Raw genomic sequence first — 57,671 nt, 5'->3', positions numbered from 1 at the left:
TATGATAGGGCTTAGTAATATATCTGCATCTCTTATATCACTTGAAGGAAACAAGATTTGGATAGTTAGATCTCTTCCTATAAGCGAGATGGAAATATTTAAAGGGAAAATACTTTTATCTTTAGCTACGTCCTTAGTTCCTTTTATTATTTCATTACCTTTTTATATATTAGCTTTTAAGCTTAGTTTAGAAAATATTATTATTTTAACTATAGGAGCTTTAGTTATAAGCGTTTATGTGGCTATTTTAGGACTTTTATTAAATTTAAAGTTTCCTATGATGAATTGGACTTCTGAAACTGTAGTAGTTAAGCAAAGTGCATCCTCATTTCTTTCACTTATACTTGGAGGAGGGCCTTTAGCACTTGCAGTATTTCTTTATATAAAATTAAATATAACTAATATGACTTTATATTTAGTTTTTGGTATAGGATTATTTTTAGTTTTAGATGTAATTTTATTTATACTATTAAAGAATTATGGAGTAAAAAGACTTAGGGAAATATAAAAATATAAGGCTGAATTTAGAAATTTCTAAATTCAGCCTTTAATTATTTTTAAGCTTCGTGAACTAATTTTCCGTTTACTATAACTTTTTTAACGTTTATATCTTCATCGAAAATAATTAAATCAGCATCAAAGCCTTCTTTAATCATTCCTTTTCTATCTTCTACTTTGCAGTGTCTAGCTCCGTTGTATGAAGCCATTTTTACTACGTCATATAAAGGATATTCTGAATTTGTATAAACATTTTTAACTGCTCTATCTAAAGTTAAAATAGAACCAGCTAAAGTTCCAGATTCAAGTCTTGCAGCTCCGTCTTCTACGAAAACATCTTGACCGCCTAAACCGTATTTTCCGTTTGGCATACCGCAAGCCATCATAGCATCAGTTACTAAAAGAACTTTATCTGTTCCTTTTTGTTTGTATGCAACTCTAAGGCTTGGGAAAGCTATGTGGATACCATCTGAAATAGTTTCAGTAGTTATGTCAGAATCAAATACTGCTCCTACAACTCCAGGTGCTCTGTGAGTAAATGGAGTCATAGCGTTAAATAGATGAGTTGAATGTGAACATCCACATTTGATTCCATCCATAGCTTCTTCGTAAGTAGCTTTAGTATGTCCAATTGAGCATACTATTCCTTTTTTGCTTAAATATTCTATAAGCTCTTTAGCTCCATCTACTTCAGGTGCTACTGTTATTGATGTAACAGCATCATCGCAGTCTCCAACCATCTTTTTATAAGTTTCTATTGAAGGAACTTGTAAAAATCCTGGGTTTTGAGCCCCTATAGCACTAGGACTTATAAATGGCCCTTCTAAGTGTGCTCCAAGTACGTTTGCTCCATCAGTTCCATTTAGTTTAGCAGCTTTTATAGCATGCATTGATTTGTTTATAGCATCTACTGAAACTGTCATAGTAGTTGGTGTAAATGATGTAGTACCAAATTTTACTATAGTTTTTGCAATCTCGTTTATAGCTTCGAAAGTTCCATCCATAGTATCGTGTCCGCCAGCTCCGTGGATATGTACATCTATAAATCCAGGTGAAAGATACATTCCATTTGCATCTATAACTTCTGTTTCGGTATTATCCTTTGGGTTTATTTCTTTGATTTTTCCATCTTTTACTAGAACTGAACCTTTTTCAATTCTATCTAAAAATATGATGTTACAATTTTTTATTAACATAAAAACACCTCCATATTATGTTCAAAATAATAGACATATGAACTAAATTTTTAATCACTATGTTATAATTATATAATATATAAATAGAAATAAAAACAACTAAGGCATAGTTTTGGAGAAAAGATATGGAAAGTATTATAGGATTTGTTGAAAAAATCGTATTTAAAAGCGATGATACGGGATACGTTGTAGCAAAGGTTCACCACAATGGAAGTGCTATAACAGCTGTTGGAAATATTCCACTTATAAAAGAAAATCAAAATGTAAAACTTATAGGTGAGTGGATAGTTCACAAACAATTTGGGAAACAATTTAAAATAGTAGAATTTGAAGAGGTTTTACCGACTTCAAAAGATGCTATAGAAAAATATTTAGCATCTGGGATAATATATGGAATTGGTCCTGTAACTGCAAAAAAGATAGTATCTTATTTTGGAGAAGAAACTTTAGATATATTAGAGAATAATATAGAAAGACTTAAAGAAGTCGAAGGGATAGGAGAAAAGAAGTATCAAATTATTCTTGAATCTTATATAGAACAAAGAGAATTAAAAGATATAATAATATTCTTTCAATCACACGGAATTTCTAATAACCAATGCATAAAAATATATAAAAAGTTTGGTGCAGGGTCTAAAGAAATAGTTAAAAATAACCCTTATATCCTTTGTAAAGAGATATCTGGTATAGGGTTTAAAACAGCAGATAAAATAGCTATGAGCCTTGGTATAGAAAAAGATTCAGAGTTTAGAGTGAAAAGTGGAATAGAGTATGTTATAAATAATTTTTGTGCATCAGGAAATACATATATGCCAAAAGAAAAGCTTATAAAAGATACAGCGGAAACTTTAGTTATATCTAGAGAAATAGTAGAAGAAAATATTTATAATTCAGTTCTTGAAAAAAATATAATAATAGAAAAAATTGATGACGAAGAAGCAGTTTTTACATTACCTTATTATTATTGCGAATTAGGTATAACTAAAAAAATGATAGAACTTGGAATAGAAAATTTTCAAACTATAAATACAGACGTAGAACATGAAATAAATTTTTTTGAAAATAAAAGTGATATAAAACTTGCACCTTCTCAAAAGGAAGCTATAATAAATGCTTTTACAGAAGGGATTGAGATTATTACAGGAGGACCTGGAACAGGTAAGACTACAATAATCAAAGCGATACTTGAAATATACGAAAAATGCGGGATGAAAGTTTTACTTGGAGCGCCAACTGGAAGGGCTGCAAAAAGGATGACAGAATCTACAGGAAGAGAAGCTAAAACTATTCATAGACTTCTAGAGATGGGAGTTTCAGGAGATGAAGAAGATAAATCTTTCTTTAATAAAGGTGAAGGTGAACCTTTAGAAGCAGATGTTGTTATTATAGACGAAGCATCTATGATAGATATAATGCTTATGAATAGTTTACTTAAAGCAATAAAGCTTGGGACTAGACTAATAATAGTTGGAGACGTAGACCAACTTCCATCAGTTGGCCCTGGAAATGTTTTAAGCGATCTTATAAATAGCGGTCTTATTAAAGTAGTTAGACTAAAAGAGATATTTAGGCAAGGATTTGAGAGTTTAATTACTACTAATGCGCATAGAATAAATAATGGAGAAATGCCTTACTTAAATAAAAAGGGAAATGATTTTTATTTCCAAGAGACCTTAAGCGCAGAAGATACTTTAAGGACTATCGTTGATTTAATAAATACTAGATTACCAAAGTTTAATAAATCTTTAGATAAACTTCGTGATATTCAAGTTTTAACTCCTATGAAAAAAGGAGTTTTAGGGGTATTAAATATGAATGAAAAGATTCAAGAACTATTAAACCCTAAAGAAAACTACAAAAAAGAAAAGAAAATCAAAGAAGTTGTCTTTAGAGAAGGGGATAAAGTTATGCAAACTAAAAATAACTACTCCCTTAAATGGACTAGAGTTTCTGGTGTTGGAGACGAAGAAGGTGTTGGCGTATTTAACGGAGATATGGGATTTATCCAAAGTATAGACGAGGAATCAAAAGAAGTAGTTGTAATTTTTGATGATGAGAGAAGAGTAAGATATGAGTATGTATATCTTGATGAATTAGAACTTGCCTACTCTATAACTATTCACAAAAGTCAGGGAAGTGAATTTAAAGTTATAATAATCCCAGCCTTTATGGGCTCGCCACTTTTAATGAATAGAAACCTTTTATATACAGGAATAACTAGAGCTAAATCCTTAGTTGTTGTTGTTGGTTCTAAAAAGGCCCTTCAATATATGGTATCAAACACTAGAAGTACCGAAAGGTATTCAGCTTTAGAATATAAAATTAAAGATATTATAAATAATGATATTTTAGGAGAATAGAGGTGCAGTAGGGTTTTGAGTAAAGTAGAGGATAAAATGTTATCTATCATAAATAAAAAGATTAGTAATTGGTTTTTAAAAGATGAGAAAATATTAACTGTATGTGCAAGGCCCCTTCAAAGTAATATTATATTTTATGATTTAATAAATGATATCTTAAAGAAAAATGGGAAAATTCTTTATATATCTGGTAATTCAAACGTAGATTACGAATTAGTAGATTTTTTAGAAGTATCTAATAAAAAGTATTGCTATTCAAGAGAAGGAATAGAAAAATGCAATTTGCAATTTATGAATGCAAAATATATCTACAACATAAACAAAGAATACGATCTTATAATAATAGACGAAGTTTCAACTTACACTAGATTAACAGACGAAGAATATAAAGGAGTATATTTAAAGCTTAGAACGTACTCTAAAAAAATAATTTTTTATTCTTTAACTGAAATAAGTAACACTGAAAATTTTGATATAAGAAATATAGAAGGTAAAAAAGTTTTCCTTCAACCTAGAGTTATTCAAACTAGGATAAACTTAAAATCAGATATACCTTATAGTCTTTATGATTATATATTATGGTATAAAGATAACAGAAAAAATATAGCTATCTATGTTCCTTGTAGTGAGGATTTAGAAAATACAGTAGAATACTACGATCAAAAGCTAAATTTAGGTAATGTTAGAGTTATAAAAAATTCTAAAAAAAATAAGCCTATCTATAGAACTCGTGATAAATCAACTATACTTGTAACATCAAAGATAAAAGATATTTTAGATGAAAGAAATATAGATGGAATCGTAGTTTTAAAAGCTGATGATAAGAGAGTAGACTATAAAAAGATATTATTTCTTTGTGGAAAGCTTGGAAAATTCCCTAATGGATTTTCAGAGGTCTTATTAGTTTGTAAGGAAGAAAACTACGAAATAGAAAAAGCTTTAGATATAATAAGAGGTTTTAATAAAAAGCTTTGGGAATAGCTAAAAAGCATTAACTATAAAGGTTAGTGCTTTTTTTGATTAATTATTTCTAAGGTGGATAAAATTAAAATAAAAATTAATTTTAAAGGGGAGAGTATGAGGATAAAGGCTTTAGCATATCTTATTTATGATTCAATTTTAGATATTATTTTTCCAAAAGATTTTTTATGTATAACTTGCAAGGAAAACGAAGCTGAAGGAATTTGTTTAACTTGTAAAAATTTAATTTATAAATTACCTATAGAAGATGAAAGCTACGGTATTTATAAAGGGCCCTTAAAAGAATTAATATTAAATTTAAAGTTTTTAAAGGATTTTAATTCAGGTGAAGTTTTAGTAGATTTATTAGAAGAAAAGATAATAGGGGCAAAAGGATACTATATAACTTATATTCCAAGTAGTAAGAAAAGCTTAAAAAGGCGTGGATTTAATCAATGTGAGTATTTAGGGAATGCTTTAAGTAGAAGATTAGATATACCTTGTGTAAGCACTTTAATTAAAACAAAAGAAACTAAAGATCAAAAGACTTTAACTATAAGAGAGAGGAAAAATAACGTTAAAAATGTTTTCGAGGGAAAAAATATTAATCTTATAAAAGGAAATAAATTTATCCTTATAGATGACGTAATAACAACGGGTGCGACTATAGAAGAGGGAGTTAGAGTTTTAAAAAAATATGGGGCAAAAGAAATAAAAATATTGACTATTGCGAAAAGTCACGTATAATATATTAATGTAAAGTTAGGTCTGTGGTTGAAAGTCGATGCCAGTCGCAGGCAAAACGATCCACGTAAGCTAGGCAAAGATTCTAGTGAGCATGGTGCGGTATAGAAGTAAGTCCTACCAGATTTTAATTTGAGAGGGTTAGTAGTGAGAGGTTAATTCCGGGTAGCGAAAACTCCAGTAGGCGAGTGTGGGGTCAAAAACCAGTGTCAGCTAACTTTACGAAAAAGGACAGACATTAATTAAATGTCTGTATTTTTTTATGCTTTTTTATTAAATTCACTAAATTATTTTACAATAAAAAGAAAAAAATAAAAAATTGTACAAATTTAAGCTAGTACTTGAAAACGATATCTTTAAGAGTTATAATAAGAATATAAATAAATAAAGACATAATTTATCTTATATCTAAGTTATACTTAGAACTTGTCAGGAAGGGGCTGAAACTATGAAAGTTACAGTAGTAGCAAAGAATATTGAATTAACTCCAGCGATTAGGGAAATGGTAGAAAGAAAAATTTCCAAGCTAGATAAGTATTTTGAAAGTGGAGTTGAAGCTAAAGCAACGCTTAAAGTTCAAAAGAACAGACACAATATAGAGGTTTTAATCCCATTCAACGGCATCTTATTAAGAGCTGAAGAGTCAACAGACGATATGTACAAGTCTATTGATAAAGTTGAGGAAAAACTTACTAGGCAAATAAGAAAACAAAGAACTAAATTAGATAGAAGAAAACATGGCTCATTTAGATTTGCTGAAATTGCAACTGATAGTTATGATGAAGAAGAAAATGATGGAAAAGTTGTTAAAACTAAAGAATTCAACGTAAAACCTATGGTAGTTGATGAAGCAGTTTTACAAATGGAATTGATAGGACATAATTTCTTCTTATTCCAAAATGCAGACACTAATAAAATTAACGTAGTTTATAAGAGAAAAGACGGAGACTATGGTCTTTTAGAACCAAACTACAAATAAAATTTAATAATTAAATAGAGAGTTAGAGCTACTAAAATTTAGTAGCTCTTTTAATTTTTTATTATATTTTTATTATTTAAGGGGAAGTTAACATAAGAAAAGGCCTTATAAGTTGAAACTATTAGGTGATAAATGGTATAATTTATTGATGAGTTTAAATTAAACTAGTAATATAAGAATCTTTATATAGAATTATTATAGATATAGATTTGAAAGGATGAAATTATGGGACTATTTAAAGCCATATTTGGCACATACAGTGAGAGAGAAGTTAAGAGAATAAGCCCTATGGCAGATAAAGTATTAGCTTTAGATGAAGAGATGGGCAAACTTTCAGAAGAAGAACTTAAAAACAAAACAAATGAATTTAAAGAGAGATTACAAAACGGAGAAACTTTAGATGATATCTTAGTTGAAGCATTTGCTGTTGTTCGTGAAGCTTCAGGAAGAGTTCTTGGAATGAAACATTACAAAGAGCAAATAATCGGAGGTATAGTACTTCACCAAGGAAGAATAGCAGAGATGAAAACTGGTGAAGGTAAAACATTAGTTGCAACTTTACCTGCATATCTTAACGCTCTAAGTAGCAATGGAGTTCACGTAATTACAGTTAATGATTACCTAGCTGCAAGGGATAGAGAGTGGATGGGTCAAATCTATGAATATCTTGGATTAACTACAGGAGTAATAGTTCACGAATTAAATAACGACCAAAGAAGAGAAGCTTATGGTTCTGATATAACTTACGGAACAAATAACGAATTTGGATTCGACTACTTAAGAGATAACATGGTTATCTACAAAGAAGAAAGAGTTCAAAGGGGACTTAACTTTGTTATTGTCGATGAGGTTGACTCAATCCTTATAGACGAAGCTAGAACACCTCTTATAATTTCAGGTGCTGGTGAAAAATCAACAGAGTTTTATAAAGTTGCAGATTTCTTTGTAAAGAAATTAGTAAAAGAAGAAGACTTTACTATAGATGAAAAAGCTAACGCAGTTATGCTTACAGAAAAAGGTATAGAAAAAGCAGAAGGTGCATTTAAAGTAGAAAACTACGCAGATGCTGAAAATATGCAATTACAACACTATGTAACTCAAGCCCTTAAAGCTAACTACATAATGAAATTAGACAAAGATTATATGGTTAAAGACGGAGAAGTTATAATAGTTGATGAATTTACAGGAAGACTTATGGAAGGTAGAAGATATTCAGACGGTCTTCACCAAGCTATAGAAGCTAAGGAAAATGTTAAAATAGCTAGAGAGTCAAAAACTCTTGCAACAATAACATTCCAAAACTATTTCAGAATGTACAACAAACTATCAGGTATGACAGGTACAGCTTTAACAGAAGAAAATGAATTTAGAGAAATTTACGGATTAGACGTTATAGTTGTTCCAACTCACAGACCTATCCAAAGAAAAGATAACCACGATATAGTTTATAAAACAGCTATGGGTAAATACAAAGCTATAGTTGAAGAAATAATAGAAGCATACAACAAAAAACAACCAGTTTTAGTTGGTACAGCAAGTATAGAAAAGTCAGAAATTATATCTGATCTTTTAAAGAAAAGAAAAATACCTCACAAAGTACTTAACGCTAAGTTCCACGAACAAGAAGCAGAAATTATATCTAGAGCAGGTGAACTTGGAGCAGTTACTATTGCAACAAACATGGCAGGTAGAGGTACAGATATCAAACTTCAAGAAGGTGCTTTAGATGTTGGCGGTTTAAAAATAATCGGAACTGAAAGACACGAATCAAGAAGAATAGATAACCAGCTTAGAGGACGTGCAGGTAGACAAGGAGACGTTGGGGAATCAACATTCTACTTATCACTTGAAGATGACTTAATGAGAATATTTATGTCAGAAAAAACTCATGCTATGGTTGATAGATTAGGTTTAGAAGAAGACGATGCAATTGAAAGCAAGATAATTACTAAATCAGTTGAAAACGCTCAAAGAAAAGTCGAAGGTCATAACTTTGATATAAGAAAGAACCTTTTAGGATACGATGACGTTATGAATATGCAAAGAGAGATTATCTACAAGCAAAGAAGTCAAGTTCTTGAAGGTGAAGACTTAAAAGCAGAAATTATTTCAATGATAAACGATGTTATAAATGAAGCTGTAGATAGACACATAACAGGAATGGAAGAAGATTACGAAGGAAGCATTAAAGATTTAATTCTTTTCTTAGATGATATATGTGTTCCTGCAAACAGAATAACTGTTGAAGATTTAATGGATATTCCAAACGATGAAATAAAAGAAAAACTTTCAAAAATCGCTTTAGAGATTTATGAAGGAAAAGAAGCTGAGTTTGGAGAAGAAAAACTTAGAGAAATCGAAAGAGTAGTTCTTCTTAAAAACGTTGATACAAAATGGATGGATCACATAGATAATATGGACCACTTAAAACAAGGTATGGGACTTAGAGCATTTAAACAACAAGACCCAGTTCAAGCTTACCAAATGGAAGGTAGTGAAATGTTTGAAGAAATGATTGATTCTATAAGATTAGATACAATCAAGTATTTATTCCACATCCAAATGGAAAGACCTGTTGAAAGAGAGAGAGTAGTACAAGAAACTAGTGCATCTCACGCAGGAACAGATAGCGCTCCAAAGAAAAAAGAGCCAGCTAAAAAGTCAGTAACTGTTGGAAGAAATGAACCTTGTCCTTGCGGAAGTGGTAAAAAGTTTAAAAACTGTTGCGGAAGAGAAGCGTAATTTAAAAATATTTTAAAAGGTTAGGGCTTTGCATAAAAATATGCAAAAGCCCTAATTTTGTCTTAATTTAATTAAATGTGCATAAAGTATTGATAAAAATATTTTTTTGGTGAATAATTTAAATTATAAATATAAATTAGAGGTGATTTTTTATGAGAATAGAACTTGAAAAAGAACTATCTAAGCTTAAAGGCTTAAAAGAAACTATAGAAGAAATGAGGGCTTCACTTTGACAAAGATGCATTAGAAAAACAAGTACAAGAACTTGATATGAAAATGCAAGAGCCTGGATTTTGGGAAGATATAAAATATGCTGAAGAAGTGACTAAAGAAAGTAAATTTCTAAAAAGTAAGATAGAGAGATTTGTTACTTTAGAAAACAGAGCTAGCGATATTGAAGTTTTAAGTGAAATGATAGAAGAAGACGATGATGAGTCTATAAATGAAATAATAGATGAAATGAAAATATTAGAAAAAGAAGTAGAAAGCTACAGAATAGAAATACTTCTTTCAGGAGAATATGATAAAAACGACGTTATATTAACTCTTCACGCTGGCGTTGGTGGAAGTGATGCTAACGATTGGACTGATATGCTTTTAAGGATGTATACAAGATGGTGTGAAAAATCAGGGTATTCAGTTGAAATTTTAGACTTGATTCAAGGTGATGAAGCTGGAATTAAAAGTGTAACTTTAAGAATTAAAGGTGATTTTGCATACGGGTATTTAAAAGCAGAAAAAGGAATCCACAGGCTAGTTAGAATATCTCCTTTTAATGCTAACGGAAAAAGACAAACATCTTTTGCCTCAGTTGAGGTTTTGCCTGAACTTACAAAAGACCAAGATATAGAGATAAGACCTGATGATTTAAGAGTTGATACGTATAGAGCTAGCGGAGCTGGAGGTCAGCACGTAAACAAAACTGAATCAGCAGTTAGAATAACTCACCTTCCAACTGGAATAGTAGTTCAGTGTCAAAGCGAGAGAATTCAGTTCTCAAACAGAGACTCAGCTATGGCTATGCTTAAATCAAAGCTTATAGAGTTAAAAGAAAGAGCTCACAAAGAAAAAATTGAAGACCTTACTGGAGATTTAAAAGATATGGGCTGGGGAAGTCAAATAAGATCTTACGTATTTCACCCATATACTATGGTAAAAGACCACAGAACGTTAGAGGAAACTTCAAATCTTAATGCAGTAATGGATGGAGAGATAGATTCATTTATAAATGCATACTTAACATCAGAAGCAAACTAAAAAATAGCTACTTATTTAAAGTAGCTATTTTTTATTATATAAAAGTTATTTTATCTATTATTTTTAGATTTTCTTATTTTTACTTGTATGTTATAACCAACTAAAAGTAAGCAAATAAGAAAAGAGGCTATATGAAGAGTTTCATTATAAAGAAGCCTAGTTATACCTAAATAACAGTTTTCTAAAGTATATTTAAAGACAATATTATAAGCATCATTTATTGAGGGTTCATATAGGTTATCTATAGTATCAAAAGGCGTATGAATTTTACTTGTATCATCGTTAGTTAAAGTTAGTGAATCTAAACCAGATTCGAAAAACGGAACGTGATCACTAGAGTCTTCAAAAGTTATATTAGTTGAAATATCTTTAGATTCTGCAATTTTTACTAAGCTTTTTTCAAGGTTTGAAAATTTATCTTTTGCTTTTAGAGATCTCATTAAGGTAGTATTTTCAGTATCTGCACCTATCATATCAAAATTTATAATAGTTGCACCTTTAAGTTTATTTTTATATGTTTTAGATAATTCATAAGACCCTAAAAATCCAAATTCTTCTCCGTCTAAAAAGGCAAAGATTATATCACGGTTTGGAGTAGGGTAAGAGTTTAAAACTCTAAGAATTTCTAATAAAAAAGCTGTACCTGAGGCGTTATCTAATGCCCCACCGTAATTATTTCCTAGGTAATCAACTCCTAAATGGTCGAAATGTGCAGTTAAAACTAAAGGAGGTAAGTCATCTGATTTTCCCTTAATAACTCCTGAAACATTTGAAGCATATGAATTTTTAAGGCTATAAGGAAGAGTTATATCGAGCTTGCCACCCTTTTCTAAAGACTTAGATATAGTTTTAAAAGCTTCTTCACTTAAACAAACTGCAAAGCTTATTTTTGAATCTTGTATAAATGAACTTCTAAAATCTAAGTTATTTTCTAGATTAAAATAAAATAAGAAAATATCTTCGCCTTGTTTTATTACGATAGAATCTTTATTAGATTTATGCGTATCTTTATAAGATACAGTAGCTTTTGATTTTTTAAAATTCAAAAAATCCTCTTTAAAATCATCTCCATATTTAAATTTAGTCTTTTTTCCTTTAGAATCTTCAAGTTCTAAATTTGGAGTATCCCCGTTTACTGTAGGTGTTATTATATTGAAGGTATTTTTATAATTTTCCCCTAAAGGAGTTAAATTTAAAGTTTTAAATACTTCTTCAATATAATCAGAAGTCTTTTTACCACCAGGACTTCCACAAAGCCTTCCTTCAAATTCAGAAGATGAAAGATAAGATATCTCATTTAAAATATCTCTTGAATTAAAATGATGAATTGAACATTGAATTAATGTAAAAAATAAAAAAATAATTACTGAAATAGACATTATGATTTTGTAGCGTTTTTCTTTCATGCTTTAGATACCTCGTTAAAGTTTAATATATTAAATATTATTAAATTTAAGAGGTATATATGATTAAGCTTTTTTATAGATCATATCCATAAGGGAATAAATAGCACTTACAGCTATACAAATATAAACAAAAATATTAAGCTTAGAGTCCACAATTACTAGGATTCCACCAAAGATTGCAGTTATTAAAATCACATAGTTTAAAAATTTGTTAAAACCTGATTTGCAATTATTAATAACTGAAATAGCAGACATAATTATAAGTGCTGTAGTTACAAATAATAATATTTCATATAAAGGACTAGCTAGTATTACTATCTTAAAATGGTTAAGTGTTAATAAGCTAAGTAGAAACAAAACTAATAAAGAAATAAGCTTTTGTAAAACATTATGCATTTTATCATCTCCTAATTGTAAAATATTTACAATTTCATTATACAAAAAATTCAGAAAAATACAATATACATAAGGAAAATATATGTAAAATATATAATAGAAAGTTTTATATAAAATAAAATAGAGGTATAATAAATAGATAAGGCTAAAATGGAGGTTACGGTATGAGTATCAATGATAGAATAGCTAAAGAGCTAGAATTAAAATTAAATGTGGTAAATAACATAATAGAATTGCTAGATGGAGGGAATACGGTTCCTTTTATAGCTAGATACAGAAAAGAAATGACAGGCGGACTTTCAGACGAAGTCTTAAGAGATTTTGAAGAAAGATTAACTTATCTTAGAAATTTAGATGAAAGAAAAGAAGCTGTTACAAGACTTATAGAAGAACAAGGGAAATTAACAGAAGATATAGTAAAAGCTTTAAAGAAAGCAAACACTTTAACAGAAGTTGAAGATATATATAGACCTTACAAAGCAAAGAAGAGAACTAGAGCAACTATAGCAGCTGAAAAGGGATTAAAGCCTTTAGGGTGCCTTATAATAAACGGAGATTTTAAAGGCGATTTAAAAGAAGAAGCTAAAAAATACATAAATAAAGAAAAAGAAGTAAATACAGAAGAAGATGTTATTAAAGGTGCTTTAGATGTGGTTTCAGAGATGATATCTGATGAAGCTGAATATAGAAAGTGGATAAGAAGTTATGTGTTTAGAGAGGGCAAAATAGTAACAAAGGGAAGTAGCGAAGAACCTACTCCATACGAAATGTATTACGACTATAGTGAAGATGTTAGAAATATGCCTCCTCACAGAATACTAGCTGTAAATAGAGGGGAAAAAGAAAAGATTCTTTCAGTTAAAATAGTTGCAAATGAAGATATAATAATATCTTATCTAGAAAATAAAATTCTTAAAGGAAATAAATCTACTGATGAATACTTAAAAGAATCAATTAAAGATTCTTTAAAAAGACTTATATATCCTTCAATAGAGAGAGAAATAAGAAGTGAATTAACTGAAAAAGGAGAAGAAGGGGCAATTAAGATCTTTAAAGAAAACTTAAAGGCACTTTTACTTCAAGCACCTATCAAAGGAAAAGTAGTTATGGGCTACGACCCAGGTTTTAGAACAGGATGTAAGATAGCTATTTTAGATAAGAATGGTAAGTTCTTAGAAAATACAGCAGTTTTCCCAACAGTTCCAAGAAAAGATATAGAAGGAACTAAGAAAACTTTAAAAGCTCTTATAAAGAAGTATGATGTAGATGTAATTTCACTTGGAAACGGAACAGCTTCAAGAGAATCAGAAGAAGTTATAAGTGAAATGCTTAAAGAAATAAAAGAAGAGAGCGGAAAAGAAGTAGCTTATGTTATAGTTTCAGAAGCTGGAGCTTCAGTGTACTCAGCATCAAAACTAGCTACTAAAGAATACCCTGATTTAGATGTTACAGTTAGAGGAGCTATCTCTATAGGAAGAAGACTTCAAGACCCTCTAGCAGAATTAGTTAAAATAGATCCTAAAGCAATAGGAGTAGGTCAGTATCAACACGATGTTACTCAAAAGAAATTAGAAGAGTCTTTAAAAGGTGTAGTTGAAGATTCAGTTAATATGGTAGGAGTAGATTTAAATACAGCAACTCCTAGTCTTTTAACTCATATTTCAGGGATAAATGCTAGTATAGCTGAAAATATAGTCTTATATAGAGACGAAGTTAATGGATTTAAAACTAGAAAAGAACTTTTAAAAGTAAAAAGATTAGGTCAAAAAGCTTTTGAACAGTGTGCAGGTTTCTTAAGAGTAATGGAAAGTAAGAATCCTTTAGATAATACTTCAGTTCACCCTGAATCATACGATATAGCTAAAAAACTAATAGAAACTTTAGGCTACACTATGGATGATTTAAAAAATAAAAACTTAGAAGATATTCAAAATAGAGTATCAGAAATAGGCTTAGCTAAATTAGCTAAAGATTTAGAAGTTGGAGAACTTACTTTAAAAGATATAGTAAAGGAGTTACAAAAGCCTGGAAGAGACCCTAGAGATGAAATGCCAAAACCTATCTTAAAAACTGGCGTTATTGATTTAAAAGATTTAAAACCAGGTATGGTTTTAATGGGAACTGTAAGAAACGTTTCAGACTTTGGAGCCTTCGTTGATATAGGAGTTCACCAAGACGGCTTAGTTCATAAGAGTCAAATGGCAGACAGATTTGTAAAGCATCCCCTTGATATAGTTAAGGTTTCGGATGTTATAAAGGTTGCTATATTAGAAGTTGACGAAAAGAGAAAAAGAATAAGCCTTACTATGAAAGGTATAAAATAATTTAAAGGTGCTACTTTTTGTAGCACCTTTTCTTAGGGTTCGCAAAAATGTTTAAAATAATTAATATAAAATAAAAATTAAAAGGTTTACATTACAATCCTCATAATGGTAAAATTGTATTAGAAAGTAAAAGGAGGTATTGAAATGAGAAAATATAAAAAGATTATTTCAGCTTTAATTTGTGTTTTATTTACAATGACAGCATTTAGTTTTGGCGACGTAAAAGCATTTGCAAGTGCTACTTCAAAGCCAGGGACTCCTAGTATTTCGCATAATGATTGGGACGGATTAAATAACTATAAAATCACTATGAATTTATGGTGGGGACAAAACGGAACTGAGTGCAAACTATACGAAGATGGAAAAGTTATAGACTCAGTAAAACTTACAGATAATTCGCCAAATGCACAAAGTGCAGAATTTTCACTTACAAACAAAGCAAAAGGGACGTATAAATACAAAGTAGAATTAATCAATTCATTTGGAACTTCTACTAGTAATGAAATATCAGTAACTGTAACTCAAGAAGGAGAACAAGTAGTAAAGCCTTCTGTACCTACAGGACTTTCTGCAAAAGCAAATGGTACTAGTTCTATAGATTTAACTTGGAATAGTGTAACTTCAGTAGCTTCCTATGACTTAGAAGCTGACGGTAAAGTTATAACTAACGTTAAATCACCTTATAATCACTCTGGACTTCAAAGTGCATCTAAACATGATTATAGAGTTCGTGCAGTAAATGCAGCTGGTTCTAGTGAGTGGTCAAGTATAGTTTCAGGTACTACAGATAGTGAAACTATTACACCAGAAGTAAAGCCAAGTAGCTGCAAATACTTCTTGGGACAAAGTAAATAACGCAGATAGCTATGAAGTATCTGTTGATAATAAAGTATATCAAACTACAAATATTAATTATTTAGTAAGCGGACTTTTAGCAGGAAGCAAATATTCTTTTAAAGTTAGAGCTATAAATAAAATAGGAGCTAGCGAATGGACAGCTCCAGTAGAGATAACTATGCCAAATGAAGGACAACCTCCAACTCCTGGTGATAAATTAAAAAGCAAATTATTAGTAGGATATTGGCATAATTTTGATAACGGTTCAACAAAAACTCATTTAAAAGATACATCATTAAATTTTGATATTATAGATGTTGCTTTTGCTGAATCTAAATCAGATGAAGCTACTATGGTTTTTGAACCATATAACGTAACTCCAGAGGAATTTAAAAAAGAAGTAGAATATCTTCAGTCTAAAGGAAAGAAAGTTATAATTTCTATAGGAGGACAAAACGGAAGATTACATTTAGATACTAAGGAAAAAGAAGATATATTTGTAAACTCTATGCTTGAAATAATAAATAAGTATGGATTCGACGGATTAGATATAGACCTTGAAGGTGGAACAGTTTCATTAGATCCAGGTGATACTGATGTAAACAATCCAACTACTCCAAGAGTAAAACATCTTATAGATGGAGTAAAGAGAATATGCCAAACTAAAGGTACAGACTTTATTTTAACAATGGCACCTCAAGTAACTTACGTTCAAGGTGGGCTTATAGCTTATTCTGGCCCTTGGGGTGCATATCTTCCAGTTATAAATGCTTTAAGAAATGAATTAACTCTTTTACATGTACAACATTATAATCATGGTTCGCAAGAAGCTTTAGATGGAAACACATATGCTCAAGGAACAGCTGACTTCCAAGTTTCTATGGCAGAGATGATGATTACAGGATTTGATGTAGGAAGAAATCCAAACAACCACTTTAAAGGACTTCCAGCTTCAAAGGTAGCTATAGGACTTCCTTCTTGCACTAAAGCTGCAGGCGGTGGATACACAGACGAAGCAGAAGTTATAAAAGCCTTAGATTATTTAATAAAGGGTAAAGATTTTGGAGGAAAATATAAATTAAGAAATAAAGAAGGATATAAAGATTTTAGAGGAGTTATGACTTGGTCAACTAACTGGGACGAAACAGTTAACTTTAAGTTCTCTAATGCGTATAGACAATACTTTGATAGTTTAGGAAATTAAAATAGAACTAAAAGGAATTTTACACATTTATTTGTGTGAAATTCCTTTTTATTTGAATAGATTTTACAAAATAATATATGAATTAAATTAATATAAAAATTTTCCCTATTTGTTTATAGTTTGTAATAAGTTAAAAGTTATTATAGAATATAGAATGTAACAATACTTTACATAACTAGATAAGATATACAGGGAGACACAAATGAGAGACATAAAAATTAGAACAATAATTTTAATATGGATAGGAATTATGATATGTGTTGGGGAATTACCAATTTCATATGACGATGCTATGAGAAATAATGGTGTTATAGAGTCAGCATTAACCTCAATAATGCTAATTGTTTTGATGATAATTGGACGAGTTAAATTAAAATTAATCAAGGAAAAAGTAATAGAATTTAAAGAAAAGGTTAGCTTAAAGGAAATAATCTTCTTACTAGTATTAGGAATGATATTTAGTGAAGGAAGCGGATTAATAAGTGAAGGAATTACATATTTAATAAATCCAGAGTATGCAATTAAAATATTAGAGTCTAGTAGTGAAAATATCAATGGAATAATTCAGTTAGTGATGTATTTAATAGGAGTATCTTTTATAGTACCTATTGTTGAAGAAGTAATTTTTAGAAGGATATTCTTCATAAGGTTATCTAAAAGATTTGGAATAATAAGTGGTATGATAATTTCATCTGTTGTATTTGGAATGATTCATTATAAATTTAGTATTATAGGTGCAATTGTATTTGGAATTACTTGTTGCATATTATACAAAAAATATGGCAATTTAATTGCAAATATCAGCTTACATATTTTAAATAATGGAGTATGTGGCTTGATGACAATAGTATATTATTTTAATGGAACGACTAATGATATTTATACTACAATAGATGTAAAATCAGATCTTATTATAGGTATACCTTTAACTATTATTTCTTTAGTTATATTTATTATTTACTTTAGAAAAAATAAAAGGTTTTGGTATAAATAAACTTATCTTTAAATTAATGGATACATATTGATGGATAGAAGAGGAAATATGATTAGATAAGATTAACCATAGATAAAGTATTAAGAAAATGGGGTGTTTAATAATGAATAAATTATATATAGATTTCATAAATGAGATTACAAAGGAAGAATTATATGAAGGATTGTTAGGATACGGATTATTTTCTGATAAACTTCCTCCGTTTTTATCATCAAAAGGATTTTATGAGTACTGTAAAACCTTAAAGCATTCATTTCAAGATAAAGAGAAACAGTATATATACTATGAAAGTATGAGAAATATTAACTTTCCTAGACCGTTAGGGATTCCAAATCCAATGGCATATCAAAATTTGTGTAAATGTTTATATGATAATTGGGATAACATAAAAAAGTACTTTGAAGATAAGACAAAAGGAGAATTATATAAGGTAAGTAGAATACATATTAGGAAAAGATATAATTATAAGAGTTTGTTTGAAATGAACTACAATAGTTGGAAGATTGATGGAAATCCAGAGTTGGATTTATTAATTGGAAAACGATATATAGTTAAAGCTGATATATCCAATTGCTTTCCTAGTATATACACACACTCTTTACCATGGGCATTAATAGGAAAATCTAAGGCAAAGGCTAATAGAAGTAACAAAGAATGGTTCAACAAAATAGACCATTATTCACAGAATATGAAGAATGGTGAAACGCATGGATTAATTATAGGTCCTCATACTTCAAATTTACTTTCAGAGATAATTTTATGTTCAATTGATAACAAGTTAAACAAATGGGAATATATTAGAAATATTGATGATTTCACTTGTTATGTTGATACGTTTGATAAAGCACAAAAATTTCTAATTGAATTAGGTGAAGAACTGAGAAAATATGATCTAGTACTTAATCATAAGAAAACAGAAATAATAGAGTTACCTATAGGAGCAATGGAAAAATGGATAAATAAATTAAATACAGTATCATTGTTATTAAGAAATGATAAGTTAGATTATAAAGGGGCAAGAGCATATCTAGATTTAACTATTGATTTGATGAAAAGCAATAAAATGAATTCAGCAATTTTAAACTATTCGATTAAAGTATTAGGAAGTTTAAATCTAACACCTAATGCAAAAGAATACTGTATAAAAACTATATTTCATTGGGCACTAATTTATCCGTATCTAATACCTATTTTGGATGAAAATGTATTTAAAGTGTTTTCAGCAAATATCTCTCAAATTGAGAGTATTACGCAAAAAATTTTAAAGGATGGTATAGAACATAGAAATTATGAGTCCGTTAGTTATGCTGTATATTTTTCAATAAAGTATAACTTTCCACTTGAAAATATAAGTGGAAATAGTGTAATTGAAAGCAACCATTGTATTTTTAAATTGCTTTCATATATATATTTTGAAAATAATAATGATAACAAATCAATAAATGAATTAAAGAAACATGCTAGAGAATTGAATGGAAATGATGATGATTTTAATAGGAATTGGTTATTTGTATATGAAGTTTTACCTGCAAGTTCACTAAAGGGGGAGTGGAAATCAATGAAGAAAAATAAAATTTCATTTATAAATATTTAAATTATATAAAATTAAAGATGATTATTAATAATTAGAAGCTAACACATGGTGAAAAAGAATATTTTCATGACAGATCTTCTTTTGATAATTAAGGAGGTAGTATTTTAGTTAAATGAGTTAGTAGTGAAGATTTAAATAAAACATATTTATAAAAAGAGGAATCTGAGGCTAAGGAACGTATAAATTTTCACTATTGTTACTTTTATTGATTGTAATTATAACTCTGATATTGAAAGCTAAAAAAATATTAAGTGAAAATAATCTTTTTTTACTTAGAATTACGTTAGTATTTATTTTATATCACTATTTTTATGAAAAGGCTAAGTGAAGGAACTTAGTCTTTTTATGTTATAATAATTTAAGTTAAAAATGGAGGTGAGTCTTTGAATCTAGAAGAAATCAAAAGAAATATACTTATAACTAGCTCTTCTTTTTCGAAAAATTTAGGAGAGAAATTATGTAAAGAAGGATACGTTAAAGATTTAAAAAGTAAAAGTATAGATGACGTGTATCATATCTATAGCAAAGTTTTAAATGATAATAAGAGTAAAATGTATAGTACTCATATAAAGATAAATAAGAAAAGTGACAGAATAATTGAAGCTAAATGCACTTGTGATAGATATAAAGAAAGTAGTAGAGAAATAAAAAATTATGTTTGTAAGCATATAGTAGGAACTACTCTTTGCTTTTATAATGCTGCAAAAAAGAGCTTAAGTAAAAAGAAGATTACAAATAAAGAAGAAAAAATAAAGAGTTATTTAAATTTAAATTTAGGGATAAAGTTTATAAAAACTGATAATATTCCAAGCCTTCAAGTAGAAGTAAGAATAGGAAGTAAAAGCACTCACCTAGTACTAGATTTAAAAGATTTTATAGAAAATGTAATCTTACAGAAGGAATATAGAGTAAATGATTTATTTACTTTTAATCCTAATATACATAAAATAAAAGATTTAGATTTAGAGTTTTTTAAATATTTAAAAGATAACAAAAAAGATATAAGAGGAAAAAATCTAAAGGTTTATGATAAAAATATTAGAGAGTTTTTCAAAACTTTAAATAAAGATAATAAGGTTACTTTAAACTATAACTTTTTAAATTACGAAGTTAACATAAAAGAGGAAAATGTACCGGTAGTTTTAACTTTATCTTTAAAGGGAGATGAATTTGTAGTAACTCATCATAAAAAATTTCCAAACCCTTTAAATATAAAAGGTGACGTTATGCTTTTTGATAGAAATATTTATATTAATAGAAAATCACAAGTTAATTCATATATTCCTCTTTATAAGGAACTTATAAAAAATAGAGAATTAAGATATAAAAAATCAAAAGAAAATTTAAACGAAATACTGAATAAACTAAAAAGTGTAACTAAAGATATCACTTTAGACCATAACGTAAGAGAATATAAACGTGAAATGATAAATGCAAAATTTTTCTTTTATAAAGAAGAAGAGAAAGTTTTTTGTAATATAAAAATAGATTACTTTGGATATATTGTAGACCTAATAAAAGATAAAAATGACACTAGCTTTTTAAGAGATAAAACATCAGAAAAGATTATAGAGATGGACCTTTTAAAATATAAGTTTAAGAGATCTCATAAAGATTATATTTTTATTGGAGAAGAAGAGGATTTTTATAATCTTATAACTAGAGGGTTTAATGAACTTAGTGCTATAGGAAAAGTTTCTTTTAGTAAAGGAATTAAAGACTTTAAAGCTATAACTAGTAAGGATATAAATTCATCTCTTATTGAAAACAAAAATTTTTATAATTTAAAATATAATATTTCAGATTTAAGCATAGAAGAAATAAGGGAAGCTATGCAAAATATAAAAGCTAATAAAAAGTTTTATAAGGTTAGAAATACTTATTTAACTTTAGAAGACCCTAAAGTAGTTAGTTTTCTAAATCTATTATTAGATGTAGGTTTAAAAGAAGACATAAAAATAGATAAAAATAAAATGTTTTATGTAAATGAAAAATTAAAAGATAGAAATTTAAGTTTTATAAAAGGAAGTGAAGTTTTTAGAGATATAACAAATAAACTTTTAAATAAAGATTTTAAAAGAAAACTAGTTCCAAAGGCTTTAAACGCAGAACTTAGAGCTTATCAAAAAGAAGGGTTTAAGTGGTTAAATGAAATAACTGAACTTGGGTTTTCAGGGATTTTAGCTGACGATATGGGACTTGGTAAAACTATTCAAGTTATAGCGTTTCTTCTTTCAAGAAAGAAGAGTAAAAGTCTAGTTGTGACTCCAACTTCACTTATTTATAATTGGCTTTTAGAATTTTCAAAATTTGCACCTACCTTAAAAATAGGTTTAGTTCATGGAGATAAAAATAAAAGAAAAAAAGTTATAAATGATTATAAAAAATATGATGTTATTTTAAGTACTTATGGGACTTTAAAAAATGATGAAGAGCTTTATAAAGATATAGATTTTGATTATTTTATAATAGATGAAGCTCAAAGCATTAAAAATTATAAAGCTAAAATAAGTGAAAGTGTAAAGTCTATAAGGAGTAAGTGCAATATTGCATTAACAGGAACTCCTATAGAAAATAATCTTTTAGAAATTTGGTCGATTTTTGACTTTGTAATGCCAGGGTATCTTTTAACTAAAGAAAGATTTAAGGAAAGATATATAGATTCAGAAAATAATGATGAGTTAAAAAGACTTATAACACCATTTATTTTAAGAAGGGTTAAAGGTGAAGTTTTAGCTGAACTTCCAAACAAAATTGAAAAGAAATATTTAGTAGAGCTTTCTGATATTCAAAGTAATGTCTATAAGTCTTACTTAAAAGAAGTAAAAGAGATCATAGAAGGAACTAAAAATAAAATTAACCTTTTCTCTTTCTTAACTAAACTAAGGCAGCTTTGCTTAAACCCAAGTTTAGTAATTCCAGATTATAAAGGTAAGAGTGCGAAAACAGAAGTAGCTTTAGATATCTTAAGGGAAAGTAAAAAGCAATCAGAAAAGATTATATTATTCTCTCAATTTACATCAGTTCTTCAAAATATAGAAGAAAAGCTAAAAGAAGAAAATATAACTTATCTTTATATAGACGGAAGTACTCCTTCAAAAGATAGGATGAAGAGGGTTGAAGAATTTAATAATAATAAAGATATAACAGTATTTTTAATATCTTTAAAGGCAGGGGGAGTAGGTTTAAACTTAACTTCTGCAAACACTGTAATTCACTTTGATCCTTGGTGGAACCCAGCTACAGAGGATCAAGCTACAGATAGAGCTCATAGGATAGGGCAAAAAAATGTAGTTAGAGTAATAAAACTTATAGCTAAAGATACAATAGAAGAAAAAATAGTTTTAATGCAAGAAGATAAGAGAGAGCTTATAGATAACCTTATGGATGGAAAAGAGATGGACGGTAAAAGTTTAAAGAGGCTATCAGAAGATGAAATAATGGAATTGTTTTACTAATATTAAAAAAACGGTAACAGTAAGTGCATAGAAGTTCATAATTTATGGGTTTACAATTAAAGTAGAAACCTATAAAGGAGGAATTGATATGGAAATGGAAAACACAAACGGATATAGCAAAAAGACTCAGACAGCCTTAATGGTAATGTTTTTACTTGGTATATTCATAGGTGCTATGGATGATGGTATAGTATCACCAGCTAGAACGATTATAGCGGACTCATTAAACGTAGGTGCAGATACATCAATCTGGATGATTACTATATACACATTAGTATATGCAGTAGTAATGCCTATTTCAGGTAAATTAGCTGATAGATACGGAAAAAAGAAATTATTTATTATTTCAATAACTATATTTGGAATAGGTTCATTACTAAGTGGTGTATCAGATTTATTTAATAGCTATGCCTTTTTATTAACAGCAAGGGTTATACAAGCAATCGGTGGCGGAGGTATAATGCCAATAGCTACAGCGTTTATAGGAGAGAGCTTTCCTAAAGAAAAAAGAGGTAGTGCCCTTGGGATTGTAGGTGCAACTTATGGTATAGCAACAACTTTAGGACCAACTATAGGTTCTGGAATTTTAAATTTCTTTGGAAATAAATCTTGGGGTTTATTATTCTTAATAAACGTTCCAATTTGTATAATAGTTGTGTTAATTTCACTTAAAGTAAAAATTAAAGAAACTCAATATACTGAAAAGAAATTAGACTTTAAAGGTAGTGTTGTACTATCACTTATGATACTAGGACTTATGTATGGAGTTACAAACTTAAACTTTGCAAATTTCAAAGATTCTATAACTTCAACAAAAGTATATCCTTATTTATTGCTATTCTTAATTTTAATACCTGTATTTATCTATGTAGAAAAGAGAGCAGAAGATTCAGTTTTAAACTTAGATTTCTTTAAAAATAGAAATATAGTTATAACATTAATAATGGCACTAGTAGTAGGTTGTGGAATGATGAGCGTTGTATTTATTCCTCAATTTGGTGAAAATGTTCTTAGAATTTCACAAGGTTCTGGAGGATATTTAATTACTATAATGGCAGTTTGTTCAGGTGTTGCAGCACCAATTGGAGGAAAGATTATAGATAAATATTCAGCAAAGCTTGTACTTTTAATTGGATTTTTGTGCACAATGGTAGGGACTTTACTTCTAGCATTTATAGTATGTAAAGACAACAATAAAGTTTTATTATTTGTTTGTTTAGCTATTATGGGAGCTGGTATGGGTCTTACAATGGGAACTCCATTAAATTACTTAATGCAAGTTAACGTTAAAAAGTCTGAAGCAAGTTCAGCACAAGCTACAGTATCATTAGTAAAAAGTATAGGTATTGCAGTATCTCCAAATATATTAGTAAACTTTGTTTCAGAAGCTGGAGATAAAATGCCAAACGCATTAATGAAAGTTATGCCACACATTCAAGGAATGTCAGGAAATGCTTCTATGTCTTCAGGAGAAGTTCCAAAAAGCATTTTAGATTCATTCCAAAATGCTGACGTAACAAGCATTAGTAATGTTATGAAAGATTTTGCAACCTTTATGTTTGATAAAGCAAAACCAGCAATAGAACATAGTTTAGTAAACCATGTTCCACCAAATACTACAGTAGATGCTATGTTTAATAGTATGAAAGCAGATTATCTTCACCAAGTAGATGGTGCAAGAGTTGCTATAGAAAACACATTCCAATCTACTTTAAATAGTGGTTTTGCAGGATTGTTTATCGCATCAGCAATAATAGCAGGACTAGGGTTTGTAGTAGCACTTTTCTTAAAAAAACAAAACTAATTTAAATATCTAAAGGGATGTTGCATAAAGTTAAATGCAACATCCTTTTTTGCTTTTCATGCTATAAAAATGCTTCTAGTGAATAATATATTGCAATAGGTAAAAAAAACCATATAATATTATTAAGATATAAAAAATAAGTGAGGTGTTATAGGAAGATGGAAAAAACATTTGTAATAGGAAACAAGCCAAGAAAAAGAGGTTTTGTAGTAGGGATAATTATATCGATTATACTCGGATATATTTTAAGCAGAGTATTTAGTTATATTGTAGAAGATAGAAATATGAAGTTTCTAATTACAGTAGGAGTAATTTTAATATGTTTATTTTCAATAATACCAGCTTATATAGGGAGTAGTATTAGGTGGGAAATAAGAGAGGGTCATTTTAAATACTATGAGATAAGAAGTTATATAGATCAGTTAAAATATTTTTTTTATGGGTTTTGTTTAGAAGATAAAAGCAAAGTTTTAGATATAAAACTTGAAGATATAGAAAGCATAAAATTATATTGGAATGATTATTTAGATGTTTTATCTTCTGTAGGGCATGAAATATTCTTTGGAATTAAGCTTAAATCAGGCGATCTTTTAAGTGTAGAAGCGTTACTTACTTCAAATAATTTTAAATTTATAAGAGCCGTTAATTATTTAAAAGAAGAATACAATATAGAAATAATAGATAAATATAACCTATTAGAAGTTTTAGGTGATACAAGTTTGAATTTAGTAGACTATATTAATGATATAGAAAAGAGAAAAAGAGCATATGATTAAAAAAATACCCCTATCTAAAAAGTTAGATAGGGGTTAAATTTATGCTTTATAAATAGAAACGCCTTCTTTGAAGGTTTCTAATACTTTAATATCTTTTATATCATCAAATTGAACTTTAATAGGATTCTTATCTAGAATCACTAAATCAGCAAGCTTTCCTTCAGCTAAAGAACCTTTAGTATTTTCTTCTGAATATTGGAAGGCTGCGTTTAGTGTTATAGCCTTTAATGCTTGAAGTGGAAGTATCTTTTCAGAATCATCTATAACTACTCCAGACTTTGTAACTCTATTTACTGCGCACCAAATAGTTTTAAGCATATCTGGAAGAATTACAGGTGTATCTTGGTGGAAAGTAAAAGGAACATCTTTTCTTAAAGTAGTCCTAGCAGGACTTATCCTAAACGCTCTCTTAACACCAAAGTTCTCAATATGAGTATCACCCCAAAAGTAAGTGTGAGCAATAAAATAAGATGGTATAATATTTAATTTTTTCATCTTATCTATTTGGTCGTATCTTACTAGCTGGGCATGTACCATAACAGGCCTGTAGGTTTCTTTATTTTTTGAATTATCTATAACTTCTTCAAAGCAATTAAGAAGTTGATCGCAAGCTGCATCACCGTTACAATGAGTTAAAAGCTGAGCCTTTTTATCTAAAGAATACTTTATTAAAGATTTAACTGTTTCATCATCGTAAATAGGATAGCCTACGTAATCATCAGTAGAATTAAGGTATGGCTTAGTCATCCAAGCTGTCTTTCCTTGGGGAGACCCGTCTAAAAATAATTTAAAGCCACCTATTTTTAAACCATTTATATACTTATGAAAATAAAAAATATTATCATCAAATGTTTCTTTATTATCTTTTATATCTATATAATAAGTCACATCTAAAGAAAAATCCTTAGAGTTTGAGATTTCTTTAAATAAATCGAATTCTTTTGAAGTAGTAAAGCCGTCTTGAACTGTAGTGATACCATAACTTGCATAAATCTTCATAGCTTTAATTAAAAGATTCTTTTTAGTTTCTAAAGAAGCTTCTGGTATTTTAGAAGCACATGACATAAATGCTTTTTCTTCAAGATATCCGTTTGGAATACTTGTGTCTTTAATTCTTCCTATAATGCCTCCTTTAGGGTCAGCACTATTTTCAGTTATTTCTAGCATTTTTAAGGCAGCACTATTACAAGACCCCATATGTCCTGATTTGTGAGCTATTATAATTGGATTAGATAAAGAAACTTTATCTAAAATTTCTTTAGTTGGATGAAGTGAATCTTTAAATAGATTGTTATCGTACCCAAACCCAACAATCCATTCATCATTAGATAAATTATGTTTACTTTTAAATTCTTTTAATGAGTTTATAAGATCATAGAAGTTATCTATATTATTTAAATCTGCAAATCTTAAAGTGTTTGCAAAAGATGAAATATGACTGTGAGAATCTATAAATGAAGGCATTAAAGTATGTCCTTTTAAATCTATTAATCCAGTTTTTTCATCTTTTAACTTTAAAATATCTTCTTCAAGACCTACTTTTTTAATAATTCCATTTTGAATTAATATAGCTGTAGAAAACAAGTTGTCCTCATCCATAGTTAAGATATCACCATTAAAAAATATTTTTTTCATAAAACCCCTCCTTGTGTAAAAATACCCTTCTAGGATATTTTAACACTAATTGCTAAAATTATGAAATTAAATGTTATTTTATTAACAGTTGACAAAAAAATAACAAAGTTTTATAATGAAGAAGTAAATTAAATATTTAAATCTTCAGGGCGGGGCGTAATTCCCCACCGGCGGTAAAGCCCGCGAGCAAATTTTGCATGATTTGGTGTAATTCCAAAGCCGACAGTATAGTCTGGATGAAAGAAGGTAAGATATTAGAATTGCTTAAGTTTTAGTAAATTCTGCCCTGATATACTTTTTTATATCAGGGCTTTTTTAATTTCTTAGATAACTTTAAATTATCTTAGGTAATTTTTTGCTAATCTTAAAGTTCCAATGACTTACCTAAATGGAAGATTCTGTTTGGGAGGGAATATCAAAATGAAAAACAAAAATTTAAACAAAACTATCAAAATCTCATTACTTGCAGCAATAGCATTTATTTTAATGTTCTTTGAACTGCCACTTACACCATTTCCTTGGTTAAAGCTTGACTTAAGTGACGTACCAGCTCTTATGGGTGCATTTGCTTTTGGACCTTTAACTGGAATACTTATAGAGTTTTTAAAGGTTATGATGAATTTACTTTTAAGTGGTACAAGCACAGGTGGAATAGGAGAACTTGCAAACTTCTTAATAGGAGCTTCATTTATAGCACCAGCTGCATTTATTTACTTTAGAAATAAATCAAAGAAAACTGCGATTATAGGAATGATAGTTGGTGGGATATCAATTAATATCGTTGGAATTTTAGCTAATGCTTATCTTTTATTACCTGCATATGGAATGCATTTGTCAGGTTCAGAATTAATTAATTATATTATGGTTGGACTAGTTCCAATTAATACAATTAAGGCTGTAGTAGTTTCAGTTATGACTTATATTCTTTATAAGAGGGTATCGGTATCTATCTTTAAAGTTGAGCCTAACTTTGGAAGCTACAAAAAGAAAAATAAAGATGCAATAAATGTGAATTAACACCCTCACATTTATATAAATTACCTATTCAATACACAAATTAAAATAAAGGCTATCTCAAAAGTTTTTTTGAGATAGCCTTTTAAAATATTTTATGTACAAAAAGTTTACAAAATAAAAATCAAGTCTTTAAATAATAAAAGTTAAGGTTTACAATGAATTTAAAGTATATGATACATAGGAGGAAAAGATGGATAGAGTATTAGAAATCATAAAGGACGAATCTTTAACTTATGCTCAAAGAGTTAAAAACTTAGCTTGTTATGCTGAAAACACAATTGAGGTTTTAAATGTTGATGACGAAACAAAAAAACTTATGGAAGATGGTTGCATATGTAATTTATTTGAGGGGAATGCGCCATATAGACCTAGATATATAATTCCAGACTATAGAATTTTAATGGAAAAAGGATGCGAGTTTTTAAATTTAGATAAACCAGAAGATATATGGGACGCTACAAACAATCTATTGATTTTTTATAAGCACGTTCCATCAATTACTTCTTTCCCTGTTTATCTTGGAAATATAGACGAGCTTTTAGAGCCATTTGTTAAAGATGAAGTAGAAGCTAAAAAAGCTATAAAATTATTTTTAAAACATATAGATAGAACTTTAACTGACTCGTTCGTTCATGCAAATATCGGACCTAAAGAAACAGTTTCAGGAAGACTTATATTAGAAGCTATGGATGAACTTCAGTGTGCAGTTCCAAATTTAACAATGAAATATGATATTGATAATACAAGCAGAGATTTTATAAATTTATGTGCAAAAGTTGCACTAAGTACAGCTAAGCCAAGCTTTGCTAATCATAAAATGGATGTAGAGAGCTTCAAAACTAAAGATTATGCAATAGCTAGCTGCTATAACGGATTCCATATAGGTGGAGGAGGTTATACATTAGTTAGAATAAAGTTAAATGAATTAGCTAAAAAAGCTAATTCTATAGAAGACTTTTTAGATAATGTATTACCTTATGTAAGTGAAAAAATGTTAGCTTATATTGATGAGAGAATTAGATTTTTAGTAGATGAGACACCATTTTTTAAGACTAACTTTTTAGTAAGAGAAGGGTTTATAAAAAAGGAATTATTTACTGGAATGTTTGGAGTTGTAGGGTTAGCTGAAGCAGTAAACACTCTATTAGATGCAAAAGATAAAAAAGATAGATTTGGTTATTCAAAAAAAGCAGACGAATTAGGTCTTAAAATAATTGAAAAACTAAATTTAATTGTAAATAGTCACAAAGGATATGGAGTAGATTGCTTTGATGGGCATCACGTACTTCATGCACAAGTTGGAATAGATTTAGATAATCATGTATCTCCAGGCTGCAGAATACCTGTAGGGGAGGAGCCAGAGATATTTAAGCATATAATGCAATCGGCTCCTTTTCATAAATACTTCTTTAATGGTATAGGTGATATATTTATATTTGAAGATACTTATAACGATCACCCAGAAGCTTTAGTAGATATTATAAACGGTGCGTTTAATAGCGGAATTAGATATTTTTCTCTTTATGGCAAGGGTGCAGACGTTATAAGAGTAACTGGATACTTAGCTAAAAAATCATAAGTAGAAAAACTAAAAAGCGGAAAAGCTGTTTTAAATAATACAGATATATTTGCTTTAGGTGCAAAAGAAAACTGCATGGCTTTTGATAGAAAAATAAGAAAGTAAGTGATTAGATAATGGCAGTAGTAAATAAAATTATTCCTTTTTCTTGTGTTGATGGGCCTGGAAACAGGATGGTTATATTTTTTCAAGGTTGTAACTTTTCTTGTACTTATTGTCATAACCCAGAGACTATAAATAAGTGTAATAACTGTGGAGAATGCGTTAAAGGTTGTCCTAGTGGTGCTTTAAAAATAGTCTCAGGGAAAGTAAGCTATGATAAAGAAGAGTGCATAGACTGTGATAGGTGTATAAAGGTTTGTAAAAATCTTTCCTCGCCAAAGACTAAAGATTATAGCGTTATAGAATTATTAGAAGAAATTAAAAAATGCAGACCATTTATTAGTGGAATAACAGTTAGCGGTGGAGAATGCACCTTAAACAAAGAGTTTTTAGTAGAGCTATTTAAAAAGGTTAAAGATTTAGGACTTACACTTTTTGTAGATACAAATGGGAATATAGATTTAGAGAAAAACAAAGACTTAGTAGATATAACAGATAAGTTTATGTTAGATATAAAATCTATAGATGAAGAAGAAAATATAACTCTTACAGGTGCTTCAAATAAATTACCTATAAAAAATTTAAAATATCTATTAGATTTAAATAAGATATTTGAAGTTAGGACAGTAGTTTGCAATAATTTAGATAGTTTTAAAACTATAGATGAAACATCAAAGATAATAAAAGATAGATGCAGATATAAAATTATAAAATATAGGGAGTTTGGAGTTAGAGAAGAGGGAATAAAACTTCACGGAGAAGAAAGTCCAAGCCTTGAATTTATGGAAAAATTAAAAGATAAAGCTATAAGTAATGGTTGTTTAGATACTATAATTACTTAAAATAAAAGATGATGCATAAAAAATATGCATCATCTTTTTTAATCTCTTTTCCACATTATAATTGCGTTTTCTTTGTCAGGATAGAAGTTTTTTCTTATCCCTTCGTTTTTAAAACCGCATTTTTCATAAAGCTTTTGTGCAGCTAAATTAGATTCTCTAACTTCTAAAGTTACTTCTTTTGAGCCTTTAGAAGAAAGGGTTTTTAAAAGTTCATTTATGATTTTAAAACCGATTCCTTGTCCTCTAAAATCTTTAGAAACTGAAACGTTAGTTATCTGACCTTCAGAGGCTATTAGCCAAGCTCCAGCAAAACCTATAACCTTATTATCTAAAATTCCAACTATATAAGTTGCAAGAGAATTTGATAACTCATTTTTTATAGAATCTAAAGACCAGCTTTCCTTAAGGCTTGAATCGCTTATAGCTTTAACTTCTAAAATATGAGACTCATCCATTTCTTTAAGAATCAATTTCATTTCCTTTAAGCTCCAGTCTTTTATTAAGTTCTCTAACAGCTTGAGGCTGCTTTAAATAAAGTGGTGAAGAATTTTCATCATCTTTAATTCCTTCTTTTAAACGGTAAAGACCGATTTCACCTATTGAAGATGCACGGATAAGGTTTAAATAATTATTTGCAAAATTAGAAGAAGGATATTCTTCTTTTATATAATCTCTATGTTTTAAAACTCCATCACCTACAAAAATAATTTTTTCATCTTTTTCTTTAACTATCTCCATAAGTTTGTCTATATCTATTGAAGTTGGCTCTAGTATAGTTTGAAGTTTTCCGTCTATTACTTTATACATAGCTGCATAAACATTTTCTCTTAAAGCTTCCATAACAGAACAAATTATTCCGTCAAATGGAGCAGCAGAGAAGGCAAGCCCCTCTAAAGATGAAATGCTTATATAAGGTTTATTTCCTCCAAAGCTAAGTCCTTTTATAGTAGCCATACCGATTCTAAGACCTGTAAAAGATCCAGGACCTTTAGATACTACAAATCCATCTATATTTTCTATTGTAAGATTTGAATCTTTTAAAAGATTCTCTATCATAGGCATTAATAAGACAGAATGTTCTCTTTTGTTGTTTAGGGTGCATTCAGCTATTATGCCGCTTTCATCTAAAATTGCACAAGTTGCGCATTTAGATGATGAGTCTACGCTTAAAACTCTCATAATTATAGCTCCTTTATATAATTGTATTTCTCGCCGTAAGGAGTGATTGTTATTTTTCTATAATCTTCTCCTTTTTCTAAATCCTTTTGTATATATATATGAAGATATTCAGAAGGTAAGATTTCTTCTATGTAGTTAGCCCATTCTATAACAGACACACCGTTTGAGAAAATGTAGTCGTCAAAGCCTATAGCATATATCTCATCTGGATCGCTAACTCTATAAACATCAAAATGATATAGTTTTAATCTTCCAGTGTCATATTCATTAACTATTGTAAAGGTAGGACTAGTTATCGGTTCATCTATTCCAAGACCTTTTGCGATTCCTTTAGTTATATGAGTTTTACCAGTTCCTAACTCTCCAGTTAAACAAACTATATCAGAAGGTTTTAAAATTTTCCCTAAAGTTTCACCTAGGGCAGTAGTTTCTTCTATATTACGTACTTCAAACTCCATCAAAAAGCTCCTTTCTAAGCACCATTCTATCTTTATATTCTATCCAAAAAATATTAAAAAGAAAAGTCATTGAAAAAAAAGATCAAAAAGAGTAAAATAGAAAATAACAAAATATTTACAGATGGTATTGATATGTTTAATCTAATTTAGATTATAGGGAGAAATCTTATGGACAGTAAAATTAAGAAATTGACCTTTGTTATGCTTATTATAACATTTGCATTATTTTTAGGAATGGGTTCAAAATCACTTATGGCAGACACGCCTACAAACGGTGAAAGCGAAACTCGCTTAAAATTCCTTAATATAATGACAGTTAATAAGATGCAAAGCAATATGATAAAGGAATTAACAGGTGACATTCATAACGTAAGTTATATGTTTGATACTGAAAAAGATATAAAAAAATATAAAGTAACTAAAGAAGCTGTAGATAATATTTCTAATATGGATTTATTTTTATATTCAGGAAATAACTTCGAGCCTTGGATTAACGATTTAACAAATAACCTAAATAAAAATAATGTATCTATTACAGACCTTTCAAGAGGAGTTAGAGAAGAAACTCTAAAAGAAAAAGATAAGTCTGAAGTAAATCCATATTACTGGACTAGTATAAACAACTACAAAGTAATGCTTTATAATGCAAAAACCCTTCTTCAAGAAAATGATCCTGCAAGAAGAAGTTTTTATGAAGATAATTACAACAAAATGCTTCAAAAAGTAGATAAAGCAAATGCAGAATTTCAAAAGATTAAAGGGTTAGATAAGTTTACTTTTGTAACTAGAAACGACAAGTTTAATTATTTCCTAAATAGTATAGGAATAAATTATACACGTTTAAAAGATAACGAAAGTATAGAAGACTTTGCAAAATCTAAAAAGATAGATAAAGATAAAATAGTTTTAATAAAAGACAGTAACGAAAAGAAAAATAAAAATGATGATTGTAAAGTTATAGATTTAGATTCTTATAACAGTAATATAACGTATTCTGATTTAATTTTAGATAACTTAAAACAATTTTCAAAGCTTGTTTCAAAAAAATAATGAAAAAGTATTGCATTTTTTCTAGAGCTATATTATAATAACTAATGTCTTAGGGGTATGGCTCAATTGGTAGAGTAGTGGTCTCCAAAACCATTGGTTGTGGGTTCAAGTCCTACTGCCCCTGCCAAAGAATCACTTAGCAAAAGCTAAGTGATTTTTTTATGCTTAAATTTGTATTATTTTAAATAATATGTAACTTTTGTTAATAAATATAACAATTATTCCTATTTTAATAGTATCATTAATAGTGATAGGGGGAATTATTAATGAAAGGATTAATTGCTTTTTTGGCTTTTACTGTACAATTGCTTTATTGGATAATAGGGGACGGTCCAGGCAGTTATACTTTAAAAGACGTAATTTTAATTACTATACCATTTTTCATAATAGTACTTATGATTATATTAAATGAAAAACACCCTGGAATAACGCTATTTATAGCAGAGAGAATCTTAAAATCAGAATTTAAAGATATAAAACCGATTTTAAGAGTTATAAATAGAGGTATGATAATAATATCATCTATATTACCTTTAATGTGCGCTTATGATATAGTGCATGGATTAAGTGAGGGGGATATAGTTATAGATCTGCTTTTTCATGGAGTTATTATAGTAACTGCTATAGTAGGATTTTCTATGCCAGTTTACTATATGATTAAAGACTTAGTTTATAAGGTAATTAATAAAAAATTTATTTATAAAAGATGATTTAATAGTCGTTTATAAAGAAAATAGGCTACAAAACTTTAAAGTTTTGTAGCCTATTTTTAATACTTATATAAAGGTTTATCGCTAAGGGTTATTGTGTCAGAGTATTTACCTTCAGTTTCAAATATTATTATTTTATTTTCTCCATAATTTAAAAGTGGAGCCGGTATATAAAGGTATAAAGTAGGTCCTACATCTGAGAATTTACCTAAGTTAAATCCATTTATAAAAGCGCAGCCTCTCTTAAATTCTGGTAAGTGTAAAAATGTATCACATTTATCGTAAACATTAAAAGTATATTCATAAAAAGCAGGAGTTTTTGAAATAAACTCACCATCAAAATTGACATTTTCTATATTAGATAAATCTAAAGGGTAATGATAAAATCCAGTTTGAAAGTGTAAATCAAGCATAACGCCACCCTTTATGCCTTTTCTTTGCTTAGGGCTTATAAGGCTTGCACCGTAATTGATTCTACCTGTATTTTCAACTAATACATCTAATACGTTATCTTCTTCTAAAGGTAGATTTAAGCTGAAATTTTCTCCGATTTCTTCTCCAAATTGAGTAATTATATGTTTATTATTTACAAACACTTGAGCTCTATCGTCACAATCTACTAATTTTGCCTTTTCTAAAAATCTAGACTTACCAACGTTAGTCCTATAAAGGGTATAGCCGTAGCCTTGATTTAATTTTTCCATATTTAAAGTATAGTCGTTATATAACGGTTTAGATAATGAATCTAAAGTATTAAATAGTGACACTTTATTTTTTAGTTTAATTTCTCCGTAATGTTTAAATTTAATATCAGTAGTCAATTCAACATCAGGTATAGCTTTATATTTTGAAATTACATTTTTAAAATCATGATATTTTTCGTTATAAGTTCCCCATTCAGTTAAAGGAGCATCGTAATCATAACTAGTAGTTTGAGGGTCTATTCCGTTATGATAACTGCACCCATTAAAGAATCCAAAGTTTGTCCCACCGTGGAACATATATATATTTACACTACCTACATCTAACATATCTTTTAATTCTTTTGAGGCATCTTTTGAATCTCTTCTTTTTAGTTCAGATCCCCAATTATTGAACCATCCTATCCAAAATTCCATACACATTAAAGGACCTATTATATTATTATCTTTCATAAAGGTATCTAAGGCTCCTATTTGCTCTTTAGTCCTTGAACCAAAATTTGCAGTAGGAAGTACATTTTCATTTAAGAGAGTGCCAGAATCTAGTACTTCTCTCCAACCTCCATCAGAAGTAAATAAAGGAACTGTACAGCCGTTTTTTATCATAAGATCTTTTATTTCTTTTAGGTATTTTTTATCATTACTAAAAGAACCATATTCATTTTCTATTTGCATCATAATAACAGGTCCATCTTCTGTAACTTGAAGGGGAGTAATTATTTTAAATAACTCTTTAAAATAATCAGAAACGTGACTAATAAATTTAGTGTCTGTACTTCTAACTCTTATGTTATCTTCATTTAAAAGCCAATAAGGAAGGCCTCCAAACTCCCATTCAGCACATATGTATGGAGTTGGTCTTAAAATTACTAAAAGGTCTAATTCTTCAGCAAGTTTTACGAATTTTACTATGTCTTTGTTATTAGAAAAATCAAATTCTCCTTTCTTTGGTTCGTGTATATTCCAAGGAATATAGGTTTCAACAGTATTACAGCCCATTGCTTTTAGCTTTTCTAATCTATCTCTCCAATACTCTGGAACTATTCTAAAATAGTGAACAGCACCAGAAATTAATTTTATTTTTTCTCCATCTAAATAAAAATCTTCTTTTATTTTAAATCTTCTCATAAATCTTATTCCCTCCAGAAATAGTTTTATTAAATAAAAAAGCAATTACTATGCCAAGTATAGTGTCATATGAATTACTTTGTGTCACTAAAAAATGTAAAAAAATATTTACACTTAGTTAAAACTTTATTATAATTTTAACTAAGATTTATGAATGTAAACCATTAAATAGGGGAAGAGGGTTTTTAAATGACAATTAAAGAGAAGGTGTTCTCAAAACTTAGAGAACTTTGTGAAGTAACCGAAGATAAAGATTTTGTTGGAATAACAGCAAAAGAAATTGCAGAAATTTTAAACGTTCAAAGAAATGTAGTTAGTCACTATCTAAATGAATTATGCAGAGAAGGAAAGGTCGTAAAGACTAATACTAGACCTGTGTATTTTTTTGACACAAATTTTATAAATAAAAAAGAAAAGTCAGAAGACGAATCTTTTTTAGAAGATCCATTTTCTAAAATTATAGGTAGTACAGGCAGTCTAAAAGAGCAAATAGAACAGTGCAAGGCAGCTGCTGTTTACCCGAATAAAGGACTTCCTATAACTTTAACTGGTAATAGTGGGGTAGGCAAAAGCTATATAGCTAAAGTTATCTATGAATATGCTATATATAAAAAATGCATCAAAGAAGATGCACCTTTTGTTACTTTTAACTGTGCAGATTATGCAAACAATAAAGAATTATTATCAGCAAATCTTTTCGGTTATAAAAAGGGTGCTTTTACAGGTGCTGATAAAGATGCTATAGGCTTAATTGAAGCGGCAGATAACGGGTATTTATTTTTAGATGAGGTACATAGACTATCTCCAGAAGGACAAGAGAAACTATTTTTATTTTTAGACCAAGGAAAATTTAGAAGAATAGGTGAAACTAACAAATGGAGAAGTGCAAACGTAAGGTTTATCTTTGCAACTACTGAAAATCTAGATGAGGTTTTATTAGATACATTTAGAAGAAGAATACCTATATTTGTTGAAATTCCAAACCTTTCTGAAAGAACTGTATCAGAAAGACTTTCTATGATTTATAGCTTTTATAAAGAAGAGGCAAAGGAGATAGGAAGAGATTTAATTATAAATAAGAACGTAATTAATTCATTGTTATCAATAAAAGGAAATGGAAATGTTGGTTTATTAAAAAATATAATAATAAGCAGTATTGCAAACTCTTATAGAATGAATACAAAAGACCAAACTATAAGTGTTAATTTAGATAGCCTTCCAGGTAAATTTAAAAACTCTATAAATATTAAAGATAACTTTTATTTTGAGAATATGAAGGTATTTAGAGATGAAAACATCGAAACTAACATTCAAATTAGTAATACTTCTTACAATCAAACTATAGTTACGGAACTAAAAAATATTTTTAAGTTTTTAAATAATTTTAATATTGGAACTTTAGAGTATGAAAAATTTAAAAAGAACTCAAACAGAAGTTTAAATAATATTTTAAAAGAGATTGTTTTTAATAATTCAAATATAGAAAAAGATATTTTAACTTACGAGCTTATCTTTAATATTGTAAATAATGCACTTATGTTTATACAAAAAAATTATGGTATAAAATATTACGGAAATACAACAAAGGTCCTAACTTATGCAATTATTTACCTAAGAAATTTTGACGAAAAGGAAATAGGTAAAAAATCAGATTTTAAAAATTATATAAAGATACTTAAAAAGAAACTTACTGATAATTATTTAGTTAGCAAAAAATTAAGTGAAATTATTGAAAATACATTAGATAGTAAGCTTAGTGATTTAATACTTATAGTTATCACGCTTTATATAAATAGTATTTCAAGTGGTAATAAAAATAAAATTAAAGGAATTATAGTAGCCCACGGCTTTTCAACTGCAAGCAGTATAGCATCTGTTGCAAATACTTGTTTTGAAGATTTTATATTTGAACCTTTTGATATGCCAATAGATGTTACAACAGCAACAGTAACTAAAAAGATAAAAGATTATTTAAATTATATAAACACAGAAAAAGGTATAGTGATTTTAGTAGATATGGGTTCTTTAAATGAAATATACAATGAACTTAAAGATTGCGTAAATGGAGATGTTGGGATAATAAATAATATTTCAACTAGGCTTGCTTTAGATGTTGCAAACAATATTATAAATAACGAACCTGTAGAAACTATAGTAAAAAAATGCTCACTAAATAATAAAACTGAATTTAAATATTATGAAGCTAAAAATAAGAAAAAAGCTATAGTAGTTACTTGTATATCAGGGGTTGGTACTGCTGAAAAAATAAGAGAAATCCTTAAAAAATGTATAGGTGAATCTGATGCAGAAATAATAGCGCAAGATTATGACAGTATAGTAAACGGAATAGCTAATAACAATAATTTAAAAGGGTATGATGTAAAACTTGTTATATCAACTACAGCATTAGACTTAAAGGGAGTTAATGTTATTGAACTACAAAACTTAATTAGTGGACAATCAGATAGTATTTTAGAAGAGGTATTTTATGATATAAGTAAGAAAAAGACTTTACCTGAAATTAAAGATGATATTATAAAATTCTTCTCACTTCAAAATATAATAAACCAGCTTACTATTTTAAATCCAAATAAGATAATAGATGAAGTTTCAAAAATAATAAATAGTTATCAATTAGCTCTACATATGGATTTTAAGAGCGAATTAAAATTAGCTTTATTTATTCATATAAGTGCACTTATAGAAAGACTCGTACTTAGAGATGCAATCATATCACACCCTAAGGAAGAGAAATTTAAAAAAGAACACAGTGATTTTATAGAAGAGACAAACAGAATATTTGAAGAGATATTAAACGAGTATAAAGTAACTCTTCCTATAGCTGAGATAGTAAATATTTATTACATTATAAAATTAAGGGAGTTAGATTATTTAAACTAAATATTTCAAATAAAGGCTATAACTTTAGTTATAGCTTTTTTATTTGAAATTTTGTGGTATGAAAGTTGCTTTAAATAATAGTGTAATAAATAAAATAAAGTGTAATACATAAAGTGGGAGTTGTTAGATATGTTAAGTATATTAATTAAGCCGGTATCATCAAATTGTAATTTAGAGTGCGGATATTGTTTTTATAAATCTACTGCAAAAGAAAATTCTAATATCAGTAGAGAATATATGAAGGTAGAGACTCTTAAAAATATAGTTAAGAAAGCTTTTGATTATTCAAAAGATGGTGTAGTATTTGCATTTCAAGGGGGAGAGCCTACTCTTATAGGTTTAGACTTCTTTAAAGAATTAATAAAATACCAGAAAAAATATAATAAAAGAAAAATATTAGTTAAAAATTCAATTCAAACAAATGGATATAACATAGACGAAGAATTTTCTAAGTTTTTAAAGAAAGAAAACTTTTTAGTAGGTTTATCATTAGATGGCCCTAAATTTTTACATGATAAATATAGAGTGAATTTAAAAGAAAACGGAAGTTTTGATAAAGTATTTAATACTAAAAAAATATTTGATAAAGACTTCGTAGAATATAACATTCTTTCTGTTATAACAAAGGAAACATCTAAAAATGCAAGAGAGCTATATAAGTTTTATAAAGATAATGATATAAACTTCGTTCAAACTATACCTTGTTTAGATAAAGGCTTTAACCAAAGTGGAGAAGAAAAATACTCTTTAACTCCTGATGAGTATGAAGGGTTTTTAAAGGAGTTTTTTGATCTTTGGTACAAAGATTATAAAAAAGGTGACTTTATGAGCGTAAGGTTATTTGAAAATATTTGTGCAATGCTTCTTGGAATGAAACCTGAAAGCTGCGAACTTATGGGATTTTGTAGTATTCAAAATGTAATAGAAGCAAACGGAGATATATACCCTTGTGATTTCTATGTTTCAGACGATAAGAGAATTGGAAACATAAATGAAATATCTTTTAAAGATGTACCAAAACTTAAATCAAGTATTAAATTTATAGAGACAAAAGAACCTTTAGATAAATGCAAAAAGTGTAAGTATGGTCCTCTTTGTAAAGGTGGTTGTAAAAGGTATAGAGATGAAAATACGTTAGAGTACTATTATTGCAGCACTTTTAAAAACTTTTACGATTATTCAATAGATAGGTTTATAGAAATCTGCAAAGATATAATAAAAAGAGAAAAGAATAGGTAGTTTTAAAATTGTAAAAATATAGTGTCATATGGTTACAGGGTAAATTAAATAAAGAGTAATTGATAAAAAATAAAAATACTTTAAATTATAGACTATTGTCATACTAAAATTAACTTTGAAAGAGAAATAAATAAGTTAATATATCTAAATAACCCTTATTTAATATGATTATATAAATAAATATAGTATGACAAAAAGTTGGCACGAGAGTTGCTTTATAAATAAGTGTAAACATTAACAAATTAAAATCAAAAATAAAAATATTAAAATATTTTGGGAGGTATTATATATGGATATTCAATTATGGCAAATATTAGTTCTTGCAGCTTATGCAGCATTAGCTCAATATGATGGACTACACTTTTTAGTTGGTTTACCAAAACCAGCAATCGCAGGTTTATTTGCAGGACTAGTTATGGGAGATGTAACTACAGGACTTTTAGTTGGAGGTACTATCCAATTAATGAACTTAGGAGTTAGTAACTACGGAGGAGCTTCAATTCCTGATTATATGTCAGCTACATTAATATCAACAGCACTAACTATTTCAACAGGACAAGGTGTTGAATTTGCAGTTGGTATAGGGGTTCCAGCAGCTTTATTATTAGTTCAATTAGATATTTTAGCAAGAATGGCAAACACATTCTTCCAACATAAAGCAGAAAATTACGCAGATAAGAGAGACTATAAAAAAGTTAAACTTATGAACATATTAGGAGTAATTCCTTGGTCTTTATCAAGATTTGTACCAGTATTTGTAGTATTATTCTTCGGTGCAGATGTAGTAAATAAGATATTAGCAGCATCACCACAATGGTTCTTAACAGGATTACAAGTAGCAGGGGGATTATTACCTGCAATAGGTATTGCAATATTACTTAAATACTTACCACTTAAAACTTACGCACCTTACTTAGTTATAGGATTTGCTTTTGCAGCATTCTTAAACTTACCAGTTATGGGAGTAGCTTTAATAGGTGGCGCTATAGCATTTATTAAATTTAAAGAAAGAGAAGAGCAATCTTCTAGAGAATTAAGTAGCACACAAGTTTCAGGAGGAGGTTTTGACGAAGATGAGTAATTAAGTAAAAAAGTTTACTAAAAAAGATATAAATAGAGCTTATTTTAGATGGTATGGAGCTGGAGAGACGGCTTGGAACTATGAAAAAATGCAAGGACTTGGATATTGCTATACTATGCTTCCATTCCTTGAAGAAATATATAAAGATGAAGACGAACTTAACGATGCAGTTAAAAATCACATGCAATTTTTCAACTGTAATATGACAACAAGTGCATTAATAATCGGAGCAAACCTTGCTATAGAAGAACAAGGTGGGGAAGGCGTTCAAGAAGCAGTTGCAGCTATAAAAACTGGTCTTATGGGACCTTTAGCTGGAGTTGGTGATACTTTATTTGGGATGACATTTAATACAGTATTTGGTTCAATTGCAGCTTATATGGCTATTGAAGGAAACCCAGTAGGATGTTTTATTTGGATATTTGCAAACTTAGCAAGAATATTATTATCTAACTTCTTTATGCACTTAGGATATAAAGAAGGGGCAAAGGTAGTTGGAACTGTAGGAACAAAGTTAAAAAATGTTACAGAAGCTGCAACTATATTAGGGATGACAGTAATCGGGGCACTTATCCCAACTGTTGTTAAAGCAAAGACAGCATACGTATTTAAAACAGGAGAGGTAGAATTACCAATCCAAGATATTTTAGATAAAATTATGCCAGGGTTATTACCACTTGGAATAGTATTTTTAACTTATTGGTTACTTGGAAGAAAGAGATTAAACTCAACAAAAGTAATCTTCTTATTAATAATAATGGGTATATTAGGATCAGTTATAGGATTCTTAGGATAATAAAAAAAGTGTAGTTCCTTAGAATATATATTTTAAGGAACTACGATACAAAAAATATGGTTTGGGTATAGAATTAAAGAGTATAAGAATTTGGAGGTATTTTATTTATGAAAGGTATAATACATATAAGAATAGACGATAGATTAATCCACGGGCAAGTTGCAGCATTTTGGTGTAATACTTTAAAAGCAACTAGAATTATGGTTATAAATGATAAGGTTTCAAACGATGAAATGCAAAAATCAGTTTTAAGAATGGTTGCACCAGCTTCAATTAGAACTTCAATTATTTCAAAGGAAACAGCTTTTAAAAATATACAAGCTGGAAAATATGAAGGACAAAGAGTTTTAGTAGTAGTAAAAAATCCAGAAGATATATTAGATTTAATAAATATGGGATTAGATATAAAAGAATTTAATGTAGGAAATATGGCATCAAAAAATGATACAACTCAAATAAAGCGTTCAGTAAATGTTACAGAAGAAAACGTAAAAACATTTAGAGAACTTGCAAAATTAGGAGTTCAAATGACATCAATAATGGTGCCAGATGATTCTAAAACAAATATTATAGATTTCATAGATAAAGCAGGTCTATAGATAAAAATTAAATATTAAATTTTAAATTAGCGGGGCTTTGCAAGATTTATTGTGATAGCCCCATTTTTAATATAGGAGGATATAAATATGGGGTTATTAGATATTTTGAATCTAGAAGATTCATACCTAGAAAAAGAAAGGATACTAAAATATTTTAAAAAAAGAAAAAAGAAAGGGTATATAGAAGAATGCGATTCTTTAAAAGAATATTTAATTAAAAATAACTATAAAGAAGTAGAAGAACTCTTAGAAGATGCAGATAGATATTTAAGTGGAATCTTTATTTTTGATAGAAAGTGGGATATGGAAAGGTGTAAAACTCCGTATGAATTTAAAGAAAAAATAGATTGGACTATAGTTCCTTTTAAAGACCCAGAGTGGACTTATATGTTAAATAGGCATAAGCATTTACTTATCTATGCTTGGAGCTTTTATATTACAAAAGAAGATAAATATTTTTATAAATTAAAAGAAGAACTTACAGATTGGATAGATAATGTAAAAGTTCAGGATGAAAATATGACACTAGCTTGGAGAACTATAGAAGCTGGTATAAGGCTTAGAAATTTCACGAAAATATTTGAACTTATAATAGACCACAAAGATTTTGATTATGAGTTTTTAGAAAAATACTTAAATTCTATCTATTTACATATAGATTATATTCTTAGGAATTCAAAAGAAAGTAGGATTTTAAGTAATTGGGTTATACTTGAAAACCACGGTGTTTTTATAGCTTCTGAATATTTTGAAGAACTTAAAATTAGTAAAGAAGGAAAAGAAAAATCAATTAAAATGATAGAAAAAGCTTTAAATATTCAAATTCTTAGTGATGGGCTTCAGTGGGAACAATCCTTTATGTATCATAACGAGATGGTAAATTGCATTTTAGATATGATTATTATAGATAAAAGGAATAATAATTTATTAAAAGAAGAGATAAAAGATAAATTAAAAGATATGTTGTATGCAACTTTAAATATAGCAGATCCAAACCTTCATCAAATCAATTACGGAGATAGTGATAATGAAGATTTAAGGGATATATTATCCTTAGGTGCAATAGTTTTAAAAGATGATAATTTAAAAAGAGTAAATAAAGCTCCTTTAGAGACATTATTAACTTTTGGATATGACGGAATTAAAGTTTTTGAAAGTTTAAATACTAAAAGCATATTAAAATCTAAAGCCTTTTTAGATTCAGGCAACTATATAATTAGAGATAATGTTAAAGAGAAAGAGATATTTACATTCTTTAAGTGTGGACCTCTTGGAAGTGGACACGGGCATTACGATTTATTACACTTTATGATTAATTATAAAGGTTTTGAAATTTTAAGTGATTCAGGTAGATTTACATATAATGAAGAAGATGTTTTAAGAAATAAATTAAAAGAAGCTAAGTCCCACAATACGATTTTGGTAGATGACTTAGAATTTAATATAAGTAAAGGGGCGTGGTCAAGCCTTAAAGTATCAAATTATATAAAGAGGGATTATAAATTTGGAAAGCTAGGTAGTTTAGTTGAAGGTGCGCATACAGGTTATAAAGGTGTATTTACAAATAGAAAATTAATTTATTTAAATTCAGGGATTTGGATTTTAAGTGATGAGTTTTTTACTGATGAAAAACATAAGTACTCTAGGATATTTAATTTTAATAAGCCAAACTGTAAGATAGATAAAAATAAAGTTATTTATAATGATTCAAATTCTTTTGAGTTTAATTTAATTCCTTTAAATGGAGGCGAAATAAGGCTTGAAGAGGGATTGATTTCAAAAGAATATAATTCAATTTATAAAACTCAAAAAGTAGTAATAGATTTTGAAGGTGATTCTAATACTTTTTTAAATACTGTAATGTATGTAAATGAAGAAGAAAAAGTAACTAATATTTCTTATGTAGAAATATTAGATTGGAAAAATAAAAAATTAGATGAAAAATACGCTAAAGGTATAAAGATAATAAAAGGTGATACAACTTATATAGTAGTTATAGTAACAGATGAAGAGCCAAGCGGAAGAAAAACTTATATAGTTGACAAAACAGTTATATACGGAAGAGTCACTATAATTAAAAGAATTAAAGATAAGGAAGAAATTGAAGTTTTAAGTTACTAAATCATTTAAAAAGATACAAAAAAATAGATTTTTGTATCTTTTTTTTGTTTTCTGTAAGATTAATTCTTTAAGTGTATGTGACAGAAAGTGGCACGGTAATTGCTTTAATTATAGATATAAAATTTAAAGGAGGAGTTAGTTTGAAAGAAAAAAGGCCAAATATTTTATTTATAACTAGCGATCAGCAGCATTTTAATACTATAGGTGCTTTTAATAAAGAAATAAAAACTCCAAATATAGATAGGTTAGTTAAAGAAGGAACAACTTTCGATAGGGCATATACTGTAAACCCAACTTGTACTCCTTCAAGAGCAACTCTTATAACTGGCAAATATCCAAGCCAACATGGTGCTTGGACTTTAGGAACAAAACTTCCTGAAAGTGAAAAAACTTTAGGTGGATATTTAAAAGAAGAGGGATATAGAACAGCTTTGATTGGAAAGGCACATTTTCAGCCGCTTAAAAGTACTGAGGAGTATCCTTCATTAGAAGCTTACCCTATACTTCAAGATTTAGAGTTTTGGAAAAATTTCAATGAGGACTTTTATGGATTTGAAAAAGTTGAACTTACAAGAAACCATACAAACGAACCTCATGTAGGGCAGCATTATGCTCTGTGGCTTAAAGAAAAGGGAGTAGAAAATTGGAGGGATTATTTTTTAGGAGATACAGGGTGTATGGACCCGAGCATTAAATATAAATGGGATATAAAAGAAGAATTTCACTATGACACTTGGATAGCTGAAAGGACAAATAAATTATTAGAAGAGTATAAAGAAAATGATGAAAACTTCTTTTTGTGGGCAAGCTTTTTTGACCCACATCCACCATATTTAGTGTGTGAACCTTGGGCATCTATGTATGATAAAGATGAAATTACAATTCCAGAAGTAATTGAGGGAGAACATTTAGATAGTCCTCCACATATTAAGATGACACAAAAAGAAAATGCAGATTTTTCAGAATATAGAGAAACAGGTTTTGCAATACATGGAATGAGTAGAAATCATCTAGTTCCAAAGGAAACACTAAAAAAGGATATTTCAGTTTATTATGGAATGGTTAGTATGATGGATAAATATATAGGTAAAATTTTAGATAAATTATCTAGTCTAGGACTTTCAGAGGATACTATAGTGATTTTTACAACTGACCATGGAAACTATTTTGGTCAACACGGATTAACTAGAAAGGGAGCTTTTATGTATGAAGATTTAATAAAGATTCCTTTTATAGTGAGGTGGCCAAATAAGGTTTCAAAAAATAAAGTAAATAGCGCACTTCAGTCGCTAGTAGATGTAGTACCAACAGTGCTAGAAGCTACTAAAACTAAAGTTTCAATGGATATTACAGGGAAAAGCCAATTAGATGTTTGGACTTCAAAAAAAGATAAAGTGAGGGAACATATAATTTGTGAAAACCACCACGAGCCTACGACTATAAATCAAAGGACTTATGTAGATGAAAGATATAAAATAACTATTTATTATAATAAAGAGTACGGGGAAATTTATGATTTAGAAAATGACCCACTAGAGGTTCATAACCTTTGGGATAAAGAAGAATTTAAGGATTTGAAAAGTGAATTGCTTTTAAAGTATGCTTGGGCTGAATTAGAGAAAGAGCCGATGTGGATGCCAAGAATAGCAGGTGCATAAAATAATGGCTTTAATTTATTTTTTAGTAGCATTAGTTTCAACTATAGCAGGTTCTTTAGCAGGGCTTGGCGGAGGAGTAATAATAAAACCTGTATTAGATATCTTAGGTAATTATAGCGTTCAAACTATAAGTGTACTATCATCATTTACAGTTTTTGTAATGGCAGTAGTATCTATAATAAAGCAAACTAAGTATGGGGTGAAATTTGAAACAAGTAAAACTATTTATATAGGTTTTGGTTCGATACTTGGGGGAGTTTTAGGAGAATGGGTTTTAGGGTTATCTTTATCAATAGTAAATAATGAATCAGTAATATCTATAATTCAAAATATGGTTTTAGCAGTACTATTAACAATAATAATAATTTATATGAATAATAAATCAAGATTTAAAAGATATAAGGTTGAAAATAAAATAGTTTGTATAATTGTAGGACTCAGTTTAGGGCTTTTAAGTGCTTTTTTAGGGATTGGGGGAGGACCTATTAATGTATGTGTTTTATCATTAATATTTTCTCTAGATACTAAAGAGGCAGCTATAAATTCTATAATTATTATATTATTTTCTCAAAGTTCAAAGCTTTTTACGGTATTAATAAATGATGGGTTTAATGGTATGGATTTAAGTATGCTTCCCTTTATGATAATAGGTGCAATTTTAGGAGGGACTTTAGGTTCAAGTTTAAATAGAGTATTAAATAATAAAACGATTTTAACAGTATTTAATGTTGTAATAATAACTTTAATAGGAGTAAATGTATATAACATTATTTAAAAATGGAGGTATAAGATGTATAAAATTTTAATGGTTAGTCATAGCGCTTTATGTACAGGAGTTTTAGAAGGGGCAAAAATGATCCTAGGAGATGTAAGAGGAGTAGAATGTATTAGTCTTACAGAAGAAGGCGTAGAAAAGTTTTCAGATGAATTAAATAAAAAGCTTTTAGAAATAAAAGATGATAAAGATGGAATATTAGTTTTAGCAGATCTTTTTGGAGGCTCGCCATTTAATAGAGCACTTATGGAAAGTATAAATGATCCTAGAATCAAAATTATAACAGGAGTGAATCTTCCTATGCTTATAGAAGCAGTTATGAATATAGATTCTAATTTAGAAGAGGTTTACGATAATATACTAAACGCAGGGATAGAAGGAATTAAGACTAATAAAATTACTAAATGTGATATAGAAGATGAATAACCTTTAGGAGGATTTTGTATGTTTAAAAATTTAAATATAGAAGAAATTAACAATAAAGAAGAACTTTTAAAAGAAGAGTACTTAAACAAAAAAGAAGTAAAAGAAGCATTAGATTTTATAATAACTAAAATAGACGAGAATTTAGAGGTATTTACAGAAAAGTTCCCAAGCGCTTGTACCACTAATCATAAATATAGAATAAAAGATAATGATGATTGGACTAATGGGTTTTGGACAGGCATGCTTTGGATGGCATACGAGTATACTGGTGATGAAAAATATAAAATAGTAGGGGATTTACATACTGAAAACTTTAGAAAAAGGTATGAGGATAATTTTGTATTAGACCATCATGATTTAGGTTTTTTATATAGTCTTTCGGCAGTTGCAAGCTATAAAGTTACTGGTGATAAAAAAGCAAGGGAACTTGGGCTTTTAGCTGCAAAAAAGCTAAAAGAAAGATATCAAGAAAAAGGAAAGTTTATTCAAGCTTGGGGAAAATATGGTGATGAAAGAGAATATAGGCTTATAATAGATTGCCTTCTTAACTTACCTCTTTTATATTGGGCATACGATGAAACCTTAGATGAAAGCTTTTTAAATGTAGCAAATAATCATTTTGAGACTGCAATTAATACAGTTATAAGAGAGGATTCTTCAACGTATCATACTTATTATTTTGATAAAGAGACAGGAAAACCTAAAAGTGGTATTACTCATCAAGGGTTTAATGATGAGTCTTGCTGGGCAAGAGGTCAAGCTTGGGCAATAATTGGGATGCCTTTAAATTACAGATACAATAAATCTTTAGATAGTATCGAAATCTTTATGGCAGTAACAAACTATTATTTAAATAGACTACCGGAAGATTTAATTCCTTACTGGGATTTAGTATTTAAAAAAGAAGATAAGGAGCCTAGAGACTCTTCATCAGCTGCAATAGTTGCGTGTGGTATATTTGAAATGGAAAAATATTATGATTTAAAAGATAAAGAATTTTATATAAAGGCTGCCCACAAAATGCTTAGAGAATTAATAAGTAATTACACAACTAAGGATTTAAAAGAAGCAGATGGGATATTAAAGCATGGTGTATATGCTTATCATCATAATAAAGGGGTAGACGAGTGTAATCTTTGGGGAGATTATTTTTATATGGAAGCATTAATGAGATTATACAAAAAAGATTTTAATATATATTGGTAAAGATATTAATTACAGTTTTATAAATTATATAAAATAACGACTTTGTGGCATTAAATTAATTTATTTTTAAATTAGTGTCATATACACTTAAGTTATTTTATTTTAAAGTCCTTGTTTAAGTTTTAAAAAACGGCTTAAACAGGGACTTTTCTATGTGTATATAAAATATTTAGATAAGTGGCATGGAATTTGCTTTATATAAAGGTATAAGATATTTAAATTTTAGGAGGTTTTTAAAAATGGAAATAAGATATGCAAATCACCCAGAGGATTCAAAAAAATATACAACTAGTGAGATTAGAGATCACTACTTAGTAGAGGACGTATTTGTTAAAGATGAAATCAAATTAACTTATAGTCATGTTGATAGAATAATCTTTGGTGGTGCAATGCCATTAGATAAAGAGTTATCTTTAGAGGCTGGAAAAGAACTTGGAGTTTCTTACTTTTTAGAAAGAAGAGAAATGGGAGTTATAAATATAGGTGGAGCTGGGTCTATTATTTTAGATGGCACAGAATATGAAATGGATAGCAAAGACGGGATTTACATAGGGGCTGGAACTAAAGAAGTTAAGTTTATTTCAAAAGATTCTAAAGACCCTGCAAAGTTTTATATAAATTCAGTACCAGCTCATAAAAGCTATAAAACTGTAAAAATAAATATTAAAGATGCAAATCCAGTAAGACTTGGAGACAATAGTACTTTAAATAAGAGAACTATTTATCAATACGTTCATCCAAACGTATGTGAAAGTTGCCAATTATTAATGGGGCTTACTATGTTAGAGCCGGGAAATGCTTGGAATACAATGCCTTGTCATACTCACGAGAGAAGAATGGAAGTTTACTTCTACTTTGATATGGACGAACAAACTAGAGTTTTCCACCTTATGGGAGAGCCTACTGAAACTAGACATTTAGTAGTGAAAAATGAAGAAGCAATAATTTCACCTAGTTGGTCAATTCACTCAGGTGTTGGAACAAGCAACTATACATTTATTTGGGGAATGTGCGGTGAAAACCAAACATTTGATGATATGGATGCTATAGCTATGGAGACTTTAAGATAATTTTATAAGAAATAAACATAGAACTTAGTTATTTAAGGAGGACTTTAAAATGTTAGATAATTTTAGTATGGATTTTTTTAGTTTAGAAGGAAAGGTGGCAATAGTTACAGGAGGTAATACTGGACTTGGTCAAGGGTATGCTGTAGCACTTGCTAAAGCCGGTGCAAACTTAGCTATTGCAACTTTTGATGATAATTGGGACGAAACTCGTGAATTAATAGAAAGAGAAGGAAGAGAAGTTTTATTTGTTCAAGCGGATTTAACTAAAAAGGAAGATAGAGAAAAAGTAGTTAAAGAAACTTTAGATAAGTTCTCTAAAATAGATATTTTAGTAAATAATGCTGGAACTATAAGAAGAGCACCACTTCTTGAATACAAGCCAGAAGACTGGGATGCTGTTATGAATATAAACTTAAATGCAGTTTATTTTTTAAGTCAAGAAGTAGCAAAAGTTATGGTTAAACAAAACTCAGGAAAAATAATAAACATAGCTTCAATGCTTTCTTTCCAAGGAGGAAAGTTTGTACCTCCATATACTGCAAGTAAACACGGAGTGGCTGGAATCACAAAAGCCTTTGCAAACGAACTTGCAGGATATAATGTACAAATTAATGCTATAGCACCAGGATATATAGCTACAGATAATACAGCACCTATAAGAGCTGACGAAAAGAGAAATGCAGAGATATTAGGAAGAATACCTGCAGAAAAATGGGGTACTCCATTTGACTTAATGGGAACTGTAGTATTTTTATCATCAAGAGCATCAGACTATATAAACGGACATATATTAGCAGTTGATGGCGGATGGTTAGTTAGATAATAAAAATAATAAAGAGGTGCTATTTTTAGGACTAGCACCTCTTATAAAATAAAAATTTGCGTAGGGTATAAAAAGATTTTAATTAAGGTATATAAGGAGAGGGACTATGATAAATAAAATTAAAGTTTTAAATAGAATAATGGATACAGCTGTTGTAGCTGTCGTACGTGGTAAGGATTTAGATGAAGCTAAAAAAATATCTGAAGCTTGCGTAAAAGGTGGAGTAGATATACTAGAAGTTACTTTTACAGTTCCTAAGGCTCATGAAGTGATCCAAACTCTAAAAGAAGAGTATGGGGATTTAGCTGTAGTTGGAGCTGGAACAGTTTTAGATTCAGAAACAGCAAGAGTTGCAATATTAAATGGAGCAGAATTTATCGTAGGACCTAATTTTGATTTAGAAACAGCAAAGTTATGCAATAGATATCAAGTGCCATATATGGCTGGATGTATGACTATAACAGAGATAGTTAAAGCTATGGAATGTGGGACAGATGTTATTAAGCTTTTCCCAGGGTCGGCGTTTGGGCCTTCTATAATAAAAGATATTAAAGGACCATTACCACAAGTTTGCATTATGCCAACTGGAGGAGTATCTTTAGAAAATGTTAGTGAGTGGATAAAAAATGGATGTATAGCAGTTGGTGTTGGTGGTGCATTAACTTCAGGGTCAAAATCTGGTGATTTTGAATCTATAACAAGGCTATCAAAAAGCTTTGTAGAAAAGGTTAAAGAAGCTAAAGGCATAAATGTTAGTAATAAAGAAGTTATAAAAGCTATTTAAAGAAAGGAAGATAAAAATGAAAGGGAAAAAGATAGTAGCCTTAGGTGAAATTATGATGAGACTTTCACCAAACGGAAACACAAGATTTAGCCAAGCGAAAAGTTTTGAGATAAACTTTGGGGGTGCTGAGGCGAATGTTTCTGTTTTTTTAAGTAAGCTTTTAGAAGATGTTAAATTTATAAGTAAAGTACCAGATAATCCTATAGGGCATATGGCTTTAGATTTTCTAAAAGGCAATGGAGTTAATACTGAAAACGTTATTTTAAAAGGTGATAGATTAGGAGTATACTATTTAGAAAAGGGAACTTCAGTTAGAGGCTCAAAAGTCCTTTACGATAGGGAAAATTCTGCAATGGCTAGTTTAAAAAGGGAAGAATTTAAATTAGAAGAAATTTTTAAAGGGGCTGAATTATTTCACGTATCAGGGATCACTGTAGCTTTAGGTGATGAAAATATAAAGTTTGTAAAAAGCTGCATAGAATATTGCAAAAATAATTCTATAAAGGTTAGCGTAGATTTAAATTACAGAAGCAAACTTTGGAGTTTCTTTGAGTTTACAGAAACTATGAAAGAAATAATTAAGGGAGCAGATATAGTATTTGGTTGGATAGATTTAGATAGTGATAACAAAGAATTTAAATGTATAGAATTTGAAAGTTTAGAAGAAGAAAAAAAATATTTTAATAGAGTATTTAAAAGAATGAATAAAGAATTAGGGGTAAAAGCTATAGCAACTACCTTAAGAGAAAATATTTCAAGTTCAAGGAATGCTATAAGGGGAATATTTATAGATGAGAGCAAAATTACATATTCAAACAGATATGAGTTTGAAATAATCGATAGAGTTGGCGCGGGAGATGCTTTTTCAGGGGGAGTATTATATAACTTTATCAGAAATAATGACGCTCAAAAAATAATAGAGTTTGGAACAAAGGCTGGGGTTTATAAACACACCGTTTTAGGAGATGTGCTTTTAGCTTCAAAAGAGGAGATAGATTCAATAAGCAGTAGTAGTGAAAACTTTGGAGTTAGTAGATAGGAGAGATATATTATGGAAGAAATGATTTTAAAATTCAAAGATATATTTAAATATGGTGATGAAAATTTAGACAAGTTCTTTTCTCCAGGAAGGGTTAATCTTATAGGAGAACATACTGACTATAACGGAGGAAATGTATTTCCTTGTGCTATAAATTTTGGAACATATGCTATAGCTAGTAAAAGAGAAGATAACAAAGTAAGAGTCTTTTCTTTAAATTTTGAAGAAGAGGGAGTAAAAGAATTTACTTTAGATAATCTAAAAAATATTAAAGAAGATAACTGGGCAAATTACGTAAAAGCTGTAGTTTATTCTTTTAAAAAAGATGGATTTAAAATAGAAAAAGGGTTTGATTTAGTAGTTTATGGGGATATTCCAAATGGGGCTGGACTTTCTTCATCAGCTTCTTTAGAGCTACTAATAAGTGAGATATTAAAAGTTTATAATAATCTAGATATAGATACTATAGATATGGTTAAGTTAAGTCAAAAAGCTGAAAATGAGTTTATAGGTGTAAACTGTGGAATAATGGATCAATTTGCAATAGGAATGGGGAAAAAAGATAAAGCTATATTTTTAGATACGAATTCATTAAAATATGAATTTGTTCCTATCGACTTAAAAGGAATAAAAATAGTTATAGCAAACACAAATAAAAGAAGAGGACTTATGGATTCTAAATATAACGAGAGAAGAAGTGAATGTGAAGAAGCTTTAAAAGATATAAAAGAACATAAAAACATAAATTCTCTTGGAGAGCTAACTGAAGAGAATTTAGACGAAGCTTTAAGTTATATTAAAAGAGATGTCTGTAAATTAAGAGCTAGACATGCTGTTTTAGAAAATAGGAGAACTATAAAAGCTGTAGAACTTTTAAATAAATCAGATATTTCTGGCTTTGGGAAATTAATGAATGACTCTCATGCATCTTTAAGGGACTATTATGAAGTTACAGGAATAGAGTTAGATACATTAGTAGATTTAGCGCAAAAAACAGAAGGGGTTATAGGGTCTAGAATGACTGGAGCTGGCTTTGGAGGTTGTACTATATCTTTAGTAAAAGAAGAAAAAGTAGATGAATTCATAAATAAAGTAAAAAAAGGATACAGAGAAAAAATAGGGTATGATGCAGATTTTTATGTTGCAGGTGTAGGAGATGGAACTAGAAAGCTATAAATTTTAGGGAGAGAGATTATGAGTGATATATATTTTAAAATAGATGAATTAATTAATTATGGTATAAAAAATGAATTGATAGATAGTTTAGACGAAGTATTTATAAGAAATAAACTTTTAGAAGTATTAAAGTTATGTGACTACAAAAAATCTACTAAAAAAGATTTTTCTTATGATATAAGTTATATACTTGATGGAATTTTAGATTTTGCAATAGAAAATAATATTATAGAAGATAATATCACAGAAAGAGATTTATTTGATACTAAAGTTATGGGCTTAATAATTAAAAGGCCATCTGAAATTATTAGAGAATTTAACTCAAGGTATAAGAGCTCAAGCAAAGAAGCTACAGATTACTATTATGATTTATGTAAAAAATCTAATTATATTAGAACAAAAAGGGTAGAAAAAGATTTAAAGTGGAAAGTTTCAACGGAGTTTGGGCCTTTAGATATAACTATAAATATGTCAAAGCCTGAAAAAGATCCTAAAGAAATAAAAAAGGCATTAAAAATTCAAGATAGTGATTATCCAAAATGTTTGCTTTGTAGAGAGTGTGAGGGGTATGAGGGTAGACTTAATTACCCAGCTAGAGGAAATCATAGAATAATTCCTATAGAATTAAATAAAGAAAAATGGTTTCTTCAGTATTCTCCATACGTTTATTTTAATGAGCACTCTATAATTTTAAAAGAGACTCACACACCTATGGTTATTGATAGAAATACATTTAAAGAACTTTTAGATTTTATAGAGAAATTTAATCATTATTTTATAGGATCTAATGCAGACCTACCTATAGTTGGAGGTTCTATCCTTTCACATAATCATTATCAAGGCGGAAATTATAAATTCAGTATTGAAAAAGCAAAGGTAATTGAAAAATACAACATAGAAGGTTTTAAAGATGTCTCTTTAAAAAGAGTTAAATGGCCTCTATCAGTTATAAGAGTGAGTTCAAAAGATAAAGAAAAGCTTGTAGATATTTCAGATTATATCTTAAAAAAATGGAGAGACTACTCTGATTTAGATAATGATATAGTTTCAAATACAGATGGGGAAATGCATAATACAATAACACCGATTGCAAGATTTAATGACGGTAAGTACGAGATAGATTTAGTTTTAAGAAATAATAGAACTACTAAGGAGCATCCTTTAGGGATATTTCACCCTCATAAAGAATTACACCACATTAAAAAAGAAAATATAGGACTTATAGAAGTTATGGGACTTGCAGTACTCCCTTCAAGATTAAATAATGAAATTAAATATATGATAAGTTATTTAACTAAAGGAGTCTATAACCCTATAATAGAAAGTCATAAGGACTGGTTAGATAGAATTAAAAAAGAAAATAATATAACTGAAGATAACGCTTTAGATATATTAAAAAAAGAGATAGGATTAGTATTTAAAGAAGTCTTAGTCCACTGCGGAGTATTTAAAAATAACGAAAGTGGAGAAAAGGGATTTAATAAATTTATAAATAGTTTATAAAATAAAAGGGCGTTTTAAATTAGTATATTTAAACGCTCTTTTTAAAGTTAGGAGAGAAAGTTATGAGAATTAAAGAGAAAGAGTTATTTAAAATAGAAGGAAATAGAGTTAAGAAATACACTATAGATAATGAGAACGGGTTAATAGTTAGTATTTTAAATTTAGGAGGAACTATATTAGAGATAAAGACAAAGGATAAGTTAGGTGAGTTAGAAAATATAGTTTTAAGGTACGAAGATATTAAAGATTATATAGATAATCCAAGCTATTATGGAAGGACTATCGGGAGGACTTCTGGAAGAATAGATAAAGGTGAGTTCACTTTAAATGGTGAAAAGTATACTTTGAATAAAAATTACGGAAAAAATAGTGGTCACGGGGGAAATAAAGGATTTGATAAAATTATATTTGATTCTAAAATAATAGAAAAAGAAGATTCAATAATACTTTCTTTAGAGTATTTTTCAAAGGATTTAGAAGAGGGCTATCCAGGAAATTTAAAAGTTAAAATAGAGTACGAAATAACTGAGGATAACAGATTAATATTTAGAGTTTTTGGAAAATCAGATAAAGATACTTTATTAAATATTACAAATCACAGCTATTTTAATTTATCTGGAAACTATAAAAGAGATATCTTAAACCACAGTTTAAAGATAAGTGCAAAGAAGTTTTTAGAGATAGATAAAGATGGCGGAGTAACAGGAAATATTTTAGATACAGATAAAAACTTTGACTTTAATTTTGGTAAATTAATTGGAAGAGATATTGAAAATAAAGATATTCAATTAAATTTAGGAAATGGATACGATCATCCGTTTATGCTTACAGATAAAAAGATAATAGAGTTATATGAAAAAGAAAGCGGAAGATATATGAAGATAAAAACTAGTTATCCATCTGTAGTAGTATATACTCAAAACTTTATAGATAATAAAAAGTTATACGGGGGAAAAGAAGTAAAGAGAAGGATGGGAGTTTGTTTAGAAGTTCAAAATCCACCTATAGGTTATAACGAAGCATTTAAGGATTATTCAGTTTTAAAAAAGGAAGATGTTTTTATAGCCCAAACAGAATATATATTTGGATTAATATGAAACAATATGTATTTAAGGTTAATAAAATGAAAACAAATAGTTAACAAAACCTTGTAAAATTTTGAGAGGTATTGTAAAATATTACCGCGAGAAAAATTATAGGGGGATAAAATGAAAGAAATATTAAATAAACTAATTAAGTTTTTAAAAGGATTTGGAGTTTTCTTTGCATCAGTAATTATTCTTATGGTTATAACTGAGTTAATAATTCCTTCAAAGGTAGAGGTTTCAGCTTCAAAATACACAGAAAGTGAAGATAAGCTAAAGACTCTAGAAGAAGAGTATTCTAAGATTTCTGAAAAGAGCAATGAAGAAATTAAAAATTTAGAAGATGAAAAGCAAAAATTAATTCAACAAATTGAGGAATTAAATTCAAAAAGTAAGGAATTAGATTCAAAAATAAAGGATCTAGGGTAGAGGGGAAAATGAATAATAAATTTTTAGCATTTATAAAAAAATACAAGATAGCACTAGTACTATCATTAGGTATGGTATTACTAATGAAATTTAATGAAAAAGATTATAAAGAAGAGTATGAACTTGCAAACAATAAAATTGTTGAAGTAGAAGGAAACATTTCAAAGATTGAAAAAGAAAACAATAGTGAAGAGTTAAATAAAGAAATAAATGATTTAAAAGATAAAAGTGGAAAACTATCAGAAGAGGTAACTGAAAAAGAGACAAAGTATGATAACTTAGAAGCTGAAAAAGAAGAAAAATTAGAAAAAGAGAAAAGAGAAGCTGAAGAAGATAAGAGAAAAGCTGAAGAAGAAAAGAAGAGGATTGAGGCTGAAAAAAAATTAGCAGAAGAAAGAAAAGAACAGACAACAAACAACATAACAACAGCTAAACCAAATAATAGCTCAAATAATTCAACAAGCGGAAGTCAAAACAAACCTCAAGTGTCACCAAATAAAAAACCAGCTACTAATAAAAAACCAACTACTAATAAGAAACCATCTAGTAGTAATTCTTCTAATAATTCGGGTGGACAACCGTCTGGAAGTATAGTATATGCTAACGGGGGAAGTTCTAAATCTAACAAATATCATAAAACACCTACAGCACATAAAATGGAAGGTGCTATAAAAATGACTGAAAGTCAAGCTAAGAATCAAGGATATGTAGCTTGCAAAATATGCTATTAAGTAAAAGACTAAGATTTTTATCTTAGTCTTTTTGCATTTTTATACAAAAACAACAGATAATAAAAAATATATATTAAATTTATAAAAATAAAAAATATATTTAACAAATTTAGTATAAAAAAGGAGTATAATTATATAAAGAAGAATTTTCTATATATAATAATTATTATATAAAAGGAGTGACGAGAGATGAGTAAGAAAAAAGTATTAGTTCCTGTAGATGGAAGCGATAGAAGCTTAGTATCATTAGAATACGTTAAGGATAATTTCAAACCAGAAGACGTTGAAGTAACTATAAT

General features: G+C 28.7%; 45 protein-coding genes, 1 tRNA gene, 3 pseudogenes and 1 riboswitch (1 of these 50 running past the window's edge). Of the genes and pseudogenes, 41 read left to right on the top strand and 8 right to left on the bottom strand.

Going from position 1 to position 57,671, the window contains the following annotated elements; translation table 11 throughout:
• Nucleotides 1-508: the final stretch of a hypothetical protein gene (locus M4I33_RS05885; protein WP_257915945.1), read on the top strand. Its footprint begins 1,082 nt before the window's first position; only the last 508 of its 1,590 coding nucleotides appear in the window; its start codon lies off the left edge, out of view; it ends in the stop codon at nt 506-508.
• Nucleotides 509-557: 49 nt separating this feature from the next.
• On the opposite strand, the gene nagA is transcribed toward M4I33_RS05885, so the two are convergent.
• Nucleotides 558-1,694 carry an N-acetylglucosamine-6-phosphate deacetylase gene (nagA, locus tag M4I33_RS05880; protein WP_194192426.1) on the bottom strand — a complete coding sequence of 379 codons (1,137 nt, stop codon included), beginning with the start codon at nt 1,692-1,694 and terminating at the stop codon, nt 558-560.
• 125 nt (nt 1,695-1,819) lie between these two features.
• Between nagA and M4I33_RS05875 the strand changes: the two genes are divergently transcribed.
• From M4I33_RS05875 to prfB, 6 genes are all read left to right on the top strand, one after another.
• Nucleotides 1,820-4,054 carry an ATP-dependent RecD-like DNA helicase gene (locus tag M4I33_RS05875; protein ID WP_257915944.1) on the top strand — a complete coding sequence of 745 codons (2,235 nt, stop codon included), beginning with the start codon at nt 1,820-1,822 and terminating at the stop codon, nt 4,052-4,054.
• A 15-nt stretch (nt 4,055-4,069) separates the two neighbouring features.
• Nucleotides 4,070-5,035, top strand: a complete 966-nt coding sequence (locus M4I33_RS05870) for a hypothetical protein (RefSeq protein ID WP_257915943.1) — start codon at nt 4,070-4,072, stop codon at nt 5,033-5,035.
• A 96-nt stretch (nt 5,036-5,131) separates the two neighbouring features.
• A complete protein-coding gene (locus tag M4I33_RS05865) occupies nt 5,132-5,761 on the top strand; it encodes a ComF family protein (protein WP_257915942.1) in 630 nt (209 codons plus the stop codon).
• A gap of 445 nt (nt 5,762-6,206) precedes the next feature.
• The gene (hpf, locus tag M4I33_RS05860) at nt 6,207-6,737 is read left to right on the top strand and encodes a ribosome hibernation-promoting factor, HPF/YfiA family (RefSeq protein ID WP_257915941.1); all 531 of its coding nucleotides are present in this window, start codon (nt 6,207-6,209) and stop codon (nt 6,735-6,737) included.
• Nucleotides 6,738-6,962: 225 nt separating this feature from the next.
• Nucleotides 6,963-9,479 (top strand): preprotein translocase subunit SecA, encoded by a 2,517-nt coding sequence (gene secA / locus M4I33_RS05855; protein ID WP_257915940.1) that lies wholly within the window; start codon nt 6,963-6,965, stop codon nt 9,477-9,479.
• 152 nt (nt 9,480-9,631) lie between these two features.
• Nucleotides 9,632-10,736, top strand: a protein-coding gene (prfB, locus tag M4I33_RS05850) for a peptide chain release factor 2 (RefSeq protein WP_374707695.1) whose coding sequence is annotated in 2 segments (ribosomal slippage) — nt 9,632-9,709 and nt 9,711-10,736 — 1,104 coding nt in all. Because the reading frame shifts where the segments join, the coding sequence is not laid out codon by codon here.
• Between the two features lie 50 nt (nt 10,737-10,786).
• On the opposite strand, the gene M4I33_RS05845 is transcribed toward prfB, so the two are convergent.
• Together M4I33_RS05845 and M4I33_RS05840 are read right to left on the bottom strand one after the other, a co-directional pair.
• Nucleotides 10,787-12,142 carry a M28 family metallopeptidase gene (locus M4I33_RS05845; RefSeq protein ID WP_257915938.1) on the bottom strand — a complete coding sequence of 452 codons (1,356 nt, stop codon included), beginning with the start codon at nt 12,140-12,142 and terminating at the stop codon, nt 10,787-10,789.
• 63 nt (nt 12,143-12,205) lie between these two features.
• Nucleotides 12,206-12,538 (bottom strand): hypothetical protein, encoded by a 333-nt coding sequence (locus M4I33_RS05840; RefSeq protein WP_257915937.1) that lies wholly within the window; start codon nt 12,536-12,538, stop codon nt 12,206-12,208.
• Nucleotides 12,539-12,702: 164 nt separating this feature from the next.
• On the opposite strand from M4I33_RS05840, the gene M4I33_RS05835 reads away from it, so the two are divergent.
• The 9 genes and pseudogenes from M4I33_RS05835 to M4I33_RS05800 all read left to right on the top strand — a co-directional run bounded on the left by M4I33_RS05835 (nt 12,703) and on the right by M4I33_RS05800 (nt 25,529).
• Nucleotides 12,703-14,862 (top strand): Tex family protein, encoded by a 2,160-nt coding sequence (locus M4I33_RS05835; RefSeq protein WP_257915936.1) that lies wholly within the window; start codon nt 12,703-12,705, stop codon nt 14,860-14,862.
• 144 nt (nt 14,863-15,006) lie between these two features.
• Entirely contained in the window at nt 15,007-15,717 is a 711-nt protein-coding gene (locus M4I33_RS05830) for a fibronectin type III domain-containing protein (protein WP_257915935.1), read from the top strand.
• A gap of 40 nt (nt 15,718-15,757) precedes the next feature.
• Nucleotides 15,758-15,814, top strand: a pseudogene (locus M4I33_RS16915) (hypothetical protein); the annotation flags it as partial.
• Nucleotides 15,815-15,877: 63 nt separating this feature from the next.
• The gene (locus tag M4I33_RS05825; RefSeq protein WP_257915934.1) at nt 15,878-16,903 is read left to right on the top strand and encodes a chitinase; all 1,026 of its coding nucleotides are present in this window, start codon (nt 15,878-15,880) and stop codon (nt 16,901-16,903) included.
• 202 nt (nt 16,904-17,105) lie between these two features.
• Nucleotides 17,106-17,897, top strand: a complete 792-nt coding sequence (locus M4I33_RS05820) for a CPBP family intramembrane glutamic endopeptidase (RefSeq protein ID WP_257915933.1) — start codon at nt 17,106-17,108, stop codon at nt 17,895-17,897.
• Between the two features lie 103 nt (nt 17,898-18,000).
• A complete protein-coding gene (locus tag M4I33_RS05815; RefSeq protein ID WP_257915932.1) occupies nt 18,001-19,491 on the top strand; it encodes an RNA-directed DNA polymerase in 1,491 nt (496 codons plus the stop codon).
• Between the two features lie 383 nt (nt 19,492-19,874).
• Nucleotides 19,875-22,949 carry a DEAD/DEAH box helicase gene (locus tag M4I33_RS05810; RefSeq protein ID WP_257915931.1) on the top strand — a complete coding sequence of 1,025 codons (3,075 nt, stop codon included), beginning with the start codon at nt 19,875-19,877 and terminating at the stop codon, nt 22,947-22,949.
• A gap of 88 nt (nt 22,950-23,037) precedes the next feature.
• Nucleotides 23,038-24,753 carry an MFS transporter gene (locus tag M4I33_RS05805; protein WP_257915930.1) on the top strand — a complete coding sequence of 572 codons (1,716 nt, stop codon included), beginning with the start codon at nt 23,038-23,040 and terminating at the stop codon, nt 24,751-24,753.
• A 158-nt stretch (nt 24,754-24,911) separates the two neighbouring features.
• The gene (locus M4I33_RS05800; RefSeq protein ID WP_257915929.1) at nt 24,912-25,529 is read left to right on the top strand and encodes a hypothetical protein; all 618 of its coding nucleotides are present in this window, start codon (nt 24,912-24,914) and stop codon (nt 25,527-25,529) included.
• Nucleotides 25,530-25,568: 39 nt separating this feature from the next.
• On the opposite strand, the gene M4I33_RS05795 is transcribed toward M4I33_RS05800, so the two are convergent.
• Complete coding sequence (locus M4I33_RS05795) at nt 25,569-27,164, bottom strand: amidohydrolase (protein WP_257915928.1); 1,596 nt, start codon at nt 27,162-27,164, stop codon at nt 25,569-25,571.
• 136 nt (nt 27,165-27,300) lie between these two features.
• Nucleotides 27,301-27,416, top strand: a riboswitch (FMN riboswitch).
• A gap of 168 nt (nt 27,417-27,584) precedes the next feature.
• Between M4I33_RS05795 and M4I33_RS05790 the strand changes: the two genes are divergently transcribed.
• The 3 genes and pseudogenes from M4I33_RS05790 (at nt 27,585) to M4I33_RS05780 (ending at nt 30,704) form a co-directional block, all read left to right on the top strand.
• Nucleotides 27,585-28,181, top strand: coding sequence for an ECF transporter S component (locus M4I33_RS05790; protein WP_257915927.1), 597 nt, complete (start codon nt 27,585-27,587; stop codon nt 28,179-28,181).
• A 190-nt stretch (nt 28,182-28,371) separates the two neighbouring features.
• Nucleotides 28,372-29,865 (top strand): annotated as a pseudogene (locus tag M4I33_RS05785) (YjjI family glycine radical enzyme).
• Between the two features lie 11 nt (nt 29,866-29,876).
• Nucleotides 29,877-30,704: a YjjW family glycine radical enzyme activase gene (locus tag M4I33_RS05780; RefSeq protein ID WP_257915926.1), complete on the top strand. Its 828-nt coding sequence runs from the start codon at nt 29,877-29,879 to the stop codon at nt 30,702-30,704.
• Nucleotides 30,705-30,742: 38 nt separating this feature from the next.
• On the opposite strand, the gene rimI is transcribed toward M4I33_RS05780, so the two are convergent.
• Genes rimI through tsaE form a run of 3 tightly spaced genes read right to left on the bottom strand, consistent with a single transcriptional unit; the run spans nt 30,743 to nt 32,341 of the window.
• On the bottom strand, nt 30,743-31,180 hold the full coding sequence (gene rimI, locus M4I33_RS05775; protein ID WP_257915925.1) for a ribosomal protein S18-alanine N-acetyltransferase: 438 nt from the start codon (nt 31,178-31,180) through the stop codon (nt 30,743-30,745).
• Entirely contained in the window at nt 31,164-31,883 is a 720-nt protein-coding gene (gene tsaB / locus M4I33_RS05770; RefSeq protein WP_257915924.1) for a tRNA (adenosine(37)-N6)-threonylcarbamoyltransferase complex dimerization subunit type 1 TsaB, read from the bottom strand. Before tsaB ends, rimI begins: the two co-directional genes overlap by 17 nt.
• 2 nt (nt 31,884-31,885) lie before the next feature.
• Nucleotides 31,886-32,341 carry a tRNA (adenosine(37)-N6)-threonylcarbamoyltransferase complex ATPase subunit type 1 TsaE gene (gene tsaE, locus M4I33_RS05765; RefSeq protein ID WP_257915923.1) on the bottom strand — a complete coding sequence of 152 codons (456 nt, stop codon included), beginning with the start codon at nt 32,339-32,341 and terminating at the stop codon, nt 31,886-31,888.
• Between the two features lie 168 nt (nt 32,342-32,509).
• Between tsaE and M4I33_RS05760 the strand changes: the two genes are divergently transcribed.
• The 3 genes from M4I33_RS05760 to M4I33_RS05750 all read left to right on the top strand — a co-directional run bounded on the left by M4I33_RS05760 (nt 32,510) and on the right by M4I33_RS05750 (nt 34,101).
• On the top strand, nt 32,510-33,391 hold the full coding sequence (locus M4I33_RS05760; RefSeq protein ID WP_257915922.1) for a metal ABC transporter solute-binding protein, Zn/Mn family: 882 nt from the start codon (nt 32,510-32,512) through the stop codon (nt 33,389-33,391).
• Between the two features lie 51 nt (nt 33,392-33,442).
• A tRNA-Trp gene (locus tag M4I33_RS05755) sits at nt 33,443-33,518 on the top strand.
• A 139-nt stretch (nt 33,519-33,657) separates the two neighbouring features.
• A complete protein-coding gene (locus M4I33_RS05750; protein WP_257915921.1) occupies nt 33,658-34,101 on the top strand; it encodes a hypothetical protein in 444 nt (147 codons plus the stop codon).
• 59 nt (nt 34,102-34,160) lie between these two features.
• Here the strand turns inward: M4I33_RS05750 and M4I33_RS05745 are convergent, their stop codons facing one another.
• On the bottom strand, nt 34,161-35,930 hold the full coding sequence (locus tag M4I33_RS05745) for a beta-galactosidase family protein (RefSeq protein WP_257915920.1): 1,770 nt from the start codon (nt 35,928-35,930) through the stop codon (nt 34,161-34,163).
• Nucleotides 35,931-36,119: 189 nt separating this feature from the next.
• On the opposite strand from M4I33_RS05745, the gene M4I33_RS05740 reads away from it, so the two are divergent.
• The 19 genes and pseudogenes from M4I33_RS05740 to M4I33_RS05650 all read left to right on the top strand — a co-directional run bounded on the left by M4I33_RS05740 (nt 36,120) and on the right by M4I33_RS05650 (nt 57,372).
• On the top strand, nt 36,120-38,831 hold the full coding sequence (locus tag M4I33_RS05740) for a sigma 54-interacting transcriptional regulator (protein ID WP_257915919.1): 2,712 nt from the start codon (nt 36,120-36,122) through the stop codon (nt 38,829-38,831).
• A 129-nt stretch (nt 38,832-38,960) separates the two neighbouring features.
• The gene (locus M4I33_RS05735) at nt 38,961-40,070 is read left to right on the top strand and encodes an anaerobic sulfatase maturase (RefSeq protein WP_257915918.1); all 1,110 of its coding nucleotides are present in this window, start codon (nt 38,961-38,963) and stop codon (nt 40,068-40,070) included.
• A 289-nt stretch (nt 40,071-40,359) separates the two neighbouring features.
• Nucleotides 40,360-41,151, top strand: coding sequence for a PTS sugar transporter subunit IIC (locus tag M4I33_RS05730; protein WP_257915917.1), 792 nt, complete (start codon nt 40,360-40,362; stop codon nt 41,149-41,151).
• A 25-nt stretch (nt 41,152-41,176) separates the two neighbouring features.
• Nucleotides 41,177-41,947: pseudogene (locus M4I33_RS05725) on the top strand (PTS system mannose/fructose/sorbose family transporter subunit IID); the annotation flags it as partial.
• Between the two features lie 107 nt (nt 41,948-42,054).
• Nucleotides 42,055-42,546, top strand: a complete 492-nt coding sequence (locus M4I33_RS05720) for a PTS sugar transporter subunit IIB (protein WP_257915916.1) — start codon at nt 42,055-42,057, stop codon at nt 42,544-42,546.
• A gap of 87 nt (nt 42,547-42,633) precedes the next feature.
• Nucleotides 42,634-44,667: an alginate lyase family protein gene (locus M4I33_RS05715; protein WP_257915915.1), complete on the top strand. Its 2,034-nt coding sequence runs from the start codon at nt 42,634-42,636 to the stop codon at nt 44,665-44,667.
• 140 nt (nt 44,668-44,807) lie between these two features.
• On the top strand, nt 44,808-46,325 hold the full coding sequence (locus M4I33_RS05710) for a sulfatase (RefSeq protein WP_257915914.1): 1,518 nt from the start codon (nt 44,808-44,810) through the stop codon (nt 46,323-46,325).
• A gap of 4 nt (nt 46,326-46,329) precedes the next feature.
• Nucleotides 46,330-47,100 carry a sulfite exporter TauE/SafE family protein gene (locus M4I33_RS05705; protein WP_257915913.1) on the top strand — a complete coding sequence of 257 codons (771 nt, stop codon included), beginning with the start codon at nt 46,330-46,332 and terminating at the stop codon, nt 47,098-47,100.
• Between the two features lie 15 nt (nt 47,101-47,115).
• Nucleotides 47,116-47,526 carry a PTS sugar transporter subunit IIA gene (locus M4I33_RS05700; protein ID WP_257915912.1) on the top strand — a complete coding sequence of 137 codons (411 nt, stop codon included), beginning with the start codon at nt 47,116-47,118 and terminating at the stop codon, nt 47,524-47,526.
• 18 nt (nt 47,527-47,544) lie between these two features.
• The gene (locus tag M4I33_RS05695) at nt 47,545-48,732 is read left to right on the top strand and encodes a glycoside hydrolase family 88 protein (RefSeq protein WP_257915911.1); all 1,188 of its coding nucleotides are present in this window, start codon (nt 47,545-47,547) and stop codon (nt 48,730-48,732) included.
• 239 nt (nt 48,733-48,971) lie between these two features.
• Nucleotides 48,972-49,802, top strand: a complete 831-nt coding sequence (kduI, locus tag M4I33_RS05690) for a 5-dehydro-4-deoxy-D-glucuronate isomerase (RefSeq protein WP_257915910.1) — start codon at nt 48,972-48,974, stop codon at nt 49,800-49,802.
• Between the two features lie 49 nt (nt 49,803-49,851).
• Entirely contained in the window at nt 49,852-50,625 is a 774-nt protein-coding gene (kduD, locus tag M4I33_RS05685) for a 2-dehydro-3-deoxy-D-gluconate 5-dehydrogenase KduD (RefSeq protein ID WP_257915908.1), read from the top strand.
• 106 nt (nt 50,626-50,731) lie between these two features.
• Nucleotides 50,732-51,409 carry a bifunctional 2-keto-4-hydroxyglutarate aldolase/2-keto-3-deoxy-6-phosphogluconate aldolase gene (locus tag M4I33_RS05680; RefSeq protein WP_257915907.1) on the top strand — a complete coding sequence of 226 codons (678 nt, stop codon included), beginning with the start codon at nt 50,732-50,734 and terminating at the stop codon, nt 51,407-51,409.
• A gap of 16 nt (nt 51,410-51,425) precedes the next feature.
• A complete protein-coding gene (locus tag M4I33_RS05675; RefSeq protein WP_257915906.1) occupies nt 51,426-52,448 on the top strand; it encodes a sugar kinase in 1,023 nt (340 codons plus the stop codon).
• Nucleotides 52,449-52,469: 21 nt separating this feature from the next.
• The gene (locus M4I33_RS05670) at nt 52,470-53,624 is read left to right on the top strand and encodes a galactokinase (RefSeq protein WP_374707696.1); all 1,155 of its coding nucleotides are present in this window, start codon (nt 52,470-52,472) and stop codon (nt 53,622-53,624) included.
• Nucleotides 53,625-53,642: 18 nt separating this feature from the next.
• Nucleotides 53,643-55,127 (top strand): UDP-glucose--hexose-1-phosphate uridylyltransferase, encoded by a 1,485-nt coding sequence (gene galT, locus M4I33_RS05665; RefSeq protein ID WP_257915904.1) that lies wholly within the window; start codon nt 53,643-53,645, stop codon nt 55,125-55,127.
• 62 nt (nt 55,128-55,189) lie between these two features.
• Nucleotides 55,190-56,224, top strand: a complete 1,035-nt coding sequence (locus M4I33_RS05660; protein ID WP_257915903.1) for an aldose epimerase family protein — start codon at nt 55,190-55,192, stop codon at nt 56,222-56,224.
• 111 nt (nt 56,225-56,335) lie between these two features.
• Nucleotides 56,336-56,641, top strand: coding sequence for a hypothetical protein (locus M4I33_RS05655; protein ID WP_257915902.1), 306 nt, complete (start codon nt 56,336-56,338; stop codon nt 56,639-56,641).
• Nucleotides 56,642-56,649: 8 nt separating this feature from the next.
• Nucleotides 56,650-57,372, top strand: coding sequence for a hypothetical protein (locus M4I33_RS05650; RefSeq protein WP_257915901.1), 723 nt, complete (start codon nt 56,650-56,652; stop codon nt 57,370-57,372).
• Nucleotides 57,373-57,671 lie beyond the last annotated feature (299 nt).

The sequence above is a fragment of the Clostridium sp. LY3-2 genome (genome assembly GCF_024705715.1).
In the GTDB taxonomy this organism is placed as follows: domain Bacteria; phylum Bacillota; class Clostridia; order Clostridiales; family Clostridiaceae; genus Clostridium.
Note: the sequence above shows the minus strand (reverse complement) of the source record. Positions and strands in the feature narration are given on the sequence as shown.

What these genes read in the sequence shown, in the direction of transcription:
- nagA (WP_194192426.1), bottom strand. Translation starts at nt 1,694, where the DNA reads ATGTTAATAAAAAATTGTAACATCATATTTTTAGATAGAATTGAAAAA.
- M4I33_RS05875 (WP_257915944.1), top strand. Translation starts at nt 1,820, where the DNA reads ATGGAAAGTATTATAGGATTTGTTGAAAAAATCGTATTTAAAAGCGAT.
- M4I33_RS05865 (WP_257915942.1), top strand. Translation starts at nt 5,132, where the DNA reads ATGAGGATAAAGGCTTTAGCATATCTTATTTATGATTCAATTTTAGAT.
- hpf (WP_257915941.1), top strand. Translation starts at nt 6,207, where the DNA reads ATGAAAGTTACAGTAGTAGCAAAGAATATTGAATTAACTCCAGCGATT.
- secA (WP_257915940.1), top strand. Translation starts at nt 6,963, where the DNA reads ATGGGACTATTTAAAGCCATATTTGGCACATACAGTGAGAGAGAAGTT.
- M4I33_RS05845 (WP_257915938.1), bottom strand. Translation starts at nt 12,142, where the DNA reads ATGAAAGAAAAACGCTACAAAATCATAATGTCTATTTCAGTAATTATT.
- M4I33_RS05840 (WP_257915937.1), bottom strand. Translation starts at nt 12,538, where the DNA reads ATGCATAATGTTTTACAAAAGCTTATTTCTTTATTAGTTTTGTTTCTA.
- M4I33_RS05835 (WP_257915936.1), top strand. Translation starts at nt 12,703, where the DNA reads ATGAGTATCAATGATAGAATAGCTAAAGAGCTAGAATTAAAATTAAAT.
- M4I33_RS05830 (WP_257915935.1), top strand. Translation starts at nt 15,007, where the DNA reads ATGAGAAAATATAAAAAGATTATTTCAGCTTTAATTTGTGTTTTATTT.
- M4I33_RS05825 (WP_257915934.1), top strand. Translation starts at nt 15,878, where the DNA reads ATGCCAAATGAAGGACAACCTCCAACTCCTGGTGATAAATTAAAAAGC.
- M4I33_RS05820 (WP_257915933.1), top strand. Translation starts at nt 17,106, where the DNA reads ATGAGAGACATAAAAATTAGAACAATAATTTTAATATGGATAGGAATT.
- M4I33_RS05815 (WP_257915932.1), top strand. Translation starts at nt 18,001, where the DNA reads ATGAATAAATTATATATAGATTTCATAAATGAGATTACAAAGGAAGAA.
- M4I33_RS05805 (WP_257915930.1), top strand. Translation starts at nt 23,038, where the DNA reads ATGGAAATGGAAAACACAAACGGATATAGCAAAAAGACTCAGACAGCC.
- M4I33_RS05800 (WP_257915929.1), top strand. Translation starts at nt 24,912, where the DNA reads ATGGAAAAAACATTTGTAATAGGAAACAAGCCAAGAAAAAGAGGTTTT.
- M4I33_RS05795 (WP_257915928.1), bottom strand. Translation starts at nt 27,164, where the DNA reads ATGAAAAAAATATTTTTTAATGGTGATATCTTAACTATGGATGAGGAC.
- M4I33_RS05790 (WP_257915927.1), top strand. Translation starts at nt 27,585, where the DNA reads ATGAAAAACAAAAATTTAAACAAAACTATCAAAATCTCATTACTTGCA.
- M4I33_RS05780 (WP_257915926.1), top strand. Translation starts at nt 29,877, where the DNA reads ATGGCAGTAGTAAATAAAATTATTCCTTTTTCTTGTGTTGATGGGCCT.
- rimI (WP_257915925.1), bottom strand. Translation starts at nt 31,180, where the DNA reads ATGAAATTGATTCTTAAAGAAATGGATGAGTCTCATATTTTAGAAGTT.
- tsaB (WP_257915924.1), bottom strand. Translation starts at nt 31,883, where the DNA reads ATGAGAGTTTTAAGCGTAGACTCATCATCTAAATGCGCAACTTGTGCA.
- tsaE (WP_257915923.1), bottom strand. Translation starts at nt 32,341, where the DNA reads ATGGAGTTTGAAGTACGTAATATAGAAGAAACTACTGCCCTAGGTGAA.
- M4I33_RS05760 (WP_257915922.1), top strand. Translation starts at nt 32,510, where the DNA reads ATGGACAGTAAAATTAAGAAATTGACCTTTGTTATGCTTATTATAACA.
- M4I33_RS05750 (WP_257915921.1), top strand. Translation starts at nt 33,658, where the DNA reads ATGAAAGGATTAATTGCTTTTTTGGCTTTTACTGTACAATTGCTTTAT.
- M4I33_RS05745 (WP_257915920.1), bottom strand. Translation starts at nt 35,930, where the DNA reads ATGAGAAGATTTAAAATAAAAGAAGATTTTTATTTAGATGGAGAAAAA.
- M4I33_RS05740 (WP_257915919.1), top strand. Translation starts at nt 36,120, where the DNA reads ATGACAATTAAAGAGAAGGTGTTCTCAAAACTTAGAGAACTTTGTGAA.
- M4I33_RS05735 (WP_257915918.1), top strand. Translation starts at nt 38,961, where the DNA reads ATGTTAAGTATATTAATTAAGCCGGTATCATCAAATTGTAATTTAGAG.
- M4I33_RS05730 (WP_257915917.1), top strand. Translation starts at nt 40,360, where the DNA reads ATGGATATTCAATTATGGCAAATATTAGTTCTTGCAGCTTATGCAGCA.
- M4I33_RS05720 (WP_257915916.1), top strand. Translation starts at nt 42,055, where the DNA reads ATGAAAGGTATAATACATATAAGAATAGACGATAGATTAATCCACGGG.
- M4I33_RS05715 (WP_257915915.1), top strand. Translation starts at nt 42,634, where the DNA reads ATGGGGTTATTAGATATTTTGAATCTAGAAGATTCATACCTAGAAAAA.
- M4I33_RS05705 (WP_257915913.1), top strand. Translation starts at nt 46,330, where the DNA reads ATGGCTTTAATTTATTTTTTAGTAGCATTAGTTTCAACTATAGCAGGT.
- M4I33_RS05700 (WP_257915912.1), top strand. Translation starts at nt 47,116, where the DNA reads ATGTATAAAATTTTAATGGTTAGTCATAGCGCTTTATGTACAGGAGTT.
- M4I33_RS05695 (WP_257915911.1), top strand. Translation starts at nt 47,545, where the DNA reads ATGTTTAAAAATTTAAATATAGAAGAAATTAACAATAAAGAAGAACTT.
- kduI (WP_257915910.1), top strand. Translation starts at nt 48,972, where the DNA reads ATGGAAATAAGATATGCAAATCACCCAGAGGATTCAAAAAAATATACA.
- kduD (WP_257915908.1), top strand. Translation starts at nt 49,852, where the DNA reads ATGTTAGATAATTTTAGTATGGATTTTTTTAGTTTAGAAGGAAAGGTG.
- M4I33_RS05680 (WP_257915907.1), top strand. Translation starts at nt 50,732, where the DNA reads ATGATAAATAAAATTAAAGTTTTAAATAGAATAATGGATACAGCTGTT.
- M4I33_RS05675 (WP_257915906.1), top strand. Translation starts at nt 51,426, where the DNA reads ATGAAAGGGAAAAAGATAGTAGCCTTAGGTGAAATTATGATGAGACTT.
- M4I33_RS05670 (WP_374707696.1), top strand. Translation starts at nt 52,470, where the DNA reads ATGATTTTAAAATTCAAAGATATATTTAAATATGGTGATGAAAATTTA.
- galT (WP_257915904.1), top strand. Translation starts at nt 53,643, where the DNA reads ATGAGTGATATATATTTTAAAATAGATGAATTAATTAATTATGGTATA.
- M4I33_RS05660 (WP_257915903.1), top strand. Translation starts at nt 55,190, where the DNA reads ATGAGAATTAAAGAGAAAGAGTTATTTAAAATAGAAGGAAATAGAGTT.
- M4I33_RS05655 (WP_257915902.1), top strand. Translation starts at nt 56,336, where the DNA reads ATGAAAGAAATATTAAATAAACTAATTAAGTTTTTAAAAGGATTTGGA.
- M4I33_RS05650 (WP_257915901.1), top strand. Translation starts at nt 56,650, where the DNA reads ATGAATAATAAATTTTTAGCATTTATAAAAAAATACAAGATAGCACTA.